50 protein-coding genes (1 of these 50 cut by a window edge) are annotated in these 56,632 nt (G+C 73.2%); 21 read left to right on the top strand and 29 right to left on the bottom strand.

What is annotated here, in order from left to right:
- Positions 1-94: 94 nt before the first annotated feature.
- The 4 genes from msrB to ACZ3IL_RS26630 all read right to left on the bottom strand — a co-directional run bounded on the left by msrB (position 95) and on the right by ACZ3IL_RS26630 (position 3,467).
- Positions 95-502, bottom strand: coding sequence for a peptide-methionine (R)-S-oxide reductase MsrB (msrB, locus tag ACZ3IL_RS26615; protein ID WP_467394229.1), 408 nt, complete (start codon positions 500-502; stop codon positions 95-97).
- 26 nt (positions 503-528) lie between these two features.
- Complete coding sequence (gene murC / locus ACZ3IL_RS26620) at positions 529-1,920, bottom strand: UDP-N-acetylmuramate--L-alanine ligase (protein WP_467394231.1); 1,392 nt, start codon at positions 1,918-1,920, stop codon at positions 529-531.
- A 116-nt stretch (positions 1,921-2,036) separates the two neighbouring features.
- On the bottom strand, positions 2,037-2,507 hold the full coding sequence (locus tag ACZ3IL_RS26625; protein ID WP_467394233.1) for an indole-3-glycerol phosphate synthase: 471 nt from the start codon (positions 2,505-2,507) through the stop codon (positions 2,037-2,039).
- Between the two features lie 105 nt (positions 2,508-2,612).
- Positions 2,613-3,467 carry a pyrimidine reductase family protein gene (locus ACZ3IL_RS26630; RefSeq protein ID WP_467394235.1) on the bottom strand — a complete coding sequence of 285 codons (855 nt, stop codon included), beginning with the start codon at positions 3,465-3,467 and terminating at the stop codon, positions 2,613-2,615.
- Positions 3,468-3,504: 37 nt separating this feature from the next.
- Between ACZ3IL_RS26630 and zapE the strand changes: the two genes are divergently transcribed.
- The 3 genes from zapE (at position 3,505) to ACZ3IL_RS26645 (ending at position 6,619) form a co-directional block, all read left to right on the top strand.
- Positions 3,505-4,590 carry a cell division protein ZapE gene (gene zapE / locus ACZ3IL_RS26635; RefSeq protein ID WP_467394237.1) on the top strand — a complete coding sequence of 362 codons (1,086 nt, stop codon included), beginning with the start codon at positions 3,505-3,507 and terminating at the stop codon, positions 4,588-4,590.
- A 34-nt stretch (positions 4,591-4,624) separates the two neighbouring features.
- On the top strand, positions 4,625-5,050 hold the full coding sequence (locus ACZ3IL_RS26640) for an OsmC family protein (protein WP_467394239.1): 426 nt from the start codon (positions 4,625-4,627) through the stop codon (positions 5,048-5,050).
- A gap of 168 nt (positions 5,051-5,218) precedes the next feature.
- Complete coding sequence (locus tag ACZ3IL_RS26645; protein ID WP_467394241.1) at positions 5,219-6,619, top strand: alkaline phosphatase PhoX; 1,401 nt, start codon at positions 5,219-5,221, stop codon at positions 6,617-6,619.
- A gap of 76 nt (positions 6,620-6,695) precedes the next feature.
- Here ACZ3IL_RS26645 and ACZ3IL_RS26650 read toward each other — a convergent pair whose 3' ends face one another.
- The 3 genes from ACZ3IL_RS26650 to ACZ3IL_RS26660 form a co-directional block, all read right to left on the bottom strand.
- Positions 6,696-8,102: a multidrug effflux MFS transporter gene (locus tag ACZ3IL_RS26650; RefSeq protein WP_467394243.1), complete on the bottom strand. Its 1,407-nt coding sequence runs from the start codon at positions 8,100-8,102 to the stop codon at positions 6,696-6,698.
- Positions 8,103-8,417: 315 nt separating this feature from the next.
- The gene (locus ACZ3IL_RS26655; RefSeq protein WP_467394245.1) at positions 8,418-8,828 is read right to left on the bottom strand and encodes a (R)-mandelonitrile lyase; all 411 of its coding nucleotides are present in this window, start codon (positions 8,826-8,828) and stop codon (positions 8,418-8,420) included.
- Positions 8,829-8,860: 32 nt separating this feature from the next.
- Positions 8,861-9,877 (bottom strand): zinc-dependent alcohol dehydrogenase family protein, encoded by a 1,017-nt coding sequence (locus tag ACZ3IL_RS26660; RefSeq protein WP_467394247.1) that lies wholly within the window; start codon positions 9,875-9,877, stop codon positions 8,861-8,863.
- A 257-nt stretch (positions 9,878-10,134) separates the two neighbouring features.
- On the opposite strand from ACZ3IL_RS26660, the gene ACZ3IL_RS26665 reads away from it, so the two are divergent.
- From ACZ3IL_RS26665 to ACZ3IL_RS26685, 5 genes are all read left to right on the top strand, one after another.
- Positions 10,135-11,163 (top strand): helix-turn-helix domain-containing protein, encoded by a 1,029-nt coding sequence (locus ACZ3IL_RS26665; RefSeq protein ID WP_467394249.1) that lies wholly within the window; start codon positions 10,135-10,137, stop codon positions 11,161-11,163.
- Positions 11,160-12,185, top strand: coding sequence for a PPK2 family polyphosphate kinase (locus ACZ3IL_RS26670; RefSeq protein ID WP_467394251.1), 1,026 nt, complete (start codon positions 11,160-11,162; stop codon positions 12,183-12,185). The genes ACZ3IL_RS26665 and ACZ3IL_RS26670 overlap by 4 nt, the downstream gene beginning before the upstream one ends.
- Before the next feature lie 221 nt (positions 12,186-12,406).
- Positions 12,407-13,324 carry a polysaccharide deacetylase family protein gene (locus ACZ3IL_RS26675; protein ID WP_467394415.1) on the top strand — a complete coding sequence of 306 codons (918 nt, stop codon included), beginning with the start codon at positions 12,407-12,409 and terminating at the stop codon, positions 13,322-13,324.
- Positions 13,325-13,399: 75 nt separating this feature from the next.
- Entirely contained in the window at positions 13,400-14,635 is a 1,236-nt protein-coding gene (locus ACZ3IL_RS26680) for a serine hydrolase domain-containing protein (protein ID WP_467394253.1), read from the top strand.
- A gap of 207 nt (positions 14,636-14,842) precedes the next feature.
- On the top strand, positions 14,843-15,625 hold the full coding sequence (locus ACZ3IL_RS26685) for a TetR/AcrR family transcriptional regulator (protein WP_467394255.1): 783 nt from the start codon (positions 14,843-14,845) through the stop codon (positions 15,623-15,625).
- Between the two features lie 43 nt (positions 15,626-15,668).
- Here ACZ3IL_RS26685 and ACZ3IL_RS26690 read toward each other — a convergent pair whose 3' ends face one another.
- The 3 genes from ACZ3IL_RS26690 to ACZ3IL_RS26700 all read right to left on the bottom strand — a co-directional run bounded on the left by ACZ3IL_RS26690 (position 15,669) and on the right by ACZ3IL_RS26700 (position 17,825).
- The gene (locus ACZ3IL_RS26690; protein ID WP_467394257.1) at positions 15,669-16,295 is read right to left on the bottom strand and encodes an ATP-binding protein; all 627 of its coding nucleotides are present in this window, start codon (positions 16,293-16,295) and stop codon (positions 15,669-15,671) included.
- A gap of 200 nt (positions 16,296-16,495) precedes the next feature.
- The gene (locus ACZ3IL_RS26695; RefSeq protein WP_467394259.1) at positions 16,496-17,146 is read right to left on the bottom strand and encodes an NAD(P)-dependent oxidoreductase; all 651 of its coding nucleotides are present in this window, start codon (positions 17,144-17,146) and stop codon (positions 16,496-16,498) included.
- A 40-nt stretch (positions 17,147-17,186) separates the two neighbouring features.
- Complete coding sequence (locus ACZ3IL_RS26700) at positions 17,187-17,825, bottom strand: DsbA family protein (protein WP_467394261.1); 639 nt, start codon at positions 17,823-17,825, stop codon at positions 17,187-17,189.
- Positions 17,826-17,963: 138 nt separating this feature from the next.
- Here ACZ3IL_RS26700 and ACZ3IL_RS26705 point away from each other — a divergent pair, with 138 nt between their 5' ends.
- Complete coding sequence (locus ACZ3IL_RS26705; RefSeq protein ID WP_467394263.1) at positions 17,964-18,869, top strand: helix-turn-helix domain-containing protein; 906 nt, start codon at positions 17,964-17,966, stop codon at positions 18,867-18,869.
- A 579-nt stretch (positions 18,870-19,448) separates the two neighbouring features.
- Here the strand turns inward: ACZ3IL_RS26705 and ACZ3IL_RS26710 are convergent.
- Positions 19,449-20,171, bottom strand: coding sequence for a helix-turn-helix domain-containing protein (locus ACZ3IL_RS26710; RefSeq protein WP_467394265.1), 723 nt, complete (start codon positions 20,169-20,171; stop codon positions 19,449-19,451).
- Positions 20,172-20,238: 67 nt separating this feature from the next.
- Between ACZ3IL_RS26710 and ACZ3IL_RS26715 the strand changes: the two genes are divergently transcribed.
- Complete coding sequence (locus ACZ3IL_RS26715; protein WP_467394267.1) at positions 20,239-20,892, top strand: flavin reductase family protein; 654 nt, start codon at positions 20,239-20,241, stop codon at positions 20,890-20,892.
- Between the two features lie 178 nt (positions 20,893-21,070).
- Here the strand turns inward: ACZ3IL_RS26715 and ACZ3IL_RS26720 are convergent, their stop codons facing one another.
- The 4 genes from ACZ3IL_RS26720 to ACZ3IL_RS26735 are packed head-to-tail and all read right to left on the bottom strand — an operon-like array spanning position 21,071 to position 23,558.
- Positions 21,071-21,262, bottom strand: a complete 192-nt coding sequence (locus ACZ3IL_RS26720; RefSeq protein WP_467394269.1) for a hypothetical protein — start codon at positions 21,260-21,262, stop codon at positions 21,071-21,073.
- A gap of 39 nt (positions 21,263-21,301) precedes the next feature.
- The gene (locus ACZ3IL_RS26725) at positions 21,302-21,952 is read right to left on the bottom strand and encodes an ABC transporter (protein WP_467394271.1); all 651 of its coding nucleotides are present in this window, start codon (positions 21,950-21,952) and stop codon (positions 21,302-21,304) included.
- Entirely contained in the window at positions 21,949-22,884 is a 936-nt protein-coding gene (locus tag ACZ3IL_RS26730; RefSeq protein WP_467394273.1) for an ATP-binding cassette domain-containing protein, read from the bottom strand. Before ACZ3IL_RS26730 ends, ACZ3IL_RS26725 begins: the two co-directional genes overlap by 4 nt.
- Complete coding sequence (locus tag ACZ3IL_RS26735; RefSeq protein ID WP_467394275.1) at positions 22,881-23,558, bottom strand: AIM24 family protein; 678 nt, start codon at positions 23,556-23,558, stop codon at positions 22,881-22,883. Before ACZ3IL_RS26735 ends, ACZ3IL_RS26730 begins: the two co-directional genes overlap by 4 nt.
- Before the next feature lie 71 nt (positions 23,559-23,629).
- Here ACZ3IL_RS26735 and ACZ3IL_RS26740 point away from each other — a divergent pair, with 71 nt between their 5' ends.
- The 3 genes from ACZ3IL_RS26740 (at position 23,630) to ACZ3IL_RS26750 (ending at position 27,057) form a co-directional block, all read left to right on the top strand.
- Positions 23,630-24,451 (top strand): aminoacyl-tRNA hydrolase, encoded by an 822-nt coding sequence (locus tag ACZ3IL_RS26740; RefSeq protein WP_467394277.1) that lies wholly within the window; start codon positions 23,630-23,632, stop codon positions 24,449-24,451.
- Positions 24,452-24,532: 81 nt separating this feature from the next.
- On the top strand, positions 24,533-26,014 hold the full coding sequence (locus tag ACZ3IL_RS26745) for an MbnB/TglH/ChrH family RiPP precursor modification enzyme (protein WP_467394279.1): 1,482 nt from the start codon (positions 24,533-24,535) through the stop codon (positions 26,012-26,014).
- A complete protein-coding gene (locus ACZ3IL_RS26750) occupies positions 26,002-27,057 on the top strand; it encodes a TIGR04222 domain-containing membrane protein (RefSeq protein ID WP_467394281.1) in 1,056 nt (351 codons plus the stop codon). Before ACZ3IL_RS26745 ends, ACZ3IL_RS26750 begins: the two co-directional genes overlap by 13 nt.
- Positions 27,058-27,263: 206 nt before the next feature.
- On the opposite strand, the gene hemQ is transcribed toward ACZ3IL_RS26750, so the two are convergent.
- On the bottom strand, positions 27,264-27,977 hold the full coding sequence (hemQ, locus tag ACZ3IL_RS26755) for a hydrogen peroxide-dependent heme synthase (RefSeq protein WP_467394283.1): 714 nt from the start codon (positions 27,975-27,977) through the stop codon (positions 27,264-27,266).
- 17 nt (positions 27,978-27,994) lie between these two features.
- Entirely contained in the window at positions 27,995-29,506 is a 1,512-nt protein-coding gene (gene hemG, locus ACZ3IL_RS26760; RefSeq protein WP_467394285.1) for a protoporphyrinogen oxidase, read from the bottom strand.
- 137 nt (positions 29,507-29,643) lie between these two features.
- Here hemG and ACZ3IL_RS26765 point away from each other — a divergent pair, with 137 nt between their 5' ends.
- Both ACZ3IL_RS26765 and ACZ3IL_RS26770 read left to right on the top strand, forming a co-directional pair.
- On the top strand, positions 29,644-30,678 hold the full coding sequence (locus tag ACZ3IL_RS26765) for a DUF4349 domain-containing protein (protein ID WP_467394287.1): 1,035 nt from the start codon (positions 29,644-29,646) through the stop codon (positions 30,676-30,678).
- 9 nt (positions 30,679-30,687) lie between these two features.
- Positions 30,688-32,061 carry an FAD-dependent oxidoreductase gene (locus tag ACZ3IL_RS26770; RefSeq protein WP_467394289.1) on the top strand — a complete coding sequence of 458 codons (1,374 nt, stop codon included), beginning with the start codon at positions 30,688-30,690 and terminating at the stop codon, positions 32,059-32,061.
- A 155-nt stretch (positions 32,062-32,216) separates the two neighbouring features.
- Here the strand turns inward: ACZ3IL_RS26770 and hemE are convergent, their stop codons facing one another.
- Positions 32,217-33,293, bottom strand: a complete 1,077-nt coding sequence (gene hemE, locus ACZ3IL_RS26775; RefSeq protein ID WP_467394291.1) for a uroporphyrinogen decarboxylase — start codon at positions 33,291-33,293, stop codon at positions 32,217-32,219.
- Positions 33,294-33,384: 91 nt separating this feature from the next.
- Here hemE and ACZ3IL_RS26780 point away from each other — a divergent pair, with 91 nt between their 5' ends.
- The 5 genes from ACZ3IL_RS26780 (at position 33,385) to ACZ3IL_RS26800 (ending at position 40,074) form a co-directional block, all read left to right on the top strand.
- Positions 33,385-34,077: a DUF3000 domain-containing protein gene (locus ACZ3IL_RS26780; RefSeq protein WP_467394293.1), complete on the top strand. Its 693-nt coding sequence runs from the start codon at positions 33,385-33,387 to the stop codon at positions 34,075-34,077.
- Positions 34,078-34,439: 362 nt separating this feature from the next.
- Positions 34,440-35,105, top strand: coding sequence for a response regulator transcription factor (locus ACZ3IL_RS26785; RefSeq protein WP_015037008.1), 666 nt, complete (start codon positions 34,440-34,442; stop codon positions 35,103-35,105).
- 81 nt (positions 35,106-35,186) lie between these two features.
- Positions 35,187-36,470, top strand: a complete 1,284-nt coding sequence (locus tag ACZ3IL_RS26790) for an HRDC domain-containing protein (protein ID WP_467394295.1) — start codon at positions 35,187-35,189, stop codon at positions 36,468-36,470.
- 263 nt (positions 36,471-36,733) lie between these two features.
- A complete protein-coding gene (locus ACZ3IL_RS26795) occupies positions 36,734-37,948 on the top strand; it encodes a thiolase family protein (RefSeq protein WP_467394297.1) in 1,215 nt (404 codons plus the stop codon).
- Positions 37,945-40,074: a 3-hydroxyacyl-CoA dehydrogenase NAD-binding domain-containing protein gene (locus ACZ3IL_RS26800; RefSeq protein WP_467394299.1), complete on the top strand. Its 2,130-nt coding sequence runs from the start codon at positions 37,945-37,947 to the stop codon at positions 40,072-40,074. The genes ACZ3IL_RS26795 and ACZ3IL_RS26800 overlap by 4 nt, the downstream gene beginning before the upstream one ends.
- A gap of 73 nt (positions 40,075-40,147) precedes the next feature.
- On the opposite strand, the gene ACZ3IL_RS26805 is transcribed toward ACZ3IL_RS26800, so the two are convergent.
- The 10 genes from ACZ3IL_RS26805 to ngcE form a co-directional block, all read right to left on the bottom strand.
- Complete coding sequence (locus ACZ3IL_RS26805; protein WP_467394301.1) at positions 40,148-41,242, bottom strand: PLL family lectin; 1,095 nt, start codon at positions 41,240-41,242, stop codon at positions 40,148-40,150.
- A 99-nt stretch (positions 41,243-41,341) separates the two neighbouring features.
- Positions 41,342-42,820, bottom strand: coding sequence for an amino acid permease (locus tag ACZ3IL_RS26810; protein WP_467394303.1), 1,479 nt, complete (start codon positions 42,818-42,820; stop codon positions 41,342-41,344).
- 201 nt (positions 42,821-43,021) lie between these two features.
- The gene (gene dxs, locus ACZ3IL_RS26815) at positions 43,022-44,941 is read right to left on the bottom strand and encodes a 1-deoxy-D-xylulose-5-phosphate synthase (protein WP_467394305.1); all 1,920 of its coding nucleotides are present in this window, start codon (positions 44,939-44,941) and stop codon (positions 43,022-43,024) included.
- A gap of 237 nt (positions 44,942-45,178) precedes the next feature.
- Positions 45,179-46,459, bottom strand: a complete 1,281-nt coding sequence (locus ACZ3IL_RS26820; RefSeq protein ID WP_467394417.1) for a sugar ABC transporter permease — start codon at positions 46,457-46,459, stop codon at positions 45,179-45,181.
- Between the two features lie 44 nt (positions 46,460-46,503).
- Positions 46,504-47,283, bottom strand: coding sequence for an ATP-binding cassette domain-containing protein (locus tag ACZ3IL_RS26825; protein WP_388696649.1), 780 nt, complete (start codon positions 47,281-47,283; stop codon positions 46,504-46,506).
- Positions 47,284-47,566: 283 nt separating this feature from the next.
- The gene (locus ACZ3IL_RS26830) at positions 47,567-48,631 is read right to left on the bottom strand and encodes a substrate-binding domain-containing protein (protein ID WP_467394307.1); all 1,065 of its coding nucleotides are present in this window, start codon (positions 48,629-48,631) and stop codon (positions 47,567-47,569) included.
- Positions 48,632-48,753: 122 nt separating this feature from the next.
- Positions 48,754-49,965, bottom strand: a complete 1,212-nt coding sequence (locus ACZ3IL_RS26835) for an ROK family transcriptional regulator (protein ID WP_467394419.1) — start codon at positions 49,963-49,965, stop codon at positions 48,754-48,756.
- Between the two features lie 204 nt (positions 49,966-50,169).
- Positions 50,170-51,111, bottom strand: a complete 942-nt coding sequence (locus ACZ3IL_RS26840) for a carbohydrate ABC transporter permease (protein WP_467394309.1) — start codon at positions 51,109-51,111, stop codon at positions 50,170-50,172.
- On the bottom strand, positions 51,111-52,040 hold the full coding sequence (locus ACZ3IL_RS26845) for a carbohydrate ABC transporter permease (protein ID WP_467394311.1): 930 nt from the start codon (positions 52,038-52,040) through the stop codon (positions 51,111-51,113). The genes ACZ3IL_RS26840 and ACZ3IL_RS26845 overlap by 1 nt, the downstream gene beginning before the upstream one ends.
- Before the next feature lie 101 nt (positions 52,041-52,141).
- The gene (ngcE, locus tag ACZ3IL_RS26850) at positions 52,142-53,587 is read right to left on the bottom strand and encodes an N-acetylglucosamine/diacetylchitobiose ABC transporter substrate-binding protein (protein ID WP_467394313.1); all 1,446 of its coding nucleotides are present in this window, start codon (positions 53,585-53,587) and stop codon (positions 52,142-52,144) included.
- A 561-nt stretch (positions 53,588-54,148) separates the two neighbouring features.
- On the opposite strand from ngcE, the gene ACZ3IL_RS26855 reads away from it, so the two are divergent.
- On the top strand, positions 54,149-55,066 hold the full coding sequence (locus ACZ3IL_RS26855) for an FG-GAP repeat domain-containing protein (protein WP_467394315.1): 918 nt from the start codon (positions 54,149-54,151) through the stop codon (positions 55,064-55,066).
- 113 nt (positions 55,067-55,179) lie between these two features.
- On the opposite strand, the gene acnA is transcribed toward ACZ3IL_RS26855, so the two are convergent.
- Positions 55,180-56,632: the 3' portion of an aconitate hydratase AcnA gene (acnA, locus tag ACZ3IL_RS26860; protein WP_467394317.1), read on the bottom strand. 1,262 nt of this gene lie beyond the right edge of the window; only the last 1,453 of its 2,715 coding nucleotides appear in the window; the start codon falls outside the window, past its right edge — the gene reads right to left on this strand; it ends in the stop codon at positions 55,180-55,182.

Below are 56,632 nucleotides of genomic sequence, written 5' to 3' on the forward strand. Positions count from 1 at the left end.
GGGGGGGGGGGGGGGGGGGGGGGGGGGGGGGGGGGGGGGGGGGGGGGGGGCGGGGCCCCCCCCCCCCCCCCCCCCCCCCCCCCCCTCCGGTCCCTCAGCCCTCCGCCGGCTCCAGCCGCAGCGAGATCGAGTTGATGCAGTACCGCTGGTCCGTCGGGGTCGGGTAGCCCTCGCCCTCGAAGACGTGGCCCAGGTGCGAGCCGCAGCGGGCGCAGCGGACCTCGGTGCGGACCATGCCGTGGGAGCGGTCCTCGATCAGCTCGACGGCGTCGGAGTCCTTCGGGTCGTAGAAGGACGGCCATCCGCAGTGCGAGGGGAACTTCTCGTCCGACGTGAACAGCTCCGCGCCGCACGCCCGGCAGGAGTAGACGCCCTTGGTGGTGGTGTCGGTGTACTCACCGCGGAAGGCGGGTTCGGTGCCCGCGCGGCGCAGCACCTGGTACTCCTCCGGGGTCAGCTCCGCGCGCCACTGCTCGTCCGGCTTCTCGACGTCGTACGCCATGAGCTCGCTCCCTCTGCTGCTTCGCGCTACTTCGACAGGTGGTCCAGGATGCGCGGGCCGAGGTCCGTGACGTCGCCCGCTCCCATGGTGAGAACGAGATCACCGGGGCGCGCCATTCCCGCCACGACCCCGGGCACGGCGTCCTTGTCGTGGACGGGGGTCACGTCGGCGCCGGCCTTCCGGGCCGCGTCGACGATCAGCTCGCTGGTGACCCCCGGGACCGGGTCCTCGCGGGCCGGGTAGATGTCGAGGACGACGGAGGCGTCCGCGAGGGCCAGCGCGTCGCCCATCTCCACGCCCAGCTCCTGGGTGCGGGAGAACAGGTGGGGCTGGAAGACGACGAGCAGGCGGGAGTCCCCGGCGGCGCCGCGCATGGCCTCCAGGTCGGCGGTCATCTCGGTGGGGTGGTGCGCGTACGAGTCGATGACCTGCACGCCCCGGGCCTCGCCCTTGAGCTGGAGGCGGCGGCCGACGCCCGTGTAGGCGGTGAGGGCCTGCGCCAGCCCGGCCGGGTCGATGCCGACGCGGGCGCCGGCGGCGAGCGCGGCGGCGGCGTTGTGGGCGTAGTGGCGGCCGGGGACGGAGACGGTGAAGGTGTGCTCGGCGCCGTCGAGGGCGACGGTCACCTCGCTCTTCATGCCGTTCGGGACGATCTTCAGGATGCGCGCGTCGGAGTCCTCGGACTCGCCGACCGTGACGATCTCCAGGCCCTCGCGGTCCGCGACCCGGCGGGCCAGCTCGCGGGCGCCCGCGTGCTCGCCGACGACGAGGGTGCCGCCGGGGCGGATCTTGGCGGTGAAGGCCTCGAAGGACTCGTAGATCTCGTCCATGGAGGCGTAGTTCGCGTGGTGGTCCAGCTCGACGTTGAGGACGATCGCGACCTCGGGGTCGTACTTCTGGAAGCTGCGGTCGCTCTCGTCGGCCTCCGCGACGAAGACCTCGCCGGCGCCGTGCCGGGCGTTGGTGCCGGGGCCCGCCAGGTCGCCGCCGATGGCGTACGAGGGGTCGAGGCCGAGGTGGCCGAGGGCGACGGCCAGCATGGACGTGGTGGTGGTCTTGCCGTGCGTGCCGGCGACCGCGATCGCGCGCAGGCCGTCCATGAGGGAGGCGAGCGCGTCGGAGCGGTGGACGACGGGGATGCCCAGTTCGGCGGCGCGGGCCAGTTCGGGGTTGTCGGCGCGGATGGCGCTGGAGACGACGACGGCGGAGGCGTCGTCGGCCAGGTGCTCGGCGGCGTGGCCGATGTGCACGGTGACGCCGAGGGCGCGCAGGGCCTCGGCGGTCGCGGACTCCCTGGAGTCGCTGCCGGCGACCTTGGCGCCGCGCTGGGCGAGGATCTTCGCGATGCCCGACATCCCGGCACCGCCGATGCCGATGAAGTGCGGCCGTTCCATGGCGGCGGGAATGGCGGGTGCCATGCGGATCTCTCCCCGGGTGGGTCTCTACGTGGATGCGTTCAGCCTAGTGGCTCGCGGCGGACGGGACGGTGACGGCCGGGCCCGGCCCGCGCGGGCCGGGCCCGGCCGTCCTCCGGTCACTCGCTGTGGGCGAAGAGCTTCAGGACGGGGACGCCGACCTTGTGGCGGGCCCGGGAGGCCCAGTCGCGGTGGAAGAACTCCTCCACGTAGTGCGGGGCGGTGAGGACGATCACCTCGTCCGCCGACGCCTCCTCGACCACCGCCTTCATCCTGTCGAGCGGGTGGTCCTCGACGACCTGTCCGACCGCCTCGCAGCCGGCGTCCCTCAGCGCCCGGAGCGACAGCTCCAGGGCCTGTTCTGCGGGAGGGCGGGCCTCCGCGCCCTCCGGTTCCTCGCCCTCGTGGGTCGCCTCCTTCAGTTCGCCCAGGGCGACGTCGTCGATGGCGCGCAGCAGTACATCGGCCTGGTCACCGCGCGGCTGCATCAGGACGATGAACGAGACGCCCTCGTCTCCGTGGAGCGTGGTGACGAATTCCACGTCCACGGACGTCAGCGGCTTCTCGATCATCAGAACGCTTGTGAACACCTCGGGAGCCCTTCTGCGGAAACCATCCTTCCCCGTGTTCGCACGGGGTCTGCGACATAAGTGTGCCCAGTGGACGGCAAGCGGAACGGCGAATTCCGCCGATTGTCAGATCCGAAGGTAGCGGGTGAAGAGGAAGCCGTCCCGCTCCAGTACGGAAGCCACCCGGAAGCGTGTCGGGACGGCCACCGAGGGCCCCCCGGCGATCCGTTGGGCGTCGCCCGCCGTCATGGTCGGGGAGAGCGTCAGGCACAGCTCGTCCAGGACCCCCGCCGCCACGAACTGGCCGAGCAGCCGGGGCCCGCCCTCGGTGAGCTGGCGCCGGAGCCCGCGCTCCGCGAGCGCGGCGAGCGCGCGGGCCGGCTCCACCCGGGTCCCGTCGCCCGCGAACAGCACCTCGGCCCCCGCCTCCCGGGCCGCCCGCACCCGGCCGTCCGGCGCGCCGGACCCGGTGAGGACCAGGGTGGGCACCAGCGGGCCTGTGAAGAGCGGCAGCGAGAAGTCCAGGTCGAGGGAGGAGCTGACCACGGCGATCACGGGGGCCGGGCCCTGCCCGGCGGCGGCCCGGCGGTCCGCGAAGGCCTCCCGCGCGCGGGCGGGGCGGTACCCCTCCAGGCGTACCGTTTCCGCACCGACCACGATCACGTCGGCGAGCCCGCGCAGGGTGCCGAAGATCCGCATGTCCGTCTCGGAGGAGAGCGGCTGGGAGCGCCCCTGGTGCTGGCCCGCGCCGTCGAGGGAGGAGACCATGTTGGCCCGCAGCCAGGGGGCGTCGCCCTCCGGATAGGCGTAGGCGTCGGCGAGCGCGTCGAGGGACCAGTCGCCGCCCTCCGGGGCGGCCTCGGGGGCGGGCGAGGCCACCCCGTCCGGCGCGGCCCCGCGCACCGGCGCGGCCACCGTGTCCGTCGCGGTCTCTCGGGCGGGTACGGCTGTCATGTCCGTCACAGGGAACAGGCGTCGCATGTCAGGCAGTCTGACACGGCGCTTACAGTGGGGAACTGTGTCGACCCGTGCCCTCACCGAAGCCGTCTCCTCCGCAGCGGCCCCCCTCTCGCTCTGCTCGCGAGAGCCCCACGTCCCCGCCGAGCGCCTCGTCGCGGAGATGGTGCCGCCGCCGCGCTTCGACTCCGTGCGCTTCGACACGTACATCCCGGACCCGAACCAGCCCAGCCAGACGCGGGCCGTCGAGGTCCTGAGCGCCTTCGCCGCGGGCCTGGGCGGGGCGCACGCCTCCGGCGCCGGGAAGCGCCGCTGGTTCGCGAGGAAGCCCGCCGCCCCCGCCGGGCCGCGCGGGGTCTACCTGGACGGCGGCTACGGCGTCGGCAAGACCCACCTCCTGGCCTCCCTCTGGCACGCGACCCCCGCCGAGCCCGCCCTGAAGGCCTTCGGCACCTTCGTGGAGCTGACCAACCTGGTCGGCGCGCTCGGCTTCCAGCAGACCGTGAAGACCCTGAGCGGGCACCGGCTCCTCTGCATCGACGAGTTCGAGCTGGACGACCCGGGCGACACCGTCCTCGTCTCCAGCCTCCTCGGCAAGCTGGTCGAGGCGGGCGTGGCGCTCGCCGCCACCTCCAACACGCTCCCCGGCAAGCTCGGCGAGGGCCGTTTCGCCGCCGCCGACTTCCTCCGCGAGATCCAGGGGCTCTCCGCCCACTTCCGGCCGCTGCGGATCGACGGCGAGGACTACCGCCACCGGGGCCTGCCCGAGGCCCCGGCGCCCCACTCCGACCAGACCGTCACCGCGACCGCGTACGCCACGCCGGGCGCCTCCCTGGACGACTTCCCGCACCTGCTCGCGCACCTGGCCCGCGTCCACCCGAGCCGGTACGGCGCCCTGACCGACGACCTCGCGGCGGTCTGCCTCACCGACGTCCGGCCCGTGCCCGACCAGTCGACCGCGCTGCGGCTCGTCGTCCTCGCCGACCGGCTCTACGACCGCGAGATACCGGTGCTCGCCTCCGGCCTCCCCTTCGACCGGCTGTTCAGCGACGAGATGCTGAACGGCGGATACCGCAAGAAGTACTTCCGGGCGATCTCGCGGCTCACCGCGCTCGCCCGCGACGCGAAGGGGCTCGTCGCGCAGTAGCTTGGGGGCCGTATCCGATCGAAAGGGATTCACCATGGCCACCGTGCGTCACGCCCACACCGTCTGGCAGGGCGACCTCCTCAAGGGTTCCGGCACCGTCACCCTCGACTCCTCCGGCCTCGGCTCGTACGACGTCTCCTGGCCCGCCCGCTCGGAGGAGCCGAACGGGAAGACCAGCCCCGAGGAACTGATCGCCGCCGCGCACTCCTCCTGCTTCTCGATGGCCTTCTCGAACGGCCTCGCCAAGGCCGGCAACGCGCCGGCCCGCCTGGAGACCAAGGCCGACGTCACCTTCCAGCCGGGCGAGGGCATCACCGGCATCCACCTGACCGTGCGCGGCGAGGTCCCGGGCATGAGCGCGGAGGAGTTCCGGTCGCTCGCCGAGGACGCGAAGAAGAACTGCCCGGTCAGCCAGGCCCTCTCGGGCACGACCATCACGCTCACCGCCGAACTGGTCTGACCCCCTCCGACCGGGGCCGGGTTCCCCGCCGTACGGAACGGTCGCGGCCCGCATGGTTCACGCGCCACCACAGTGCGTGATACACACATGCGGGTCGCACGTCACACCAGCACCACGAGACGTGCGCGGAGCGTCACATCCTGTCCGCCAGCAGGGAGTTGTTGCCTCATGTCCGCGACACGACGTCAGATCCTTTCCCGCACCGGCGCCTCCGTCGCCGGGATCGCCTTCACGGGCGCCCTCTCCGAACTCTTCGCCGGAAGCGCCTCGGCCGCGTCCGGCGGCCCCGCGTCCTCCGCCGCGCCGGGCGCCCACCCGCCCCGGGGAGGCTACGGCCCCCTCGTCCCCGACCCCGACGGCCTCCTCGACCTGCCGGCCGGCTTCCGCTACAAGGTCCTCTCCCGGCAGGGCGACCCGCTCCGCTCGGGCGAGGGCCCCGTGCCCAGCAACCACGACGGCATGGCCGCCTTCCCCGGCCGCCGGGGCCGGGTGCACCTGGTCCGCAACCACGAGAACAAGACCACCGGGAAGATCGGCGTCCCGACCGTCCCCGGCCTCACGTACGACCCGGCGGCCAAGGGCGGCTGCACGGCCCTCGAACTCGACGGCCGGAACAACGTCCTCGGCGAACGGGTCGCCATCGCCGGCACGGCCGTGAACTGCGCGGGCGGACCCACGCCCTGGAACACCTGGCTGACCTGCGAGGAAACCGAGGACAAGGCCGGCACGAAGGGCTACACCAAGGACCACGGCTTCATCTTCGAGGTCGACGGCGCCGACCCGCACCGCACCGGCGCCGTCCCGCTCACCGCCATGGGCCGCTTCCAGCACGAGGCGATCGCCGTCGATCCGCGCAGCGGCGTCGTGTACGAGACGGAGGACGCCTTCGACCACCCCTTCGGGCTCTTCTACCGCTTCCTGCCCCACAAGCCGCTCGGCGGTACGGGCTCGCTGCGCGCCGGCGGCGCCCTGGAGGCGATGCGGGTCCCGGGCGTCCCCGACCTGTCCGCGGTCCAGGAGACCGGCACCCGCTTCGAGGGCGTCGAATGGGTCCCCGTCCCGGACCCGCTGGCCTCCGGGACGCCCATCAGGTTCCAGGACTTCGGGCCGAAGGGCATCACGCACGCGCAGAAGCTGGAGGGCTGCTACTGGGGCGGCCGGGCCGTCTACTTCGTGTCGTCGTTCGCGCGCGCCAAGGACGGCTCGGCGGCCACGCACTTCGGCCAGGTGTGGAAGTACGAACCGCACCGGCGGCGGCTGACCCTGGTCGTGGTCTTCGGCCCGGACACCGACGTCCAGCTGCCGGGCGAGTCGCCGGACAACATCTGCCTGGCGCCGTCCGGGGGCCTGATGGTCTGCGAGGACGGCGGGGGCGCGCAGCACGTCCTCGGGGTGAGCGAGCGGGGCGAGGTCTACCCGGTCGCCCGGGGACGGCAGAACATCGGCACCGCCGAGGAACCGGAGTGGGGCGAGTTCGCGGGGGTCACCTTCTCCCCGGACCGGAGCACGATGTACGTCAACTGCTACACCCCGGGAACGACGTTCGCGGTGACGGGCCCCTGGCGCTGAAACGTTCCCGCGTCACGGGCTCTCGGTGCTGAGACGTTCACGCATCACGGGCTCTCGGCGCTGAGACGTTCACGCATCACGGGCTCTCGGCGCTGAAACGTTCCCGCGCCGGGCGGCCGTGCCTCGCGCGGGCACGGCCGCCCCTCCCCCGCCCGCCGGCCTTCCGTCCCGGGGACGGGCGGACCCGTACCGTCCGCGAGGAACCGGCGGATCGGAGACCCGCCGCCGCGCGGTCCAGCGGCTCGCTCCGGGCGGGCGGGCGCTCCGGGGCCCCGGCGTGGCGGCGGATCGTCACGGCGTGGGTGACGACCGCGAGGCCGGTGGCGACGACCGCGACCAGCCCGAGCGGGACGGCCGTGCCCGCGCCGCCGAGACCGACGAGCGGGGCGGCGATGCCACCGAAGGCGAACTGGGCGAGCCCCAGGAGCGACGAGGCCGTACCGGCGACGTCGGGATAGCCCGCCAGGGCGAGGGACGTGGCCGGCGGCGTCGTCGCGGCCACGCCGCTCACCAGGACGAACAGGGCGACGAGCATGGCCGGCAGCGGGAGCCGGGCGAGCGCGGTGACGAGCACGCCGACCGCGCCGGCCAGGCTCGTCACCAGGCCGATCACCAGGGTGCCCTTCTCCGACCGGCGACCGGAGAGACGGCCGGCGGAGAAACCGAAGATCATGAAACCGAGCGAGTTGAGGCCGAACGCGAACGAGTACGCCTGCGGGGAGAGGCCGTAGATGCCCTGGAGGACGTAGGTGGCACCGCTGAGATAGGCGAACAGCGCGGCGTACACGAAGCCGATGACGAGGACGGCGCCGAGGAACAGCCGGTCGGACAGCAGCCGGCGGAAATCGCGCCCCGTCCGCCGGAACTCGCCGGTGGTCCGGTCCCGGCGCGGCAGCGTCTCGCGGAACACCAGCAGGACGGCGACGAGGATCACCGCGCCGACGGCCGCGAGGAACAGGAAGAGACCGCGCCAGTCGGTGACGGCGGCGAGCCGGCCGCCGAGCACCGGCCCGGCGATCGCGGCGAGGCCGCCGATGACGGTCAGGCGGCCGTAGTACCGCACGAGCGCGCCGCCGGAGTAGAGGTCGCGGCCCGCGGCCTGGGCGATCACGATGCCGACCGACCCGGCGAGCCCCTGGGCGAAACGGGCCGCGATCAGGGTCTCGACACCGGGACTGACCGCGCACAGCACCGCGGTGCCGATGTACGCGGCGACACCGACCAGCAGCGGGCGCAGCCGGCCGAGCCGGTCCGACAGCGGCCCCGCGACGACCTGGCCGAGGGCGAGACCCAGCAGACACGCGGTGACCGTCAGCTGCGCGGTCGACGTCGCCGCCCCCAGGTCGCCGGTCAGGGCGGGCAGGACCGGGAGGTAGAGGTCCATCGAGATCGGCCCGAAGACGGTCAGCAACGCCAGGAGCACGGCCAGGGCACGGCCGGCCGGCCGCTCACGCGACGCGTCCGGGGTTCGGGGGGTGGGCACGGGACTCCGATCGAGCACGGGGAAGGGGGCCGCCGGTGGCGGGGTTCCGGGGGCGGGGGTTCCGGGGGCCGCCGGCGGAGAGGACTCCGGTGGTGGGGGGGCGGGGGCCGTCGGCGAAGGGGGTTCGGTGGCCGCCGGTGGCGGGAGTTCCCGGCGGCCACCGGCGACGGGGTTCCGGTGACCGCCGGGGCCCCGCCCCTTCGGGGCGACCGCCTTTCGCCCGGAACGGGGAGTTCGGTGGAGGGGTACCGGCGGCGCGCATCCCGCGCGGACGGCCGGGCGGGGCGCGGGCGGCTCGGTGGTCCGGGCCGGGTCTCAGCCGGTGGCCGGGGTGGCGGTGTACTCCTCGTCGGTGACGGGGTCCAGCCAGTGCACGACGGCGTGGTCGTCGTCGCCCTCGTTGATGGCCAGGTGGACCATCAGCCGGTTCGGGGCGGCGCCGTGCCAGTGCTCCTCACCGGCCTCGAACAGGACGCGGTCGCCGGGCCGGATGACCTCCACCGGGCCGCCGCGGCGCTGGCACAGCCCGACGCCCTCGGTGACGAAGACGGTCTGGCCCAGCGGATGGCGGTGCCAGTGGGTGCGCGCGCCGGGCGTGAAGTGCACCAGGGAGGCGGTGACCCGGGAGGGGGCGGGGGCCGCGGCGACGGGGTCGATGTAGACGTCGCCGGTGAACCAGTCGGCCGGGCCCTTGACGGTGTCGATCGAGCTTCGGGTGATCTGCACGGTTGCTCCTTGCGCGGGTCGTAGAGCGGGGGTCAGGGCGTGAGGAGGGTCTTGATGGCGCGGCGTTCGTCCATGGCCCGGTAGCCCTCGGCCACCTGTTCCAACGGGAGGGTGAGGTCGAAGACCTTGCCGGGGTCGATCCGGCGGGTCAGGACGCGGTCGATCAGGTCGGGCAGGTAGCGGCGTACGGGGGCGGGGCCGCCCCGCAGGCCGACGTGGGAGAAGAACAGCTCCTGGCCGTCGATCGCGACCTCGTGCGGGACGCCGACGAAGCCGACGCTGCCGCCGGGCCGGGCGGAGCGCAGGGCCTGGCTCATGGCCTGGGCGGTGCCGACGCACTCCAGGACGGAGTCGGCGCCGATCCCGCCGGTGAGCTCCTTGATCCTCCCGACGTCCTCCTCGCCGCGTTCGGTGACGATGTCGGTGGCGCCGAACTCCCGGGCGAGCTCCTGGCGGGACGCGTGCCGGGACATGGCGATGATCCGTTCCGCACCCAGCTCCTTCGCGGCGATCACGCCGCACAGGCCGACCGCGCCGTCACCGACGACCACGGCGGTCGAGCCGGGCCTCACCCCGGCGGCGTCGGCGGCCCACCAGCCGGTGCCCATCACGTCGGACACGGCCAGCAGGCCGGGCCAGAACTTCTCGTCCGGCACCTCGTCGGTGGCGACCAGGGTGCCGGCGGCGTGGGGGACGCGGACGTACTCGGCCTGGCAGGTGGACATGAACGTACGGTTCAGGCAGTTCGACTGGAAGCCGTTGCGGCAGTTCGCGCAGGTGTTGTCCGAGGTGGCGAACGAGCCGACGACGAACTGGCCCGGCCGAAGCGAGGTGACCCCGGAGCCGACCTCCTCCACGAAGCCGACGTACTCGTGGCCCATCGGGTGCGGGTCGCCGATCGGCTCCGCGCCCCGGTAGGGCCACAGGTCCGAGCCGCACACGCAGGTCACGGCCGTGCGGATGACCGCGTCGGTCGGCTCGACGATCTTCGCGTCGTCCACGGTCTCGAACCGCACGTCACCGGGGGCGTGGATCACTGCTCCGCGCATGGGGAAGGCTCCTTGCCTGCTGGGCCGCGCCGGTACCGGAAGGGGTTCCGGCGGGCCGTCGGACGGGGGTGACCCGGCACGGGCGGCGCGTTCGCCGCTCGCGGGGCCGGGCGGGGGCACCCGCTCCGCCGTGAGGGGCGGACGGCGCGTGCCACCTCTTCCAGGTAACCCCCGTCCCGCGCGGGGAGCGAGTCACCGGTGAGGGGTGTACCGGTGGTACACCCCTCCCCCGCCGGACAGGCCGTACCGTCGAGGGCATGGACAACCGTGAGGAGGTCCGCGAGTTCCTCACCTCGCGGCGAGCGAAGATCAGCCCCGAGCGGGCGGGCCTGCCCGCAGGCGCCCGCCGACGCGTTCCCGGACTGCGCAGGAGCGAGGTCGCCGCACTGGCCGACCTGAGCGTCGAGTACTACGCCAAACTCGAACGCGGCAACCTCGCCGGCGCCTCCCCGGCCGTGCTGGAGGCCGTCGCCCGCGCCCTGCGGCTCGACGACGCCGAGCGCGCCCACCTGCTGAACCTGGCCCGGGCCGCCGACGGCTCCGACGCCCTCGCCCGGCCCCGTCGCCGCGCCACCCGGCAGTGGAAGCCCCATCGCAGCCTCCAGTGGACCCTGGACGCGATCACCGCCGGGCCCGCCTTCGTCCGCAACGGCCGCATGGACCTCCTCGCCGTCAACCCGCTCGCCCGCGCCTTCTACGCGGACGTGTACGCCCATGCGGGCAATCAGGAGAACCTCGCCCGCTTCCAGTTCCTGGACCCCGCCTCCCGGCGCTTCTACCCCGACTGGGACCGCTTCGCCGACGTGGCCGTGGCCATCCTGCGCACCGAGGCCGGCCGCGACCCCCACGACAAGGACCTGCACGACCTCGTCGGCGAGCTGTCCACCCGGAGCGAGGAGTTCCGCCGGCGCTGGGGCGCCCACGACGTCCGCCACCACGGCACCGGCACCAAACGCTTCCACCACCCGGTCGTCGGCGAACTCACCCTCGCGTTCGAGGGCCTGGAGATGGCCGCCGCGCCCGGCCTGACCCTGACCGTCTACGCCGCCGAACCCGGCTCGCCCTCCGAAGAGGGCCTACGGCTCCTCGCCTCCTGGGCCGCCACGCGGGAGGCCGCCGCGTCCTCCGCCCCCGGGCCCCCCCGCCGGCTGACCGCCCCACCGCCCGGCGGGGGCCGGGACGGGCCGGACCGCCGCGCGCGGCGGTCCCCGCTCGCTCGCGGGCGGCCCGGTTGCGGCGGAGGATCGGGGGAAGGCGAGCGGCGCTGCGGAAGGGGAGCCGGATGACGAAGAAGGACGGCGAGAAGCACACCGGGAAGAAGGACTCCCGGAAGGAGCCCACCGGGAAGAAGGGCTCGGGCGAGGAGGACGCCGGGAAGAAGGACGCCTCGGGGAAGGGCTCGGGCAAGGAGCCCATCGGGAGCAAGGACTCCGGGAAGAGGGACTCCGGGAAGAAGCGGCCGGACCGGGAGCCCGCCCTGCGCGAGGTCCTGCGCGTCCCCGGGGGCGAGCGGGTCGACCTCTCCTCGTACGACACCCGCGGCATCCCGGCCGGTCCCGCCGACAAGGCGGACGGCAAGGCCGCCACGGCCACCCTCGGGCCGCGCCTCGCGGACCTCCAGGAACGCCTGTACGCGTCGAGCACCGCCGGGGACCGCCGCCGCGTGCTCCTGGTCCTGCAGGGCATGGACACCAGCGGCAAGGGCGGCACGGTCAAGCACGTGATCGGCTTCCTCAATCCGTCCGGCTGCCGGGTCCGCGCCTTCAAGGCCCCGACGCCGGAGGAGAGGGAGCACCCCTTCCTCTGGCGGATCGAGAGGGCGCTCCCCCGGCCGGGCGAGATCGGCATCTTCGACCGCTCGCACTACGAGGACGTCCTCGTCCCGCGCGTGCACGACCTGGCGACCCGCTCCGAGATCAAGCGGCGCTACGCCCGGATCAACCGTTTCGAGAAGTCCCTCGCGGACGACGGGGTCACGGTGGTGAAGGTCTTCCTGCACCTCTCGTACGAGGAACAGCGCGCCCGTCTCCTCGAACGCCTCGACGACCCCGCCAAGCACTGGAAGTTCAGTACGGGCGACATCGAGGAGCGGGCCCTGTGGCCCGCGTACCGCGAGGCCTACGAGCTGGCGCTGGAGCGCTGTTCGACGGACGGGGCCCCCTGGTACGTCGTCCCGGCGGACCGCAAGTGGTACCGGAACTGGGCGATCAGCAAGCTCCTCCTCGAACACCTGGAGGAGCTGGACCCGGAGTACCCGCCGGGGGACTTCGACGTGGAGGAGAGCCGGAGGCGGCTGCTGGCCTCGTGAGCGGCGCCGTCCGGGGCGGGCGGAGAGCGTCCGGGGCACCGGGGCCGGTCTCCGGGCCGGCCGGGGAGCCGGTCTCGGGGGCGGCCGGTGAGCCGGTCTCGGGGCCGCCCGGGGGCCGGCCTCCGGAGCCGGCCCCGGGTGGATCCCTCCGCCTCCCGGTGGACCGGCGCGGCAGCCCTGTCGCGTCGCAGGCATTTATCATTTTGATCGGATAACTTCCGATCGTGAAGATTCCTGTACGAAAAGCGGCGGTCCTTGGTCTTCTTGGAGCCGTTCTCGTCGGCTGCGGGGAAGGCGCCTCCCCGAAGGTCCCGAACGTCCCGGCGGCCGGTCCCCCCTCCCCCGCCGTGACCACCGGCGCCACGCCCGCACCGGGCCCCGCGACGGGAGCCGGGCCGGGAGCCGGGCCGGCGGCCCGTCCGGCGGCCCCGCCCACCATGGCGCCCGGCCCCGGCGGGCTCACCCCCGTCTACACGCGCCGGGCCGCGCGTTCCCCCCGGAGCGCCGAGAAGGTCGTGGCGCTCACCTTCGACGCCGACATGACGGCCGACCAGGGCCCCCGCGCGGCGCGCGGCGAGCGGTTCGACAACCCGGAGCTGATCGCGACCCTGCGCCGCCTGAAGGTGGACGCCACCGTCTTCATGACCGGCCGCTGGGCGGAGGAGTACCCGGACCAGGCCCGGTCGATCGGCGGCGACCCCCGCTTCGAGATCGCCAACCACTCGTACAGCCACTACGCCTTCTCGTCCCCCTGCTACGGGCTGCCCACCGTCTCCGGGCCCGCCATGGCGGCCGACGTGCGGCGCGCGTTCGACGCCTTCCGGAAGGCCGGGGCCGCCCACGTCGTCCCGTACTTCCGCTTCCCCGGCGGCTGCTACGACGACACGGCCCTGCGCGCCCTCGGTCCCACCGGGGTCACGGCGGTCCAGTGGGACGTGGTCAGCGGGGACGCCTTCGCCGAGGACGCGGACGCCGTGGCCGAGCAGGTGCTCGCCGGAGTGCGTCCCGGCTCGCTCGTGGTCATGCACTGCACGCGCAGCGCCGCTCCCGTCACCGAGCGGGCCGTCCGCAGGATCGTCCCGGAGCTGCGCGCCCGGGGCTACCGCTTCGTGAAGGTGTCGGACCTGATGAGGGACTGAGACGGAACCGCGCCCCTTCCTTTGCCTTTATGAACCAGTGGTGACACCATCGGTGTCACCACTGGTTCATCCCTCATGGACCCGGAAGAGACGGAGACGGACATGGCGCTCGGGGCGCGGGGAATCGCAGGAACGGTGGCGGCGGGCGCCGGTCTGGCCGCCGGGGCGGCCTGGCTGTGGCGCAACCAGGGGACCGTGGCGACGAGCCGGCCCGTCAACGAGTGGACGTTCACGCACATGTCGGCGCTGATGCCCGTCGACACCGTGCCGCGCTCCGCCCGCCCCCGGCCGCTCGCCCGGCGGGAAGGGACCCTGGAGGGGTTCGCCTACGAGTTCGGCGGACGGCGGCGGAACCTGGACGAGCTGCACCGCCGCACGCACACGACCGGATTCGCGGTGGTCCACCGCGGCGCCCTGGTCCACGAGGCGTATCCGGGGCTCTTCGCCTCGCCGGACACGCGGTTCCAGCTGTTCTCCCTGACGAAGTCGGTGACGTCGGTCCTCGTGGGCATCGCGCGGGAGGAGGGCGCGCTCGGCCTGGACGACCAGGTGGCCTCCCGCCTCCCCGCGCTGGCCGGTTCCGCCTACGACGGAACGACGGTCGGCCACCTCCTCGACATGTGCAGCGGCGTCGGCGGCGTGGAGGACTACACCGATCCCGACGCGCCGATCAACCGCTTCGAGCGGGCGGTGACCGGGGGCGGGTCGGTCCTGGACGTCATCCGCTCCCTGCCGCGCGCCGCCGCGCCGGGGACCGCGTTCAACTACTCCACGCTCGACACCCAGGTGCTGGGCCAGGTGCTCGAAGCGGCGACGGGCGAGCCGCTGGCCCGTTACGCGGCCCGGCGCCTGTGGGACCCGGCCGGGGCGGAGAGCGACGCCTACTACTTCCTGACCCGGGGACGTCCGCGCGTCGCGCTCGGCGGCGGCTCGTTCAACGCGACGGTCCGCGACCTGGCACGGCTCGGGATGCTGCTGACCCGCGGCGGGGAGCGGGACGGGCGGCAGGTCGTGCCCGCGGCGTGGGTCGAACGCGGCCGGGGGACGGGGCTGCCGCACCTGGAGGTCGGGGCGCTGGGCGGGGGCTACCCCGCCCACTACGGGTACGCGAACCAGTGGTGGACGCTGGGCGGCGGGCACCGCGCCTTCACGGGGCTGGGCATCCACGGGCAGTTTCTCTGGATCGACCCCGTGGCGGACGCGGTGGTGGTGAAGACCAGCGCCTGGCCCACCGCCGACGACCCGGAACGGGACGCCGAGACCGTCGCCGCCCTCACCGCGCTCGTCTCCTGGCTGGACGGGCGGGACTGAACGCCCCCGGCGGGGGCGGCCGGGCATCAGGCACGCGGGACTGAACGCCCCGGCGGACGCGACCGGATGTCCCGGCGGGCGCGACCGGGCATCAGGTACGCGTGACCGGGCGTCCCGGTGCGCGCGACCGGATGTCCCGGTGCGCGCGGACCCTCGGGCGGCCCGCGCGCCGGGGAAGGCCCGGTGACGGCCGATAGGATGGCGTCCATGACGGAATCCGCAGGTCAGGGCGAGCCCCGGGAGAAAGCCCGCCGTGGCCGTCCGCCGTCCACCGCGCTGAACCGGAAGCGCATCCTGGACGGCGCGCTCGCCCTGGTGGAGCGCGAGGGGGCCGATGCCCTGACGCTCCGCCGGCTCGGGGGCGAGCTGGGAGTGAACCACACCGCCGTGCTCCGGCACTTCACCGGCAAGGACGAGATCCTGCTCGGGCTCGCCGAGCGGCTGATCGAGGAGGCCCTGGACGGTTTCGCGCCCGCCGGGCACTGGCGGCGGACGCTGGAGTCCCTGGCACGGCGCGTGCGCGCGGCCTGCCTCGCCCACCCCCAGGTCGCCCTGTCCGTCGCCACCCGGGTCTCCCGGCGCTCGGCGGAGTTCCGGGGCGCGGACGTGGTCGTCGGCGCGCTCCGCGAGGCGGGCTTCGACGAGCGGGACGCGGCCCGGTACTACCGCTCGCTGGTCGACACGGCCCTGGCGCTCTCCTCCTACGAGGCCGCCGTCGCCGCGCTCGACAGCCGGTCCCGGGAGGGGGACCGCATGGCCTGGCGGCGGGAGTACCCGGCCGTTCCGCCGGCGCTCTACCCCCACCTCGCCGCCGCCGCCCCGTACCTGGCCGAGGCCGACGAGGACGACCGGTTCGAGACGACCCTCGGTCTGGTCCTCGACGCGGTCGCCGCCCGCGCGGACGCGGCCCGGTCCGGGCCCCGGGCGGTTCCCGCGCCGGAATCCGGCCGGAGCGGGCCGCCCGCCGGGCCCGGCGGGGACGGGCCCTGAGCCCGCCGGCCGCCCTCCGGGCCCGGACCCGCCCCGTACCGCGTCAGGCGCCCCGGCGGTCGTCGACCTCGACGGACAGGTGCGGCCACCGTGCGACGAGCCGCGCCGGTTCGTCCACGACCGGTCCGGCCGCCGTGCGCACGGACCCGCCGGGGCGGAAGTGGACGACGGTGCCGGTCGTGCCGTCGCCGGCGACCGGTGTCAGACCGGTCGTGGGGACGCCGAACTCGTAGCGCTGCTCCCAGGCTCCCCCCGCGCGGCGGTTGGTGTGGACGAGCCATTCGCTGAGCGCCGCGACGACCGACATGCCGCGGCGCGGATGGCCGTCGGGAAGCAGTTGCGCGCCGGGACGGTCGAAGAACCGGAGGTCCCTCGACGCCATGACCGGCTTCTTCACGGCTCGCCCGTGGCGGTCGAAGCGGGTGTCGGTGCCCCGGCCGTCGTCCGCGACGGACACCGATCCGTCGGCGTGGAGGGTGACGGTGCAGCGCCCCGCGCCCCGTGCTTCCGCCTCGTCGGCCGCGTAGGCGACGACTTCGAGGATCAGGTGTCGCGTCCCGCCCGGTGCGAAGGCGGCCGCGTCGTGACGGATGCGCGCGAGGTGCCGGACGTCCACGCCGCTCGCCCAGTCGTGCGTCGTGTTGCGCCACGGAACCGTTGGTCTGTCCATCCCGGAAGTATCCCCACCACGAGGGGGGTTCCGGACGGGACCCGTCACGGCGGACCGCCCGTGGATCACGGTCGACGCGCCCGGGGCCGGTCCGGCGGATCGTGCGGCCGTGGTGACCGGCCCCGGACGTCCCCGGTACGCGACCCGGCCCGCCGCCTCTGCCGGGACGGCGGGCCGGGGTCCGGCGGCGGGGCCGGCGGTCAGTAGCCGACGGTGAAGCGCCGACGGTGGTGGCGGGGCCGCTCGATTTCGTCGAGGAGGGCGACGGCGTAGTCCTCGACGGAGATGGAGCTGTCGCCGTCGTCGTCGGTGACGAGGTCGTCCAGGGCGGTGCGGTAGGTGCCGGTGCGCTCGCCGGGGGCGATCTTCGCCGCGGGACTGAGGTTGGTCCAGTCGATGTCGGTGACGGTCCGGTAGTAGTCGAGGGCGTCGCCGTGGGCGTGCATGATCTGCAGGAGGGATTCGGGGAGGCCCGGGGCGTCCCAGACCTGCTTTCCGCCGGGGGTGCGCAGGGAGCCGGCGCCGCCGACGGTGATCAGGCGGGGAGCCTGTGCGCCGAGGGCGCGCAGGCCTTCGGTGAGGGCTTCGGCGGCGGGCCGGATGGTGGCGAGGTGGCCGGGGCCGTCGCCGCCGCCGACGGCGCTGACGACGACGTCCTGGTCCTTCGCGGCGGCGGTGATCGACTTCGGGTCGAGGACGTCGCCGGTGGTGACGGCCAGGCCGGCGTGCCGCTCGGTGACCTTGGCGGGGTCGCGGACGACGGCGGTGACGTGGTGGCCCCGGCCCAGGGCCTCGCGGACGACGGCGGAGCCGATGGTGCCGTTGGCGCCGAAGACGGCGATGTTCGTCATGGGGTTTCCTTCTCGGTTCGTGACGTGCTGGTGCGGTGGGTCAGGCGGTGGGGGCGAGGTGTCCGTCGAGGGCGTCGGTGAGCTTGGCGGCACCGGCGAGGGGGCCGCCGAGGCGGTGGACGCCGGTGGGAGTGTGCAGGAGCAGGGTGGGGTAGGCGTCGACGCCGCGTCGGCGCAGTTCCCTGAACTCGCTTTCGACCTCCGTTCGGGTGGCCGGATCGCGGTAGGAGGCGGCGACGGCGTCGGCGTCCAGGCCGTGTTCGAGGGCGACGGCGCGGTGGGCGCCGGGGTCGGACAGGCTGCGACCGTCGGCGTACCAGGCACGCTGGAGGGCACCGGCCAGCTCCAGGGTCCGTCCGGGGGCCTGCCGGCGCAACGCGACCAGGGTGGTGGCCGCGTCGGCGGAGTCCGTCACCGCGGCCCCCTCCGCGAGGGCGCGCGCGTAGCCGTCACCGAAGGTGACTCCGGTGAGCCGGGCGATGCGCCGGTTGGCCCCGGGGATGTGCGGATACGCCGCCACGGGCCGGGCGCGCGGGCCGGTGAACAGGCCCCCGGACAGCACCCGCAGCTCGATCCGGTCCGCGTTGGCGGCGGCGAAGTCCCGCAGGGCCGGGCCGAAGCCGTAGCACCAGCCGCAGGAGGCGTCGAACGCGTAGGTGGGACGGACACGGTCGGACATCCGGAGCCTCCGGCAATGGTGGAAGTCGGTCTGACGCACGTGCGAGGAGAGCCGAGCGGCCGTCGCCGGTCGTCCTTCCCGCGCACTTCGAACGTACGATGCCGTGGAACGACCGCCCAGGTACACGAAGGTCCGGCCGTGGTGAAAAACGGACACGAAACGATCCCGCAGGTTCCCTTCGCGCCGCCCGGCGGCGACAGGACCGGCGTCGAGGTCATGACGCTCGCCGTCCTGTCCGCCCGGATGCGCCGCCACGGCGGCCCCGAAGGCGCCCGGGACGCCGGGGGCTCCGGCCGCGCCCAGCGCCCCGAGTTCCACCTGCTGCTCACCGTCGACCGGGGGCCGCTGTGGCACATGGTCGACTTCACCGACTACGCCGTCACCGACGGCGCCTGGCTGTGGGTGCGCCCCGGCCAGGTGCAGCGCTTCGGCGACCTGCGCGCCGCCACCGGCACCGTGGTGCTGTTCCAGCCGGACTTCCTCGACACCGCCACCGCCGCCGAAGTGCGCCTCGACGACCCCTTCGGACGCACCCTGTGGCAGACCGCAGGCGACGACGTCCCCGCCCTGCGCCGCGCCCTGGACCACCTCGCCCACGAAGCCGCCGCCACCGGCACGCCCCCCGCCACCCGCGACGCCGTCCTCCAGCGCCTGCTCGGCGTCCTCCTGCTGCGGCTGACGCACCGGGCCGGCCCCGTGGGCACCCTGCCCGGCGAGCACGCGGAAACCTTCCAGCGCTTCCGCCACGCGGTCGAGAACGACTTCGCCCGCGCCCGGGACGTCGGCCACTACGCCCGGGCGCTCGGTTACGCGCCGCGCACCCTGACCCGCGCGTCCCTGGCCGCGGCCGGCGTCGGCGCCAAGGACTACATCGACCGGCGCGTCGTCCTGGAGGCCAAACGCCTCCTCGCCCACGAGGACGCCCCCGTCGCCTCCGTCGCCGCCCGCCTCGGCTTCCTCGACGCCAGCAACTTCACCAAGTACTTCACCCGGCGCACCGGCAGCACACCCGCCGCCTTCCGCGCCCCGTACCATCCCGGCTGAAGCCGTCTTTCAGGTCACGGCCGGGGAACCCGGGCGGAGATCCGGTGCGTCGCGCCATCGGTGAATCTCTTTCCTCCCGTACTGGAGGGCGAAAGAGGCTCGCCGGGCGTGAACGGCTCCTCATGCCGAGCCGCTTCCGCACCGGAAGACCGCACCTCTCCCACCCGGAGGAGACGCGGCCCTCTCGCCGTCCGGCCCCACCGGATCGCCGTTGCACCCGGAGCTTCGCGACGCGCTCCGTAGCCCTCTGGATTTCGCTGGTGGTCACATCAGCCGGCGCCCTTCGTCCGGCAGCTCGACCAGGCGCTCCGCCGAAGTCATCGGCCCCTGCCCCGGGTTCGTCCGCACCCCCGGCGCCACGTGCGTGGGGACCCGCGTCCGCCCCGGCGTCCGCCCCCGCCCCGGTGGCGACCTGGAAGCGGAAGAGGCCCGGCCGCGCGTCCTGGGCGCCACCGTCCCGGTCCGGCCGGTCCGCGCTCTCCTGGACGGTTCCGGCCGGCCCGGAAGGCGACGAGGTCTGTCCCCTCGCCCCTCTCCGGCCCCGGGCAACGGCTCAGGCCGGCCCCGGGGGCCGGTGTGTCAACCGGCCGGGGTCGGCATCCCGCCGGACAGACCGAGGTGGTCCTCCAGCGCGCGCTCGCCCGTGCCGGTGAGGGCGACGGCGCGGCTCGTGCCGATCCGCCTGATCCAGCCGGCGTCGAAGGCGTGACGGCACAGGGCGGCGCCGACGGCACCCGCCAGGTGGGGGCGGCGTTCGGTCCAGTCCAGGCACGAGCGGACCGGCGGGCGCCGCGTGGCGGGCGGTGGCGCGATGCCGAGTCCGGCCAGCCAGGCGGCCCCGTCGCCGGTGAGCGCCGGCCCCTGCTCCCAGTCCAGCAGCCCCCGACCGGTCATCGCCTCGGTGATCGCGACTCCGAGGGCCCCGGCGAGATGGTCGTAGCACGTGCGGGCGCGGGCCAGCGCCCGGCCGCGGTGGACGGCGGGCAGCGAGCGGGGCGGGTCGGTGCGCCGGGGCGCCATCGAGGCGAGCTTCTCGATCAGTTCGGCCGTGTCGGGGCCGGCGAGGCGGACGTAGCGGTGGCGGCCCTGGCGCTCCTGCGTGAGGAGTCCTCCGCCGACCAGGAGGTTCAGGTGCCCGGTCGCCGTCGAGGGGGCCACCGAGGCATGGCGCGCCAGCTCGGTCGCGGTCCACGCCCGGCCGTCCAGGAGGGCCAGGCAGAAGGCGGCCCGGGTGCCGTCGGCCAGCAAAGCGGCCAGGGCGGCCAGGTCCGGGCTTCCGGTGTGGGCGTCGTGACTGTTCATCGCCGCCCATTGTCCACCCGTGATCCTTCGGCGGCCGCCGAAGCGTCCGCGCCCTACGGTCGGTCCCATGAACACCGCGACACCCGTCGGCGTGCCCACCGGCCCGCCGTCCGCACACATGACCGTCACGCCGAGCATCCTGTACTTCGGAACGCCGGTCGTGCTGCTCTCCACGGAGAACGAGGACCACACCTTCAACCTCGCGCCGATGTCCTCGGCCTGGGCACTGGGCCACGTGATCGTGCTCGGCCTGGGCGCCGAGGGGCAGACCGCGCGCAATCTCCGCAGCCGCCGCGATCTGGTGGTGAACCTCCCCTCGTCCGCGCAGTGGCCGGCGGTGGAGAGGCTGGCGCCCCTGACCGGGCGCAGCCCGGTGCCCGCGAGCAAGCGCGGGTCCTTCCGTTTCGAACCGGACAAGTTCACCGCCGCCGGTCTGCGACCCCAGCCCTCCGAGCTGGTCCGGCCGCCCCGGGTCGCCGAATGCCCGCTGCAACTGGAGGCCCGCGTCGCCCGGGCCCGGCCCGACGCCTCCGGAGAGTTCCTCGTCGTCGAAGCCCGTGTGCTCGAGGTGCACGCCGACCCCCGGATCGTCGTCCCCGGTTCCCAGCACATCGACCCGGCCGCGTGGAACCCACTGATCTACAACTTCCGCCACTACTACGGGCTCGGCCCCGAACTCGGCCACAGCCACCGCTCGCAGACGGCCCGGCGGAACGGATGAACCACCGCTGACCCGGACGGACGCGCGGGCGAGCACCGGGCGGACGTGCACTGGGCGGGCGAGCACCGGGCGGGCGCGCACCGGGCGGCCACGGCCGGTCCCGCCGGCCGCGCCGACCATGTCCGTCCGCGCCTCCCCGTCGTCCGCCCGCGCGTCCGCCCGTCGTCCGTCCGCCCTCCTAGCCGGAGCAGGCCGTGCGCTGGGCCTCCTGCCACGCGCACACGGGACAGAGGGTGATCCCCTTGGCCGACCGGGCGTACTCGGTCGGCTCCTGGCACAGGACGCACGCGGCGAACGGCCCCTCGGTCACCGGCTCGTGCTCCGGACCGGGCACGGGGGCGCAGGACGGCGTGGACTCGGAATCGGTCATGCCTTCGAGGCTACTCCGGCGGGTTCGTCGCCGGAGTCCTCACTCCAGGCGCGCCGTGGCACGGCAGGCGAGGGCCGCCGTCGCCGCCGCCAGGACCAGGGCGCCCGCGCAGGCGAGCCAGGGCGGATGGGCACTCGCCGTACGGGCGCCCGTGACCAGGGCCGTCATGGCGTGCTTCGCCGGGGACCCGGTGACCACGAAGGCGAGGAGCGAGCCGAGGACCAGGGCCGAGAGGGACCAGCCGGCGGCCGGCAGGAAGGGGCGGGAGGCCAGCATGCCCACGGCGGCGCCCGTGAGCGCGCAGGCCAGGGCGGCGAGGAGCCCGGTGGTGACGGCGGCGGGGAGGGTGACGCGCCCCCTGTCGCTCGCGCCCGCCACGCAGAGGACGGCGACCGCCCCGGTGAGGGCCGGCCAGGCGGTCCCGGTGAGGATCGCCGCCAGGTGCGCGCGGTTCCGGCCGGCGGCGGCCGCGACCACGCTCCGCGCGGCGGACGGCTCCTGGGTGAGGCAGGTCCGCACCGTCCAGGCCGTCACGGGGAGCAGGGCGGCGGCGGTGAAGCCGAGCGCGTCGAGCACGGGCTCGCCCGCCCGGACGCCGGCGCCGACGAGGGCCGCGTACAGGAGGAACGGCCCGAGCCACCGCTGGGAGCGGAACAGCAGGCCCGTCTGGTACCGCAGCAGCGCCGTCATGCCCGTACGTCCTTCCCGGATGCCCCGGACGTCCCGGCCGCCCCGGACATGCCGGATGCCCCGGACGTCCTGGATGCCCGGGAATTCCTGGATGCCCCGGGCGTCTCCGCGTCCGTCGCGGTGTCCAGCCGGCGGATGTGCCAGGAGGCCCTGAGGAGCGCGCCGAGCAGCGCGTCGGAGTGGGCCGCCCCCACGGTGAGGACGGTGGTGCCGTCCGGTCCGGCCGCGACGGCCGGGTCCCCCGGGAGCCCGCCGGGGAGCGTCCGCCCGCCGGAGGCGGTGACGCGCACCAGGTCCTCGGGGTCCTCCCGTACGGGCTCCCGGCCCGGCCGTACCCGGCCCGCCCCGACCTCGTACACCACGTCCGCCGCGCCCCGCAGCCGGCGAGGGTCGTGGTCGACGAAGACGACCGTCGCGCCCGCCGCACGGCGTTCGCGGACGGCGGCGTCGAGCGCGGCGCGGGCCCCGGTGTCCAGCCCGGTCCACGCCTCGTCGAGGACGAGGAGGGCCGGGCCGGCGAGGAACGCCTGCGCGACGGCGACCTTCTGGGCGGTCCCCTTCGACAGCGCCGCGAGTCCGGTGCGGGCGTGCTCACCGGCCCCGAACCGCTCCAGCCACTCCCCCGCCCGGGTCCGCGCCTCCGCCCGGCCGAGGCCCTGGACGCGGCCGAGACGGACCAGGTAGTCGAGGGCCGTGAACGGCAGTGCGGCCGGGAACCGTTCGGGGACGTACGCGGTACGGGCCGGGCGGCCGGTGACGCGTCCCTCGGTGGGGGCGTCGACGCCGGCGAGCAGGCGCAGGAGCGTGGACTTGCCGGTGCCGTTGGCGCCGGTGACCCGGACGAGGGCGGCGGCGGGCAGGTCGAGATCGACCCCGCGCAGCACCCACGGGCCCCTCGGACCGTGCCGGCGTCCGGCCCCCTCCAGCCTCAACCGGACGTGTGCTTCTGCGGGGTGACCTCGCTGGGCCGGACGACGACGAAGCCCTGTCCCTCCAGCTTGAGCTGCACGGCCTCGCCCGAACCGCCGCGGATCATCGAACCGACGGACTGCGAACGGTGCAGCGAGGTGCGCAGCTGCTCGCTCCAGCCGACGACCGCGTCTGTGTCCACGTACACCGGGGCCTGCGGCGAGACGGGGATGACGATCGGATCGCCCTCGCAGATCAGGGCTATCTTGCCGTGGCCGGAGAAGACCGAGTTGAAGAGGCCGCCGCCGGTCATGCCGGCGCCCTTCACGGTCCTGATCTCGTACTGGAGGGTGGAGTCGAAGCAGAGGACGTTCCGGCCGTTGACGGTGAAGGCGTCGCCCTGCTCGATCTCGACGACGAAGCAGTTCTGCGCCTCGTGGGCGAACCAGGCCTCGCCCCGGCCGCGCACGGCCATCAGCGGCAGGCCCTCGCCGGTGACGGCCCGTTTGAGCAGGCCGCCTATGCCCTGGCCCTTGCGCTCGAACTGGAGGTCGCCGCGGAAGGCGATCATGGAGCCCTGGCGGGCGAGCATCTCGCCGTTCACGGCGTACTTGACCGACTTGCCGTTCTGCAGGGTCATTCCGGGGACGGTGGCGGTCTCGGCGAGGTGGTGGCCGGAGAAAAGATCGCTCTTCATGAGGGGCATCCTGGCCCCGGGGGGCCCGTCTCCACAAGGAACGCCCGTCACGGCGGTGGCAGACTTGCCGGGTGAGCAGCGACGAAACCGATCTCCGTACCGGTCCCGGCACCGGTTCCCGCACCGGCCCGGACCCCGACACAGAGGCCGACACCGACCCCGCCCCCGCCCCCGGCACCGACACCGAGGCCGACGCCGGCACCGATCTCCGGGACGGGAAGCCCCAGTTCGTCCTCCCCCTGGTCGTCCGGATCGAGCGCGACGCGCCCCCGGCCCGTACCGACGCCCTGGAGACGGCGGCGCGGGCCGTCCTGGAGATCCTGACCGACGACCGCTCCCTCGACGGGGGCGCGTGGGCGCGGGCCGTGGCCGACTGGCAGGACGCCCGCATCCGCAAGGTGGTGCGCCGGGCGCGCGGAGCGGAGTGGCGCCGGGCGTGCGCCCTCCCCGGGATCACGGTGACCGGCACGGAGGCGGAGGTACGGGTCTTCCCGCCGGTCCCGCTCGACGGCTGGCCCAAGGACCTGGCCCGCCTCCAGGTCTCGGGCACCGACCTCGACGACCCGGCTCCCCCCGGCCCCGTGCCGGAGGGGGCGGCGGTCCTGTGGTTCAATCCGGACCTCGGCATGTCGGCGGGCAAGTCGATGGCGCAGGCGGGGCACGGCGCCCAGCTCCTCTGGTGGGCCATGACGAACGCCGGGCGCGAGGCCTGGCGGAAGGCGGGTTTCCCGCTCACCGTGCGGACCGCCCCGGCGGAGGACTGGGCCGCCCTCACGACGAGCGGGCTCCCGGTGGTGCGCGACGCGGGCTTCACGGAGATCGCGCCGGGGTCGGCCACGGTGGTGTCGGCGTTCCCCGGCTCCGCGGGCCCGGGGAACGGGAACCTCAAATGAAGCTCTGAACGTGTTCCCTCCGGGGTTCGGACGTTCCCGCGTGGGCCATCACCGGAGAACTGAGGACCGAAGGAGGGGGACATGACGGAACTCGGCATCGGCATCGGCTGGCGTCCCGAGATCGCGGACGCGGTGGAGGGTCTGACCGGGGTCGACTGGGTGGAGGTCGTCGCGGAGAACATCTGCGCCGGCCATCTGCCCGACTCCCTGGCCCGGCTGCGGCGACGGGGCGTCACGGTCGTCCCGCACGGCGTCTCGCTGGGGCTGGGGGGCGCGGACCGGCCCGACCCGGCGCGGCTCGCGGCGCTCGCGGAGAAGGCGGTGGCGCTGGGGGCGCCGCTGGTCACGGAGCACATCGCGTTCGTACGGGCCGGGGGGCCGCTCACCGCCACCCCCGCGCTCGAGGCGGGCCACCTGCTGCCCGTGCCCCGCACGCGGGACGCGCTCGACGTGCTCTGCGAGAACGTGCGCATCGCGCAGGACGCGCTGCCCGTGCCCCTGGCCCTGGAGAACATCGCGGCCCTGGTCGCCTGGCCGGGGGAGGAGATGACGGAGGGGCGGTTCCTCGCGGAGCTGGTGGAGCGCACGGGCGTACGGCTCCTCGTCGACGTCGCCAACCTGCACACCAACCACGTCAACCGGGGCGAGGACCCGGCACGGGCCCTGTCCGAACTGCCGGTCGAGGCCATCGCGTACGTGCACGTGGCGGGCGGCGTGGAGCGGGACGGCGTGTGGCACGACACCCACGCCCACCCGGTGCCGCGCCCGGTCCTCGACGTGCTCGCCGACCTCGCGTCCCGGGTCTCGCCGCCGGGAGTGCTCCTGGAGCGGGACGACGCCTTCCCGCCGGCCGGGGAACTGGCCGGGGAACTGGCGGTGATCCGGCGGACGGTGGCGGAGGCGTCCGCCCGCCGGGCGGTGGGCGCCGGGACGCCCGCGGCGGTCGCGCGGCCCCTGCTCATCGGGGCGGGCGCGCGCGTCTCCGGCGGGCCGATGCCGGGCGCCGTCCCGGTGGCGGCTCCCCCGGCGCCCGTGCCTGTGCCGGTGCCGGTGGCCGCGCCCCCGTCCGGGGCCGCGTCCGTCCCCGTCCCCGCGTCCGCTCCCGTCCCCGCTTCCGCTCCGGGGTCCGTTCCCGGTGCGGACGTCCGTCAGCGGGTCGGTCTCGCCCAGGCCTCGCTGCTCTCGGCGCTGGTCGCCGGGACGCCCGCGCCCGAAGGGTTCGACAGCCGGCGGCTCGGGGTGCAGAGCCGGGCGCTCGCGGCCAAGCGGGCCGGGGTCGTCGCGAAGGTCGCGCCGGAGCTGCCGGAGATCCTGGGGGACGGGTTCCGGCCCGCCTTCCTCGCGTACGCCAGGTCCCGCCCGATGACCGGGAACTACCGCCGGGACGCGCTCGGCTTCGCCGAACACCTGCTGATCGCCGGCCGCCCGGAGGACCCCCTGGCGCGGCAGCGGCTCACCCGCTGGTGGCAGGAGCGTTCCGGCAGCCGCCGGCCCGGTCCCGCCGGGCGGCTCGTCCGGACCGTCCGTCACGTCCTCGCGGGGAGACGACCGTGGACCTCCTGATCGTCCTGTACCACCTCGCGGGCGCCGCCGGCATCGCCCTGGTCGTCACCCGGGTCGTCCGGACGCGCCGCGGCTCCGCCGGGCCCGTCCACGACCGGTACGAGGCCGCCTTCCTCAACGGCGGTCCCGCGAGGGTCGTGGACAGCGCCCTCGCCTCCCTCCACGCGGACGGCCGGCTCGCGGTCGGCGGGCCCGGCGTCGTGGCCGTCGTCCGTGCCGCCGCGCACGATCCGGTGGAGCGCGCGGTGCTCCAGGAGCACGCCGCCGCCCCGCACGGGGCCCTGCACCACCTGCGGCTCGCCGCGATGCGGCACCCGGCGGTGCAGGAGATCGGCGACGGTCTCGCGGCGCGCGGGCTGCTCGTGGACCCGGAGACGCGGCGCACCACGAAACGGTGGTGCCTCGCGCTGGGCCTCACGGCCCTCCTCCTCGTCCCGGTCTCGGTCGTCCTCACGTTCGCCGACGTCGCCGTCCGCCCGGAACCCGCCGTGCCGTTCGTCGTCAAGGTGCTGCCGGTGCTGTTCGCCGCCGGGATCTGCGCCCTCGTCTGCGGGACGGTCTCCGCCGGGCGGCTCACCCCGGCCGGCCGGCACGCCTCCTTCTCGTACGGGCGGGCGCACGGGCACCTGGCGGACGCCGGTCTCCTCGTGGCCCTGCACGGACCGCGGACGCTGCCGGACCCGGTGCTCAGGGACCAGCTCCTCGCCGCCGCCCGCCTCGGCGGGCCCCGGCGGGGAGGGCGTCAGGGGGCGGGGCACCGGCACTCGGCGTCCTCCGGGACGGACGCGGTCGCCGTGGCCGCCGTGTGGTGCGCGGGCGCCGACTCCTGCGGAGGGGGCGGGGGTTCGTGCTCCGGGGGCGGTTCCGGCTCCCCGGACTCCGGGCCGGGAGGCGGTTCCGGCTGCGGGGGCGGGGCCGGTTGCGGGGGCGGGGGCAGCTCGTGTTCCGGGTCGAGCTCCAGCTCGTGTTCCGGGTCGAGTTCCAGCTCGTGTTCGAGTTCGAGCTCCAGCTCGTGCTCCAGTTCCAGCTCGTGCTCCAGCTGACCACCGGTGCGCTCCGCGCCGCCTCCGGCCGGGGAGACGCCCCGGAATGACGCCGGTGCGGCGCGCTGGAGGCGCGCCGCACCCGGTGCCGGACCCGGTGTCGCTGGAGCGGCAGGCCGATGTTGCCGCCTGCCGTCTGATCTTCCGGGTCGAGGGGTGGCGCACCCGGCCGGGAGCCGGGCCGCCACCAGGTTTTCGTACGGCCGTCAGGCCAGGCCCGCCACCAGGTCGGCGACGCTCTTGCGGCGGCCGGTGAAGAACGGGACCTCCTCGCGGACGTGCATCCGCGCCTCGGAGGCGCGCAGGTGGCGCATGAGGTCCACGATGCGGTGCAGCTCGTCGGCCTCGAAGGCGAGGATCCACTCGTAGTCGCCGAGCGAGAAGGAGGCGACCGTGTTGGCGCGGACGTCGGGGTAGCCGCGGGCCATTTTGCCGTGGTCCGCGAGCATCCGGCGGCGGTCCTCGTCCGGCAGCAGGTACCAGTCGTAGGAGCGCACGAAGGGGTAGACCGAGACGTAGTCGCGCGGGTTCTCGTCGGCCAGGAAGGCCGGGATGTGCGACTTGTTGAACTCGGCGGGGCGGTGCAGCGCCATGTTCGACCAGACCGGCTCCAGGGCGCGGCCCAGGCGGGTGCGGCGGAAGAGGCTGTACGCCTCCTGGAGCTCGTCGCTCGTCTCGGCGTGCCACCAGATCATGACGTCGGCGTCGGCGCGCAGACCGGACAGGTCGTACGTGCCGCGGACCGTGACGTCCTTGGCCGCGAGCCGGTCGAACAGCTCCTGGACCTCGTCGGCGTAGCCGCTCCGGTCCTCGGGCAGGACGTCGCGCAGCTTGAAGACGGACCACAGGGTGTAGCGGATGACCTCGTTGAGGTCCTTCGCCTTCTTACCGGCGTTCGGGATCTTTTCGGGCGCACTCATGGGTCCATTCTCGCCCTTCACGAGGAGTGCCCCGCACCGGGGTCGGCCGTTTCCGGCGTGGCGATGATCTCGTCCCCGGAGCCGCCCCCGGTCCCACCCCCGGTCCCGCCCCCGAAGCCGCCCGCGATCCCGTCGGCCGCGCGCAGGGCCGAGGCGACGCAGGCGGGGACGCCGACGCCGTCGTACGCGGCTCCCGCGACCCGCAGCCCGGGAAGCGCGGCGACGGCCGCGCGGACGCGGGCGACGCGGGCGAGGTGGCCGACCGGGTACTGGGGCAGGCCGTCGAGCCAGCGGGTGACCGTGGTGGCGACGGGGCGGGCGCCGAGGCCGGTGGCGGCGGCGAGGTCCCCGAGGGCGGCGTCCACGAGGTCGGCGTCCTCGCGGTGGACCTGCTCCGTCTCGCCGTACCGACCGACGGAGGCGCGCAGGACGAACAGGCCGGGGGCGGCGTCGGCGACCCACCGCCACTTCTGGGCGGAGAACGTGGAGGCCTTGATCGTGCGGCCGTCGACGGGCGGCACGAGGAAGCCGGAACCGGCCAGGGGCGGAACGTCGGAGCGGCGGAACGCGAGGGTGACCAGGGCCATGGAGGCGTAGTCGATCGCGTCCAGCTCGCTCGCGGCGGCGGGGGCGTGCGCGGCGAGGAGCGCGGCGGCGGGCCCGGCGGGGGTGGCGAGGACGACGGCGTCGGCCGTGAGGACGCGGTCGCGGCTCACGACCTGCCAGCCGGTGGCCCCGGTCCGGCGCAGCTCCGTCACGGGGGCGTTCACGAGGATCTCGCCGCCGGCGGCGCGGACCGCGTCGGCGACCGCGCCGGGCAGGGTGCCGACGCCGCCCTCGACGCCGAGGAAGACGGAGCCGCCGAGACCGGTGGCGGCGCCCGCCGCGTCGGCCGGGGCGGCGGCGCCGGCGCGCTGGACGGCGCGGACGGCGGCGGTGAGCGTGGGGTGGGCGCGGGCGGCCTCGAAGAGGGCGGGGACGGCGGCCCGCATCGAGATGCGGTAGGCGTCCCCGGCGTACACCCCGCCGAGGAGGGGTTCGACGAGCCGGTCCACGACCTCGCGGCCCATGCGGGCGGCGACGTACTCCCCGATGGCGACGTCCTCGCCGATCGCGGTGGGCGGCAGGTCGAGGTCGCCGGAGACCCGGCGCGCGCCCTCCTCGGAGAGGAGGCCCCGGACCGCGTCGGCGTCGCCGGGGACGCCCATGACGTGCCCCTTCGGCATGGGGACCAGCTCGCCCCTGGACCAGACGGACGCGGTGGTGGTGGCGGGGGGCCGGAGCCGGTCGCCGAGACCGACCGCGCGGGCCAGGGCGACGGCCTCGGGGCGGCGCGCGAGCAGCGACTCGGCTCCGAGGTCCACGGGGGCGCCCGCGATCTCCCCGGCGAGGAGCTTGCCGCCGAGCCGGCCGTCCGCTTCGAGGAGGGTCACCCGGTGGCCGGCGAGGGCCAGCCGGTGGGCGGCGGCGAGGCCGGTGATCCCGCCTCCGGCGACGACGACGTGGGGTCCCGTGGTGTCCGCGTTCATGGGGCCACTCTCTCAAACCGCCCGCGCGCTCCCGTTCCGAGGCCGGACCGTGACCGCATCGCTACCGCCGGACGGCAACCTCCGCCACCGGCCCGTACGTCCAAAGGGCATCACTCATCACCATCCTGGGGGTCCCCATGCGGAGAGCGCGTACGACGGCCGGCGTCCTGCTGACGGCGTCACTGGTCCTGACGGGCTGCGGAGCGGGCGGGACGGACGCGGGCGGCAAGGCGGCGGACGCGCGGGCGGCGCGGCCCGCCGAGCGGGCTCCGGGCGGCGCGGCCGAGGGCGCGGCGGACGCCTCCCCCGGCGCGGCCCCCGGGACGGCCGCGCCGAAGGCACCGGCCCGGCAGCACGTCATCCGCACCGCCACGCTCTCCGTGGAGGTCGCGGACGCGGCGAAGGCGCTGGCCACGGCCCGCCGGGTGACGGCGGAGGCGGGCGGCCGGGTCGAGAACGAGTCCACGGAGCGGGTCGACGGCACGCACCTGACCTCGCACGTCGTGCTGCGGGTGCCGCAGGAGCGGTACGACCCGGTCCTCACCGAGCTGGCGGGCGCGGGGAAGCTGCTGAGCCGCAAGGCGGACGCCAAGGACGTCACCGACCAGGTGGTGGACGTGCAGAGCCGGATCGCCAGCCAGCGGGCGAGCGTGGCACGGGTGCGGGCCCTGATGGACCGGGCCGAGCGGCTGTCCGACGTGGTGACCCTGGAGGCCGAGCTGAGCCGGCGGCAGGCGGACCTGGAGTCGCTGCTCGCCCAGCAGTCCTCGCTGGCCGACCGGACGTCGCTGGCGACGATCACCCTCCAGCTCTCCGAGAGGAGGGCGGAGAAGAAGGCTCCGGCGCCGGAGCCGGAGGAGGGCCGTCCCGGCTTCCTGGAGGCCCTGGGCGGCGGCTGGAGCGCCCTGGTCGGCGTGGCGGCCTGGATCGTGGTCGTGCTCGCCGCCCTGGCCCCGTGGCTGGCGGTCGCCCTGGCCGCCTTCGTCCTGTGGCGCCGGCTGGTCCGCCCCCGGCTGGCGGCCCGGCGCCCCGCGCCGGTCCCGGCGCCGCGCCCCGAGCGGCCGGAAGCCGGACGACCGGGGGCCGGGCGGAACGCCGCCGGCGCGCTCGTGGCCCCGGAAGCCCTGGAAGACCCGGAGACGCCGGAGACGCCGGAGACGCCCGCGAAGTAGCGTTTCCCCATGAGCGAACGACTGGTGGTCATCGGTGGGGACGCGGCGGGCATGGCCGCCGCGTCGCAGGCGCGCAGGCTCAGGTCCCCCGGAGAGCTGGAGATCGTCGCCTTCGAGCGCGGGCGCTTCTCCTCGTACTCGGCCTGCGGCATCCCCTACTGGGTCGGCGGGGACGTCGGGTCGCGCGACGCCCTGATCGCCCGCTCCCCCGAGGAGCACCGGGCCCGTGACATCGACCTGCGGACGCGGACCGAGGTGACGGAGATCGACGTCGAGGGGCAGCGGGTCCGCTCCCGGGACCTGGAGAAGGGGACGGAGGAGTGGACCGGCTTCGACAAGCTGGTGATCGCGACGGGCGCCACGCCCCTGCGCCCGCCGGTGCCGGGGATCGACGCGCCCGGGGTGCACGGGGTGCAGAACCTGGGCGACGGGCAGGCGCTGATCGACGCGCTCTCCCGTACGGAGAACCGGCGGGCGGTCGTGGTCGGCGCCGGGTACATCGGGGTGGAGATGGCCGAGGCCCTGCTGAAGCGGGGCTACGAGGTCACCGTCCTCAACCGGAGCGAGCAGCCGATGGCGACCCTGGACCCGGACATGGGCCGTCTCGTGCACGAGGCGATGGACGGGCTCGGGATCAGGACGGTCAACTCGGCGGCGGTCACGAAGGTGCTGACCGGGGCGGACGGCCGGGTCCGCGCGGTGGCGACGGACGACGCCGAGTACCCGGCGGACGTGGTGGTCCTGGGCACGGGCGTGGCGCCGGAGACCTCGCTCGCCCGCGCGGCGGGGCTGCCGCTGGGGGCGTACGGCGGGCTGCTCACCGATCTGGCGATGCGGGTCCGGGGCCACGAGAACATCTGGGCGGGCGGTGACTGCGTGGAGGTCCTGGACCTGGTGTCGGGCCGGGCGCGGCACGTCGCCCTGGGGACGCACGCCAACAAGCAGGGCCAGGTCATCGGGTCGAACGTCGGCGGCGGTTACGCGACCTTCCCGGGCGTGGTGGGCACGGCGGTGTCGAAGGTGTGCGACCTGGAGATCGCGCGGACGGGACTGCGGGAGAAGGAGGCCCTGGAGGCGGGGCTGCGGTTCGTGACGGTGACCGTCGGGTCGACCAGCCGCGCGGGCTACTACCCCGGGGCCGCTCCGATGACGGTGAAGATGCTCGCCGAACGCCGGACGGGACGGCTGCTCGGGACGCAGATCGTGGGCCGGGAGGGCGCGGCGAAGCGGGTGGACGTCGCGGCGGTGGCGCTCACGGCGGGGATGACGGTGGAGCGGATGACGGCCCTGGACCTGGGGTACGCGCCGCCGTTCTCGCCGGTGTGGGACCCGGTGCTGATCGCGGCCCGCAAGGCGACGGCGGCGGTCCGCGAGGCGGGCTGAGCGGGCCCCGGGGGAACGGGCCGGGCCGGGGCCGGGCACGACGGGCCGGACGCGGGGTCCGGCGGAACGGCCGGGCCGCGGACCGCGCACGGCGGCGGCCGCCGGGAGGGGTGTCCCGGCGGCCGCCGCCGTCGTGCGCGCGTGCCCGGCCGGGGTCAGACGGCCGTGCGGGTGTGGACGTACTCCACGAGGCGGGAGAGCGCGTCCGGGTCGGTGGTGGGCAGCACGCCGTGGCCCAGGTTGAAGACGTGCCCCTCCAGGCCCTTCGCGGCGGCCAGGACCTCGTCCGTCTTGGCCTCGACGGCCTCGCGGGTGGAGAAGAGCACGGCGGGGTCCAGGTTGCCCTGGAGCGCCTTGCCGGGGCCGACGCGGCGGGCGGCCTCGTCCAGCGGGACGCGCCAGTCGACGCCGACGACGTCCGCGCCCGCCTCTCCCATGAGGCCGAGCAGTTCGCCCGTGCCGACGCCGAAGTGGATGCGCGGGACGCCGTACCCGGCGACCGCGTCGAACACCTTCACGGAGGCGGGCATCACGGAGCGGCGGTAGTCGGCCGGGGCGAGGGCGCCGACCCAGGAGTCGAAGAGCTGCACGGCGGAGGCGCCGGCCTCGATCTGGACCTTGAGGAAGGCCGAGGTGATCCCGGCGAGGCGGTCGAGGAGGTCGGCCCAGAGCTGCGGGTCGCCGTACATGAGCGCCTTGGTGTGCTCGTGGTTGCGCGACGGGCCGCCCTCGACCAGGTAGCTCGCGAGGGTGAAGGGCGCGCCGGCGAAGCCGATGAGCGGGGTGTCGCCCAGCTCGCCGGTGAGCATGCCGATGGCCTCGGTGACGTAGTGGACGTCCTCGGGGGTCAGGTCGCGCAGCCGGTCCAGGTCGGCGCGGGTGCGGATCGGGTCGGCGACGACCGGACCGACGCCGGGCTTGATGTCGAGGTCGATGCCGATGGCCTTGAGGGGGACGACGATGTCGCTGAAGTAGATGGCGGCGTCGACCCCGTGGCGCCGCACCGGCTGGAGCGTGATCTCGGTGACCAGCTCGGGCCGCATGCACGACTCCAGCATGGGGATGCCCTCGCGGACCTTCAGGTACTCGGGGAGGGAACGCCCGGCCTGCCGCATGAACCAGACGGGGGTGTGGGGCACCGGCTCGCGCCGGCACGCCTTGAGGAACGCGGAGTCGTACGTCCGCGACTGCTGCTTCGTCTGCTGGCCCTGCGGGCGATCGTTGGCACTCACGCCCAGAATCTTCGCATGTGGCGGGAAGCGGCTCGTCCGGGCCGGGTGTCCCTCCCTGCGCGGAGGGTCCGTTCCGCCTACTCTTCCCCGCATGGCTGCGGCTCAGGGACATTTTTCCGATCATTCCGACGGCGATCGAGGGACGGACGAAACGGCGGACAGCACGGAGACGAACCCGGCGCCACCGCCGTTCCGGCGGGCGGTGGAGGCCCTGCGCGGGGCGCGGTTGCGGTCCGAGGTCGAGGTCGAACCGACCAGGCCGCCGCAGCGGCTGGCCCCGTACGCGTACGCGGTGGAGGCGGCCGTCGTGGACGGCGAGGAGGACCTGGCGGACGGGCGTCTCGTGCTGCTGCACGATCCGGACGGGCACGACGCCTGGAAGGGCACGTTCCGTCTGGTGACGCTGGTCCGCGCGGAGCTGGAACCGGAGATGGCGTCGGACCCGCTGCTGCCGGAGGTGTGCTGGTCCTGGCTGACCGGGGCCCTGGAGGCGCGGGGGCTGGCGTACGGGGAGGCGGGCGGGACCGTCACCATGGCGGGCTCTCACTATTTCGGCGGGCTCGCGGACCGGCGGCCGGCGACGCAGATCGAGATCCGGGCGTCCTGGACGCCGCGCGAGGGTCTGGCCGGGGTGCCGGACACGGGGGCGCACCTGGCGGCCTGGTGCGACCTGCTCTGCCAGGTCGCGGGGCTTCCGCCGGCGCCGCCGGACCCGGGGGCGGGCACGGCCTCGGGGGCGGGGGTCGTCTCGCTGCCCCAGCGGCGGGGGCCGCAGCAGGTGTGATGGCGCCGCGCGACCGCCCCGGGTGTCCTCCGGGCCCACCGGGGGTCCGGACCCTCCGGGGGTCCGGGGCGTTCGGGGGTTCAGGGCTTTCGGAGGTCCGGGACGTTCGGGGTTCGGGCCCTCCGGGGCGTTCGGAAAGGTGCTCCGGGGCTCCCTCGGGAGGGTGAAGCAAGGGGAGTTACTCGTAGGATGATCGATCAAGCGTCCGAATTGCCCTAATTGTTACTCACCAAATCGTGATCTTTCCCTAAAGGCGGGCGGCCCCGGTGCCGAAGGAGTCAGTGACCCCTTCACAGCACGGGTCCGCCCCCGGCTTCTTCCCCGAGCCGGCTCCGTCCCCCACCTTCCCCCCAGGAGGCCTGGTGTCCGTTCTCCTCGAGCAGCCCGCAAGCCTGGTCGCCTACCGCCCGAACAAGCCGACGGCCATGGTCGTCGTGGCCGACCCGCGCGTCCGTTCCACCGTGACCCGCCACTTGTGGGCCCTCGGAGTACGTGACGTGATCGAGGCGTCGTCCATCGCGGAGGCCCGCCCCCGCGTCGGCAACCCGCGCGACATCTGCGTTGCCGACGTCCACCTGCCCGACGGCAGCGGCCTGACGCTGCTGTCCGAAACCCGCGCGGCCGGCTGGCCCAACGGCCTCGCCCTCTCGGCCGCCGACGACATCGGCGCCGTGCGCAACGCCCTGGCCGGAGGCGTGAAGGGCTACGTCGTCACCGGCACCCGGACCAACATCGGCCACCCCACCCGCCCCGGCGCCGCCCCCATCGGCGCCGCGGCGGCCCGTCTGGGCCACCGCCGCCCCCCGGGTGCCCCGAGCCACCCGGGCGGCTACCGCGAGCTCTCCGGCCGCGAGGTCGAGGTGCTGCGGCTCGTCGCGGAGGGCCAGTCGAACAAGGCGATCGGCGTCTCCATGGGCCTCTCCGCCCTGACCGTGAAGAGCCACCTCGCCCGCATCGCCCGCAAGCTGGGCACCGGCGACCGCGCCGGGATGGTCGCGGTGGCCCTGCGGACGGGGATCATCCACTGACCGGCGGCGGACAACCGGCGGGCACCTGTCGAGGGAACGTTCCGTCGACAGGTGCCCGCCGTTCACCGATACCCTTGACGGGTGACCGACGCCCGAGAGACCGCAGCAGACACAGCACTGCGCACCACCGGGGGCGGCCCCCCGGACGACGACGTCCCTGCGCATGGGCTTCCGATCCCGTTGCTGGCGCCCCGCGAAGGGGTGCCGCCCGTCGTCGAGACCGGGGAAGCCCTCGCCGGGGTGATCGCCGCCTTCGCGGCCGGAACCGGCCCCGTGGCCGTGGACGCCGAGCGCGCCTCCGGCTACCGCTACGGGCAGCGCGCCTACCTCGTCCAGCTCCGGCGCGAGGGCGCCGGCACCGCGCTGATCGACCCGGTGGGCTGCCCCGACCTCTCGGGGCTCGGCGAGGCGCTGACCGGCACCGAATGGATTCTGCACGCGGCCACCCAGGACCTGCCCTGCCTGCGTGACATAGGCATGGTGCCGACCTCGCTCTTCGACACCGAGCTGGCCGGCCGGCTCGCGGGCTTCCCCCGCGTCGGCCTCGGCGCGATGGTCGAGTCCGTCCTCGGCTACGCCCTGGAGAAGGGCCACTCCGCCGTGGACTGGTCGACGCGCCCGCTCCCCGAGCCCTGGCTGCGGTACGCGGCGCTCGACGTGGAGCTCCTCGTGGACCTGCGGGACGCCCTGGAGGAGGAACTCGACCGCCAGGGGAAGCTGGAGTGGGCGCGCCAGGAGTTCGACGCGATCGCCTCGGCCCCGCCCGCCCCGCCGCGCAAGGACCCGTGGCGGCGGACCTCCGGCATGCACAAGGTGCGCCGCCGGCGCCAGATGGCGGTCGTGCGCGAGCTGTGGACGGCCCGTGACCGGGTGGCGCAGCGGCGCGACGTCTCCCCCGGCAAGGTGCTGAGCGACGCGGCGATCGTGGAGGCGGCGCTCGCGGTGCCGGTGAACCTGGCCGCGCTCACGGCGCTGCCCGGTTTCGGCCATCGCATGGGCCGCCGTCAGCTGGAGCAGTGGCAGGCCGCGGTCGACCGGGCCAGGGCGCTGCCGGAGAGCGAGCTGCCCCAGCCGGGCCAGCAGGTGGCGGGGCCTCCCCCGCCGCGCGCCTGGGCCGACAAGGACCCGGTCGCGGCGGCCCGCCTGTCGGCCGCGCGCGCGGCGGTCTCGGCGCTCGCCGAGGAGCTGAACCTGCCGCAGGAGAACCTGATCACCCCGGACACCGTGCGCCGGGTCTGCTGGGAACCGCCGTCCCGGGCGGACGCGGAGGGCGTCGCCGCCGCGCTGACGGGGTACGGGGCGCGTCCCTGGCAGGTCGGTCTGGTGACCCCGCTGCTGGTGAAGGCGCTGGCGGCGAGCGCGTGACCCCGTCGGGCGGCCCCGCGCGCCCGGAGCCCCGGCGGCGCCCGTGATTCCCGCCCGCGGAGCCCCCGCCACCCGGAAGGGTGACGGGGGCTCCGTCGCGTCCGGCCGTTCCCCGGGGTGTCCGGCAGAGTTCCCGGTGTGACCTTCGCCGCTTGCCCCCCAAGGGGTGGGCAGCATGGTTACCCGCAAGTAGCATGGGGGAGCAAGCGCACGCTTAGGCGTGTGTCGCAGCAGGCCGTTCCGCACCCTGGAGGAGAGCCATCGTGCCTCGTACCGTCAGGGACGTCGTCTTCGTCGACGGCGTCCGCACCCCGTTCGGCAAGGCGGGCCCGAAGGGCATCTACCACGAGACTCGCGCCGACGACCTCGTCGTCAAGGCCATCAGGGAGCTGCTGCGCCGCAACCCGGGCCTCGACCCCCAGAAGATCGACGAGGTCGCCATCGCCGCGACCACGCAGATCGGCGACCAGGGTCTGACGCTCGGCCGCACGGCGGGCATCCTCGCCGGGCTGCCGCAGTCGGTGCCGGGCTACTCCATCGACCGCATGTGCGCCGGCGCCCTCACCGCCGTGACGAGCGTCGCCGGTTCGATCGCCTTCGGCGCCTACGACGCCGTCATCGCCGGCGGCGTCGAGCACATGGGCCGCCACCCCATGGGCGAGGGCGTCGACCCGAACCCGCGCTTCGTGTCGGAGAAGCTCGTCGACGAGTCCGCCCTCTTCATGGGCATGACCGCCGAGAACCTGCACGACCGCTACCCGAGCATCACCAAGCGGCGCGCCGACGAGTACGCCGTGCGCTCGCAGGAGAAGGCCGCCAAGGCGTACGCCGACGGCAAGATCCAGCAGGACCTGGTGCCGATCTCGGTCCGCCGCACCTCCCCCGAGGGCGGCGAGACGGGCTGGGGCCTGGTCACCGCCGACGAGCCGATGCGTCCGGGCACCACCCTGGAGTCGCTCGCCAACCTCAAGACCCCGTTCCGCGTCCACGGCAACGTGACCGCCGGCAACGCGGCCGGCCTGAACGACGGCGCCACCGCCTCGATCATCGCCTCCGAGGACTTCGCCCGCGAGAACGGCCTCCCGGTCAAGATGCGCCTGGTCTCGTACGCCTTCGCCGGCGTCGAGCCCGAGGTCATGGGCTACGGCCCGATCCCGGCCACCGAGAAGGCCCTCGCCAAGGCGGGCCTCTCGATCGGGGACATCGGCCTCTTCGAGATCAACGAGGCCTTCGCGGTCCAGGTGCTCGCCTTCCTGGAGCACTACGGCATCGCCGACGACGACGCCCGCGTCAACCAGTACGGCGGCGCGATCGCCTACGGCCACCCGCTCGCCTCCTCCGGCGTCCGTCTGATGACGCAGCTGGCCCGCCAGTTCGAGGAGCACCCGGAGGTCCGCTACGGCCTCAACACGATGTGCGTCGGCTTCGGCATGGGCGCCACGGTCATCTGGGAAAACCCCCACTGGGAGGGCAAGTGAGCACCACCGCCGAGCTTCTGAAGGGCGCCGCCGAGCTCTTCCCGGACGAGGTCGTGACCTCGGCCCACGTACGGCACTTCGAACTCCCGGCGAACGCCGGCCGGTTCGCGCTGATCACGCTGGACAACGGCTTCGACCACACCAAGCCGACCACCTTCGGCCCGCAGTCCCTCGCCCACCTGAACACGGCGATCGACCAGGTCGAGGCCGAGGCCGCGAACGGTGAGATCGTCGGCGTCGGCGTCACCGGCAAGCCGTTCATCTTCGCCGTCGGCGCCGACCTCAAGGGCGTCGAGCTGCTGAAGAAGCACGACGAGGCCCTCGCCATCGGCAAGGGCGGCCACGACGTCTTCAAGCGTCTGTCCTCCCTCGCCGTGCCGACCTTCGCGTACTACAACGGCGCGGCCATGGGCGGCGGCGTCGAGGTCGGTCTGCACTGCACCTACCGCACCGTGTCGAAGGCCCTGCCCGCCTTCTCGCTGCCCGAGGTCTTCCTCGGCCTGGTGCCCGGCTGGGGCGGCTGCGTCCTCCTGCCGAACCTGATCGGCGCCGAGAAGGCCGTCTCGGTCATCATCGAGAACTCGCTGAACCAGAACCGCCAGCTCAAGGGCGCGCAGGTCTTCGAGCTCGGCATCGCCGACGCGCTCTTCGAGGGCGCGGACTTCCTGGAGCAGTCGCTGATCTGGACGGCCTCCGTCCTGAACGGCACCGTGACCGTCGAGCGCCCCGAGATCGACCGCGGCGAGGCCTGGGACCGGGCCGTCGCCAAGGGCCGCCTCGTCGCCGACTCCAAGGTGCACGGCGCCGCCCCGGCCGCCTACCGCGCCCTCGACATCATCGAGGCCGCCAAAGACGGAGACCTGCAGAAGGGCTTCGACGCCGAGGACCTGGCCCTCGCCGACCTGATCATGGGCGGCGAGCTGCGTTCCGGCATCTACGCCTTCAACCTGGTGCAGAAGCGCGGCAAGCGCCCCGCCGGCGCCCCGGACAAGTCGCTGGCCCGTCCGGTCACCAAGGTCGGCGTCGTGGGCGCCGGTCTGATGGCCTCCCAGCTCGCCCTGCTCTTCCTGCGCCGTCTGGAGGTGCCGGTCGTCCTGACCGACATCGACCAGGAACGCGTCGACAAGGGCGTGGGCTACGTCCACGGCGAGATCGAGAAGCTGCTCGGCAAGGGCCGCATCAACCAGGACAAGGCCAACCGTCTCAAGGGCCTGGTCTCCGGCGTCCTGGACAAGGCCGAGGGCTTCGCGGACGCGGACTTCATCATCGAGGCCGTGTTCGAGGAGATGGGCGTCAAGCAGAAGGTGTTCGCGGAGGTCGAGGCGGTCGCCCCGGCGCACGCGATCCTCGCCACCAACACCTCCTCGCTGTCCGTCTCGGAGATGGCCTCCAAGCTCAAGCACCCCGAGCGCGTGGTCGGCTTCCACTTCTTCAACCCGGTCGCGATCCTCCCGCTCCTGGAGATCGTCCGCGGCGAGAGGACGGACGACGCCTCCCTCGCCACCGCCTTCGGCGTGGCGAAGAAGCTGAAGAAGACCGCGGTCCTCACCAAGGACGCCCCGGCGTTCGTCGTGAACCGCATCCTGACCCGCTTCATGGGCGAGATCCAGAACGTCATCGACGAGGGCACCCCGGTCGAGACGGCCGAGAAGGCCATCGAGCCGCTCGGTCTGCCGATGTCCCCGCTGGTCCTCCTGGAGCTCGTCGGCCCGGCCATCGGCCTGCACGTCTCCGAAACCCTGAACCGCTCCTTCCCGGACCGCTTCAAGGTCTCCCCCAACCTGAAGGCGGTCGTCGAGGCCGGCAAGCGCGGCTTCTACGTGTACGACTCCGGGAAGCCGGAGCTGGACCCGGAGGTCGCCGCCCTCCTGAAGCAGGGCGACACCGTCCTGACCGAGGAGCAGGTCCGCGACCGCGTCCTGGACGCGGTGGCGCAGGAGATCGGCCTGATGCTGGAGGAGGGTGTCGTCGCCGAGGCGCAGGACATCGACCTCTGCCTGATCACCGGCGCGGGCTGGCCCTTCCACCTGGGCGGCATCACGCCGTACCTGGACCGCGAGGGCGTCTCCGAGCGCGTCAACGGCAGGCGCTTCCTGGCGCAGGGCGTGGCGAGCGTCCCGGCGTAACGCCCCGAGGCCCGTACGCGGACGGCCCCGGCACCTCTTCCCAGGTGCCGGGGCCGTCCGCGTGCGGGCGGTCTCAGCCTATGGAGCGCCGGTCCCCGAGGCGGAGCCCTTCCCCGTCCGCGTCCGGGCGGGCGACGACCGGCGGGCGTCCGGGGGCCGCGGTCATCACGACGAGGCCGCCGTCGGGCCCCTGGGCGAGGACGGTGTCCGGCCCGTCCTGCGGGTCCCCGGTCTCCGTCCAGGCCAGTTCCTCCCCCTCCTCCTCGCGCTCGCTCGGGCGGCCGGTGAGGGCGATCCGGCCGTCGGCGGTCCGCCGGGCGAGGACCGTGCGGTCGGAGCCGCCGACGAGACAGCGGGTCGCGAACAGCGGGCCCGTGCCGGCCGCCCGGCCGAGGAGCGTCGGTTCGAGGCCGCGCTCCGGGGACCAGGCGCGCAGGCCGTCCTCCTGGTCGACGTAGAAGAGGGTGACGTGTCCGGAGGGGCCGGTCACGGCCGCGAGCGTGCCCATGGCCACCGAGGCGGGCAGCAGTTCCTCGCGGATCGGCTTGGCCCCGGACTCGCGCTGGACGTAGCGGACGAGGCCCTTGGCGTGCGAGCTGTACAGCTCGACGAAGCCGAGGCCGTTGGTGACGGCGACCGGTGAGGGGTCGGTCTTGGAACCGAGCAGGTCCCACCAGGGGTGCCAGCCGCCCGCGTCCTTCTGGGCCCGCACGCTGACGCCCCCGCCCCCGTTGCGGCAGAAGACGTACGCGCGGCCGATGCCGTCCACGGTCACGCTCGGGTTGCCCGTCCAGGCGTAGGACCTGCCGTTGGGGTGGGCGAGCGGACGCCATTCGAGGGCGGGCCGGCCCGTCTGGAACTGGACGGTGTGCACCAGCTCGACGTGGTCGGGTTCGCCGTCGGCCACCGGCCGGGCCGCCACGAGGTGGACGTATCCGTCGGTCCCCTGTCCCACCGAGAGGCCCGGCGCCAGCCCGCCGCCGCCGAGCGACACGGGGCCGGTCCAGCGGCCGTCGGAGCCCTCGGTCCAGCGCACCACCTCGCCGTCCCGGGGCAGATAGGCGCTGAATCTCCCTTCCTTGCCGCGGGTCAGCCAGGGGCCTTTCAGCCGCAGGGCCCCGGCGGGGTCGTGGAGGTGGGCGAGGGGGGCCTGGGATCGGTTCGCCATGGGGGAATCCAGCACTCCGGTCATCGGGGGGAGTTCGGGTACGAGCCGACTGTAGCCGCCCTCCCGGGCCCCGTTCCCCGTGCCTCCGGCGTCACCCGTTCAGCGCTGGACGGCCCCGTCCTCCCGGGCGAGCCGGCTGTGACGGCGCCCGTACAGGAAGTACACGACGAAGCCGATGAGCATCCAGACGGCGAACCGGAACCAGGTCTCGCCCGGCAGGTTGAGCATCAGCCAGAGCGAGGCGGCGATGGAGAGGACCGGCAGCGCGGGCACCCAGGGGGTGCGGAAGGCGCGCGGCAGGTCGGGCCGGGTGCGGCGGAGCATGATGACGCCGGCCGCGACCACCACGAAGGCGAAGAGGGTGCCGATGTTCACCAGGGTCGCCAGCTCGTTGATGCTGGTGAAGCCGGCGACGACCGCGATGATCACGCCGAGCAGGATCGTCGGCCGGTACGGGGTCCGGAAGCGGGGGTGGGTGACGGAGAAGAAGCGCGGCAGCAGGCCGTCGCGGCTCATCGCGAAGAAGACGCGGGTCTGGCCGAGCAGCAGGATCAGACAGACCGTGGTGAGGCCGACGGCGGCGCCGAAGCTGATGACGCCCGCGTAGAAGGGGTGCCCGGCGGCCTTGAAGGCGTCGGCGAGCGGGGCGCTCACCGACAGCTCCTTGTAGTTCTGCATGCCGGTGACGACGAGCGAGACGGCCACGTAGAGCACCGTGCAGATGAGGAGCGAGCCGAGGATGCCCCGGGGCATGTCCCGCTGCGGCAGCTTGGTCTCCTCGGCGGCGGTGGCCACCACGTCGAAGCCGATGAAGGCGAAGAAGACGACGGAGGCGGCGGTGAAGATGCCCATGACGCCGAAGTTGGTCGGCTCGTACCCGAAGAGCAGCTGGACCAGCGGGGAGCTCCAGTTGGAGCCGCCGCCCTCCGGGGTGACGGCGGGCGGGACGAAGGGCTTGTAGTTGTCGCCGACGACGAAGAACAGGCCGGCGACGATCACGATCATCACCACGGTCACCTTGATCGCCACGACGATCGTGGTGATGCGGGCGGACAGCTTCATGCCCAGGACGAGGACGACCGTGAGGACCAGGACGAGCACGAACGCCAGGATGTCGAAGGTCCCGCCCGCCACGTCCGGGCCTTCGAGGGCGGCGGGCAGGTGCCAGCCGATGTTGTCCATGAGCGAGCGGACGTAGCCCGACCAGCCGACGGCCACCACCGCCGTCCCGAGGGCGAACTCCAGGACCAGGTCCCAGCCGATGATCCAGGCGGGCAGCTCGCCGATGGAGGCGTACGCGAAGGTGTAGGCCGAACCCGCCACCGGCACCGTCGAGGCGAACTCGGCGTAGCAGAGGGCGGCGAGGGCGCAGACGACGCCGGCGGCGACGAAGGCGATGGCCGTCGCCGGTCCGGCGTTCTCCTTGGCGACCTTGCCGGTGAGGACGAAGATGCCGGTGCCGATGATGACGCCGACGCCGAAGACCGTGAGGTCCCAGGCGGACAGGGATTTCCGGAGGGCGTGCTCCGGTTCCTCCGTGTCGCGGATCGACTGCTCGACCGACTTGGTCCGGAACATGCCGGAATTGGCCCGTGGCCGCTGGTCCGTACTCACCGTGGTACCTCCGCGCTCTGTCCGACGTCGGTCTCGGCGCCCCCGCGAGCCGGGGGCTGGGATACGTCTCCCCGAACAGAGCCAGAATGCACGCGAATGGGCCGGTCGGCACCCGGGAGGGTGAACCGACCGGCCCAAAGGACGGTCCCGGAGGCTGCCGGGGCGTCAGTCGCCGACGGGCTCCACGGCCTTGGCGCTGCCCTCGTACCGGCCGTCGAACCGCGAGACGAGGCCGGTGACCTGCCGTGCGATGTCCGGGGCGGTCAGGCCGATCTCCGCCAGGATCTCGCCGCGCGAGGCGTGGTCGAGGAAGCGGGGCGGAATGCCGAAGTCGCGCAGCGGCACGTCCACCCCGGCGTCGCGGAGCGCCTGGGCGACGGCCGAGCCGACGCCGCCGACGCGGCTGTTGTCCTCGACGGTCACGACGACCCGGTGGCGCTCGGCGAGCGGGGCGAGGGCCTCGTCGACGGGCTTGACCCAGCGGGGGTCGACCACGGTGGTGGAGATGCCCTGCCGGTCGAGGAGGTCGGCGATCTCCAGGCACATGGGCGCGAGGGCGCCCACGGAGACCAGGAGGACGTCGGGCCGGTCCGTGCCGGGCTCGCGGAGGACGTCCATGCCGCCGACGCGGCGCAGCGCGGGGACGGCCGGGCCGACCGCGCCCTTGGAGAAGCGGACCACGGTCGGGGCGTCGGTGACCTCGACGGCCTCGCGGAGCTGGGCACGGACCTGGTCGGCGTCGCGCGGGGCGGCGAGCCGCAGGCCGGGCACGACCTGGAGGATCGACATGTCCCACATGCCGTTGTGGGAGGCGCCGTCGGTGCCGGTGACGCCGGCCCGGTCGAGGACGAAGGTGACGCCGCACTTGTGCAGGGCCACGTCCATCAGGACCTGGTCGAAGGCGCGGTTGAGGAAGGTGGCATAGACCGCGAAGACCGGGTGGAGGCCGCCGGTGGCGAGGCCGGCGGCGGAGACCGCGGCGTGCTGCTCGGCGATGCCGACGTCGAAGACCCGGTCGGGGAAGGCCTTGGCGAACCTGTCGAGGCCGACGGGCTGGAGCATGGCCGCGGTGATGGCGACGATGTCCTCGCGCTCCTTGCCCAGGGCGACCATCTCGTCGGCGAAGACGCCGGTCCAGTCGGCGCCGGAGGAGGCGATGGGCAGACCGGTGTCGGGGTGGATCTTTCCGACGGCGTGGAAGCGGTCGGCCTCGTCCTGGAGGGCGGGCTGGTAGCCGCGCCCCTTCTCGGTGAGGCAGTGGACGATGACGGGGCCGCCGAAGCGCTTGGCGCGCGTCAGGGCGGACTCCAGGGCCTCGATGTCGTGGCCGTCGATGGGGCCGACGTACTTGAGGCCGAGGTCCTCGAACATGCCCTGGGGGGCGATGAAGTCCTTGAGGCCCTTCTTCGCGCCGTGCAGCGTCTCGTAGAGCGGCTTCCCGACGACCGGGGTGCGCTCCAGGATGTCCTTGCCGCGGGCGAGGAAGCGCTCGTAGCCGTCGGTGGTGCGCAGGGTCGCCAGGTGGTTGGCGAGGCCGCCGATGGTGGGCGCGTAGGAGCGCTCGTTGTCGTTGACGACGATGACCAGCGGGCGGTCCTTGGCGGCGGCGATGTTGTTCAGCGCCTCCCAGGCCATGCCGCCGGTGAGGGCCCCGTCGCCGATGACGGCCACGACGTGGTCGTCCTTCTTCAGGACCTCGTTCGCCTTGGCCAGACCGTCGGCCCAGCCGAGGACCGTGGAGGCGTGCGAGTTCTCGATGACGTCGTGCTCGGACTCGGCCTGCGAGGGGTAGCCGGAGAGGCCGCCCTTCATCTTGAGCTTCGAGAAGTCCTGACGTCCGGTGAGGAGCTTGTGGACGTAGCTCTGGTGGCCGGTGTCCCAGAGGACCTTGTCCTTCGGGGAGTCGAACACCCGGTGCAGGGCGATGGTCAGCTCGACCACGCCGAGGTTGGGCCCGAGGTGCCCGCCGGTCTTGGAGACGGCGTCCACGAGGAACGTCCGGATCTCGTCGGCCAGCTGGTCCAGCTGCTCCGGGGAGAGCCGGTCCAGGTCTCGCGGTCCCCTGATACGGGTCAGCAGAGCCACCCGTTCCTCCTTGCGTTTGAGCTGGTCGAGCTTGCCGATTCGTCGAGTCTAATGTTCCGTCCCGGATCGCGGGCATCGGGCCGGGCGGCGGGGCGTCGTTCCCCGGGCCGGAAACCCGGCGTCCGTGCCGCCCGCGGCGGAACGTCCCGTACTGCTCGGGACGCCAGACCGCCCGGCGCCGGTTTCACGGCGCCGGGCGGTGTGGCGAGCGTTACGCGCGCGGGGTTCCCGGGTGTGTCAGGCGCGTCCCGCCGTCTTCTGCGTGCGGCGGGAGACCGAGTCGATGATCACGGCGATGAGGAGGACCGCGCCGGTGATCATGTACTGGATCGCGTTGGAGGACAGGTTCAGCTGGTTGAGGCCCTGGACGATCGACTGGATGACCAGGATGCCCAGGAGCGCCGACCAGACCTTGCCGCGCCCGCCGAACAGGGACGTGCCGCCGATGACCGCCGCGGCGATGCACATCATGAGCTGGTTGCCGCCGCCGAGGGAGCGGTCCGCGCCGCCGGTCGCGGAGGCGAGGAAGAGACCGCCGACGGCGCCCAGGGTGCCGGAGATCATGAAGACCGAGACGCGGATCCACGCCACGTTGATGCCGGCCCGGCGGGCCGCCTCGATGCCGCCGCCGACGGCGAAGACCTGGCGGCCGTAGGTGGTGCGGCGGAGCACGAAGTCGGTGACGAGCAGGATCACCAGGAAGATCACCAGCGAGAGCGGCAGGCCCTGCTGCTGGTTGAAGCCGTACGCGGCGACGAGGACCAGGACCGCGAGGACGGCGGTGCGCAGGGCGATCTCGCTCTGCGGGCGGTGCGGAAGGCCGGCGGTCCGGCGGCGGCGCGCGTCGCGGAACTGGGCCAGGTAGAAGGCGGCGACCACGGCGACGGCGAGGCCGTAGGCGGCGGCGACGTCGGAGAAGTAGTACTTGGTGAGGTCGCCGACGAAGCTGCCGATCGGGGTGGAGATGGTGGAGCGCTCCCCCATCACCCAGGTCTGGAGGCCGGCCCAGCCGAGGAAGCCGGCGAGGGTGACGACGAAGGCGGGCACGCCGATCTTGGCGAACACGACGCCGTGGAAGGCGCCGATCAGGGTGCCGGACAGGATGCCGAGGAGGATGGCGAGCCCGTCGGGCATGTCGGTGCCGAGGACGCCCCAGACGGAGCCCGCGAGACCGGCCACGGAACCGACGGCGAGGTCGATCTCGCCGAGCAGCAGGACGAAGACGATGCCGACGGCCATGATGCCGGGGCCGACCGCGTACAGCGTGATCTGGTCGAGGTTGTACGGGGTGATGAAGTTGCCGGTGAGGGCCTGGAAGACGACGCCGATGACGATGAGGCCGACGACGACGGGCAGCGAGCCGATCTCGCCGGAGCGGATCTTGCGCCGGAACTCGTCGACGTACCCCTTGAAGCCCTGCTCGCGGACGAGGAGGCGCGGGTCGACGGCGGGCACCGCGGCGGCGGCCGGGGCCTCGGTGACCGGCGCGTCGCCCTCGGGGGCGCGGGGGTCGGGCACCGCGGCCGGGTCGCTCGCGGGCTGCGAGGCCTGCGGGGACTTGCTCACTTCGCTACCTCCGCGTTGCGGGCCTGGCGACGGGTCACGGCGTTGTCCGTGGCACCGGTGATCGCGGCGATGATCTCTTCGTGGGTGGTGGTGGCGACCGGGAAGGTGCCGTTGTTGCGGCCCAGGCGCAGGACGGCCACGGTGTCCGCGACGGCCTTCACGTCGGCCATGTTGTGGCTGATGAGGATGACGCCGAGGCCCTGCTCGCGCAGCCGCTCGACCAGGTCGAGGACCTGGGCGGTCTGCTCGACGCCGAGGGCGGCGGTCGGCTCGTCGAGGATCACGATCTTGGGGTCGCCGACCAGCGCGCGGGCGATGGCGACGACCTGCCGCTGACCGCCGGAGAGGGCGGCGACGGGGATGCGGACGCTGGGGATGCGGATGGAGAGGGTGGAGAGGAGGTCCTTCGCGCGCTTCTCCATGGCGACCTCGTCGAGGACGCCGCCCTTCTTGATCTCGCGGCCGAGGAACAGGTTGGCGACGACGTCGAGGTTGTCGCAGAGCGCGAGGTCCTGGTAGACGGTCGCGACGCCGAGGCTCTGGGAGTCCTGCGGGCGGGAGATCTCGACCTGCCGGCCCTCCCACTCGATGACGCCCTCGTCGATGGGGTGCACGCCGGCGATCGTCTTGACCAGCGTGGACTTTCCCGCTCCGTTGTCGCCGACGAGCGCGACGACCTCACCTGCGTGGACTTCGAGATCGACACCGGAGAGGACCTGGACCGCTCCGAATCGCTTGAAGATCCCGCGCAACGCCAGCACGGGCGTCTGGGACACGTGAACCAACTCCTTCGCCGCCCGCGGGCGGCGGCATGTCGCGCCGCCGGTGCAGCGCCAAAGTTCGAGGGGGGGGTGAGCCCGTCCGGTCCCGGGCCGACAGCGGGGTCTGGGTCGGCCGGGGACCGGACGGGTCGAAGGGGACGGACGCGGACGCGCGCCGGCCGTACGCGGGCTTCACCCTCTGTACGCGGGCGGGGTTCCGGCGCCCCTCACGGGAGGGGCGGCCGGGTCCGTGGTCCGTGGCGCCGGGCCCGGGGGCCCGGCGGGTTCGTGCCGGGGCCTACTTGACGCCCAGCTCGGTGCACTTGGCGGCGAGGTCCGCGGTGCAGAGGTCGGCGGCCTTGTAGATGCCGTCCTTGACGACCGTGGTCTGGATGTTGGTCTTGTCGACCACGACCGGCGGGAAGAGCGTGGACGGCACGCCGTCGGTCGTGCCCTGGGCGCCGAGGTCCTTGCCCTTGAGGAGGTTCACCGCGAACTTGGCGGCCTCGGGGGCGAGCTGGAGCGGCGACTTGTAGATGGTGAAGGTCTGCGAACCGGCGATGATGCGCTGGACGCCCGCGACCTCGGCGTCCTGGCCGCCGACCGGGATGCCCTTGACGCCGGCGTTCTCCAGGGAGGTGATGATGCCGCCGGCCATGCCGTCGTTGGCGGAGTAGACGGCGCCGATCTTGTCCTTGCCGACCGAGGAGATCGCGGCGGACATCTTCTCGCCCGCGATCTTCGGGTCCCACTCGCCGGAGGCCTCGTAGGCGATCTTGCCGACCTTGCCGTCGAGGGCGGTGTGGGCGCCCTTCTTGAACAGGGCGGCGTTCGGGTCCTTCTCGTCGCCGTTGATCATCACGACGTTGGCGGTGGCGGCCTTCGCGCCGAGCGCGGCCAGCAGGGCCTGGCCCTGGAGCTCGCCGACCTTGTTGTTGTCGTGGCTGACGTAGGCGTCGGCGCCCGGGATCGCGCGGTCGTACGCGACGACCTTGACGCCCTTGGCCTTCGCGTCCTTGACCCAGCCCTCGGCCTTGGCGGCGTCCACCGGGTCCAGGGCGATGACCTTGATGCCGTCGGCGATGAACTGGTCGAACTGCTGCTTCTGCTTGACGACGTCGGAGACCGCGTTGTTGTAGACGACCTCGCAGTCGCCGCACGCGGCCTTGACGGCCTTCTCGAACTGGGGCTTGTCCAGGGCCTCGTAGCGCGAGGTCTTGTTCTCGGGAAGGAGCAGGCCGATCTTGGTCGTGCTGCCCTTGTCTCCGCTGTCGCCGCCGCCGGCCTGGCCGCAGGCGGCGAGCGAGAGGGCCATCGAGACCGCGGCCGTGGCTATGACGGCACGACGCGTCACTGCGTTCATGTGGGGTTGCCTCCCTGACGAGGCCGCGACGTTGCGGCCGAGGTTGCACGAAGTCAACTCGGCCGCAACGTTGACGTCAAGAAGTAAATTCTTAACGAGATGACAACGGTAGTGTTCGTTATCTAAGTGAAGGCAAGGCGGGAGGCCGGGGCCGCCGCGGGCAGGGCGCTCTCCAGCAGGGTCGAATCGCCCATCTCGCTCAGGACGAGGGCGAGGGCGCCGAGCACCTCGGCGCGTCCCCCGAGCGCTCCCTGGGCCAGCGAGAGCTGCCGGGCGGCGCTGGGGATGGCGTAGCGCGAGACGGAGTCCCTGATGGGCGCGAGGACCAGCTCGCCCGCCTCGGCGAGGTCGCCGCCGAGCACCACCCGGCTGGGGTTGAGGAGGTTGCAGAGGTTGGCGACGCCGCTGCCGATGTGCCGCCCGACGTCCGCGATCACCCGGCGGCAGCCGGGGTCGCCCTCCCGGGCCAGCTGGACGACCCGCTCCATGGTCAGGTCGGGCCCGTGGCTCGGCCGGAGCAGCGGAAGGACGTAGCGGGCGGCCGTGAAGGTCTCCAGGCAGCCCCGGTTGCCGCAGCGGCAGACCGGCCCCGACTCGTCCAGGGTGATGTGCCCGATCTCCCCCGCGGTGCCGCCGGGGCCCCGGTAGACCCGTCCGTCGATGACGAGGCCGGCGCCGACGCCGCTGGCCACCTTGATGTACGCCAGGTCCTTGACGCCCCGGCCGCCGCCCCAGACCAGCTCGCCGAGCGCGCCGAGGTTGGCGTCGTTGTCGACGTGCACGGGGACCCCGAGGCGGCCCGAGAGCTCCTCGGCGGGGTTGATGCCGCTCCACCCCGGCAGGATCGACGTCGATCCGAGGGTGCCGGAGGAGACGTCGATCGGGCCCGGTACGCCGAGGCCGACGCCGATCACCTTGTCCGGGCCGATCCCGGTGGTCAGGACGAGCCGCTTGACCAGCTGTTCCGCCCGGTCGAAGCCCTCGGCGGCGGAGGCGTCGACGTCGAGCGGCTCGGCCTCCTCGGCGAGCACCTGGTGGGCCAGGTTGCCCACGGCGACCCGGAGGTGGGTGTGGCCGAAGTCGACCCCGATCACGATGCCGGCGTCGCCGGAGAGCGAGACGCTGCGGGCCCGGCGGCCCCCGGCGGAGGTGGGCGTGACCTCGACGGTGCCGCCGTCCTTCAGCTCCCGCACGATGTTGGAGACCGTGGCGGCGGAGAGGCCCGTCGCCCGGGCGATCTCCGCCTGGGTGAGCGAGCCGGCCATGCGCACCGCCCGGACGACCCGTTCGAGATTGGCCCTGTGCAGAGAAGTCTGCGACCCCGGAGTCTCCATCGACTCACTCACTCCCACCGTTTTCTCCAACATGTGAACTCTAAGGGGACGCTTTCGGCTTGCTCCCCGTCAAGACCTTGAGTCTCGGAGGTGCGGTTCACCCGGTGTCTCCGGCCGGTTTCCCGGCGCGTCGCACGACCGAGGGGCCCCCGGCGTACCGGGGGCCCCTCGGAGGCGGCGGCGGGGCCGGAACGGCCCCGGGGGTCACTTCACGGCACCGGCGGTCAGGCCGGCCACCACCTGCCGCTGGAAGATGATGTAGGCGGCGAGGACCGGGAGCATCGCCATCACCAGGCCGGCGAAGAGACCGGACCAGTCGCCCTTGTAGCCCTGGCTGACCGCGAGCTGCACCAGGCCCTGCGAGAGCACCTTCTGTTCCGGCTCGGTGTTGAGCACGGTCGGCAGCAGGTACTGGTTCCACTGCCCGAGGAAGTTGAAGATGCCGACGCTGATGAGGCCGGGCCGGGCCATCGGCAGCATCACCTGGAAGAAGGTGCGGGTGTGCGAGGCGCCGTCCACGAACGCCGCCTCCGCCACCGAGGTCGGCAGGGTGCGGAAGAAGGCGGTGAGGAAGAAGACGGTGAAGGGCAGCGAGTACGCGATGTAGACGAGGATCAGGCCGTGCAGCGTGTTGAGCAGGGCCATGTTCTGCATCACGTAGAACAGCGGCACGAGCGCCAGGATGATCGGGAAGCTCATCCCCCCGATGAAGAGGAAGTAGATGAAGCGGTTGCCCGGGAACTCGAAGCGGGCCAGGACGTAGGCCGCCATCGAGCCGAGGAGCAGGGTGCCGAACAGCGAGCCGCCGACCACCAGGAGGGTGTTCAGGAAGTAGTCGCTCATGTGCGCCTCGGTCCAGGCGCGCGACCAGTTCTCGAAGTGCAGCCCGTCGGGCAGCGACCAGGGCGAGGTGAAGATCGCCTTGTCGGTCTTGAAGGAGGTCATGACCGCCCAGAGCAGCGGCATGACGACCATGATCGCCCAGATGATCAGGACGCCGTGCGAGAAGACGTTGAGGACCCCGCCCTCGCCCCGGGATTTCCCCCGGGGGCCGGCGGCCGTGGTCTTGGTGACGGCGGTCCCGGGGCCCGCCGGGTGGCCGGGGGTCCGGTCGGGACCGGTGGTGGCAGTGTCGGTCGTCTTCATCAGAACTCCAGCCGCTCACGCCGGCCCAGCTTCATCACGACGGCCGCGAAGGCCAGCGTGACGACGAGGAGGGCGACGCCGATGGTCGTGGCGTAGGCGGCCTGACCGTCCCGGAACGCCTTCTGGTACACGTACAACGGAAGGACGATGGTCGAGTAGTCGGGACCGCCGCCGCTGGGGCCGACGGTCATGATCTGGACCACGGCGAAGGACTCCGCGCCGAGCGCCAGGATGCCCATGTAGATCCACCCGGACTGCACGGTGTCCCAGAGCAGCGGCAGGGTGATCCTGAAGAAGGTGGTGAAGCGGTTCGCGCCGTCGAGCAGCGCCGCCTCGTAGAAGTCCCTCGGAATGGACGCCATGCCGGCCGAGAAGAGGACCACGAAGAAGCCGACGGTGGACCAGACGAGGACGACCATCACGCAGATGAGGGCGAGGTCCGGGTCGCCGAGCCAGTCCGGCTGGACGTCGCCGAGCCCGATGCCCTTCAGGAAGGAGTTGATGGCTCCGCTGTTCGGGTTGTACGCGAACTGGAAGAGCAGCGCGACGATCGCGATCGACAACACCTGCGGGAAGAAATAGACGATCTTGTAGAAGGAGGAACCGCGCACGCCCGCGATGGCCGCGCCCTTGCGGCGCCGACCGCCGACATTGAGCATGAACGCGAAGAACAGCGCGAGACCGACCGTCACGAGCGGCAGCACCACCGCGAAGGTCAGGCTGTGCTGGAGCGATTTCCAGAAGACCTCGTCGTCCAGCATCCTGCTGTAGTTGCCGAATCCGATCATTCCGAATTCGGGACTCAGTCCGGTCCAGTCCGTGAAGGAGTAGTAGATGGACTGGATGAACGGCCAGACGACGAACAGCGCGTAGAGCGCGAGGGGGGCCGCCAGGAACCCCACGATGAAACGGTACTTGCCGTGTTGCATTTCCTACCGACCCCGATCTTCCCGCGGAGGCGCGCCGCTGGTGTGGCGCGCGAAGAGCCCGGGGCCCGCTCCCGGTCGGCGGGAAGGGGCCCCGGCAGTGGTCACTGGTGCTTGTAGTGCTTGATGCTCGAGTCCTTGGCCGCCTCGTCGGCGAACTTCTGGATCTTCTTGATCGTCTCGGCGGGGGTGGCGCGCCCGGCCATCATCTCGCCGATGCCGGCGACGCCGATCTTCTCCTTCTGGAGGGCGACGTACCAGTCCTGGAGGCGCGGGTTGACGACGTTCTGGCCGGCCTTCTCCAGGGCGGCGACACCGGACTTGAGGCCCGGGGTCAGCTCGATGCCGTCGGTGCCGCCGTTGTAGGCCGACAGGGACTTCACCGACTGGGTGAAGTTCTTGGAGGAGGCCTCGCTGAGCATGATGCGCAGCTGCTCCATGCCGCCTTCCGCGTTCTTCGCCTTGGCCGGGACGACGAAGGGCTCGCCGCCGGACGCCCAGATGGTGCCGAAGGGCATCTTGTCGGAGGCGTCGAGGCCGGTCGGGGCGGAGACGGCCAGGTTGAAGTCGGCCGGCATGGTCTTCGCGGCCTCGTTCTCGACCCAGGAGCCGTTCGGGATGAACAGCGCCTTGCCCTCGGTCCAGGCGGTCTGCGACTGGATGTGGTCGAGGCCGGGGGTGCCCTTGAGGATGTACCCCTTGCGGACGAGCTCGTAGTACGCCTCGAAGCACGCCTTGACGGCGGGGTGCTCCCAGGCCTTGGGCTCCAGGTTGTCGATGGCGTCCAGGACCTCGCGGCCGCCGACCTTGCCGATCATCGGGTAGAGCGAGAAGGGCACGTAGTAGGGGTGCTTGCCCGCGTACGTCCAGCCGGCGATGCCCTTCCTCTTGGCCTTCTCGCAGACGGCCAGCATCTCGTCCCAGGTCTCCGGGTACTTGGCGTCGAGCGAGTCGAGCAGCTTCTGCGAGTACCAGACGCCGTAGACCGTGTAGGCGTAGTACAGGATCCAGACCTGCTCGCCGTCGAACCTGCCCATCTCGACGATGCCGGGCCGCAGGGTGTCGCGGACCTTCTTCTTCGGGTCGTCGACGGAGGGCGCGTCGAGGAGGGGGGTGAGGTCCGCGAGCTGCTTCTGGCCGACGAGGACGCCCATGTCCATCTGCTCGGCGCCGGAGTTGTCGATGAGGTCCGGCGGGGTGCCGCCGTTGAAGCGCGGCTGCAGGGTGGTGGTGATCTTCTGGGTCGGGGTGAACTTGACCTTCGCCTTGGGGTAATTGGTCTCGTAGACCTTGATCGCGTCCTTGGCGTACTGCTGTCCGAATCCGCCGTCGAAGAGGACGAAGTCGAGCGGGGCCGAATCGTTCACGCCGAGGGGGTTCTTGTCGGACTTCGTCCCCTTCTCGACCTTTCCGTTGCCACCACTGTCACTGCTCGCACAGGCGGACAGGAAGCCCATGGTCGGTACGGAGATCAGACCGATAGCGGCGGAACGCTTGATCAGATCGCGACGGCCAAGGCCCTCATTGGTCTGTGCGGAGGTGGATCCCATGCTCAAGTCCTCGCCTTCATTCAGGACTCAGGCGGTGTACCGGTCGCCCGTTCTCACTCGCCTCAGGCGAAGGGCCCCGCCACCGCGGTCATTTGCAGCCGGGTCGTGCACGCGTCGGGCCGTCGTCTGTGAATACGACTGGCTGGACGCCGACAGGTATAGTCCACTTCCCTTCGCCTGAGCAAGATCGAAAGCAGGTTTCGGCAGCCATCTTTCCCGAGTTGAGACCTGCGGGATGACCAGGCCGGATCTGCGGCGTTTCGTCCAACCATCCGTCGGCGGACACCCTTGACACCGGACCGGCCGTGCCCGTACTGGAGGCCGTCCGCGAAGCCGGTGACGCCGGGTCACGCCACGTCCGGACATATGGGGGACAAACATCCGGACGGCCAAGGGGACGAACCGGATATATGACCGGGACGGAAACAGCTGTGTCACAAACCCGTCGACAGGTGAAGATCCCGTGAGGAAGATACGAGATCATAGGGGTCCCGCCCGCGCCTTCCTCGCGACGGACGCGCGGCGGGGATCGTCTTTTTCCACTCGGATCTGGAGTACTACGTGGCCAACTTTTCTGGCCTGAACCGTGCGGGCGCACTGTCCCGCGTCACGGTCGCGGCGATAACCGCCGCTCTCGTCGGCACCACCACGGCCGCCGTCGCGGCCGACGCGCCGCAGCCCGCCCGCTCCGCCTCGGCGGTCCAGCAGGCGGCGCCGAAGGCGAGCACGTTCGCCGCGTCCAACGCCTCCGCCGTCGCCGACGGCGAGCTGCGCGGCGTGGACAAGTCGGGCTTCATGTACGCGTACCTGCCGAACGGCACCGGCGGCTTCGGCGACCGCCAGTACGTCGGCAGCGGCTGGCAGTACACCGCCCACCTCACCATGGCGGACCAGAACGGCGACGGCGAGACCGACGGCGCCTGGGACGTCACCGGCGGCCGTCTGTCCTACACCGCCTGGGGCCAGGAGGAGATCTCCCTCGGCGCCGGCTGGGGCGTCTTCAACAAGGTCGTCTCCGTGGGCAACCTCGGCGGTGCGATCGCGGACGACCTGCTCGCCCGGGACGCCTCCGGCAACCTGTACCTGTACCTCGGGTACGGCAACGGCAAGCTCGCCCCGCGCGTCAAGGTCGGCACCGGCTGGGGCGGCATGAACCAGATCACCGGCAAGGGTGACCTGAACAACGACGGCAAGAACGACCTGGTCGCCCGCGACGGCGCCGGCAACCTGTGGGTGTACCCGGGCACGGGCAACTACTCGAAGCCGTTCGGCAACCGCTACCAGGCCGGCAGCGGCTGGAACAGCCTGCCCACCTTCGTCTCCAGCGGCGACGTCGACTACGACGGCGTCACCGACCTGGTCGCCCGTGACTCCGCGGGCGTGCTGTGGCTGTACCCGGGCACGGGCTCCAAGACGCCCGCGTTCAAGCCCCGCAAGAAGATCGGCACGGGCTGGAACACCTACCGTCTGATCTTCTGACGGTTCCGGCGTCCCTGACGCCCCGTGCCCCGGCGGCACGGCCGTGAGAGAACCGAACGGGCCCCGCTCCTCTTCCGAGGAGCGGGGCCCGCTTCGTGCCGGGGTTCCGGGCGTCAGCCGCGGATCAGGTTCCGCAGCACGTACTGCATGATGCCGCCGTTGCGGTAATAGTCCGCCTCGCCGGGCGTGTCGATGCGGACGACCGCGTCGAACTCGACACCGGTGTCGGTGGTGACCTTGACCGTGCGCGGCGTGGTGCCGTTGTTCAGCTCCTCGACGCCGGTGAAGGAGAAGGTCTCCTCGCCGGTCAGACCGAGGCTCTGGGCGGACTGGCCCTCCGGGAACTGGAGCGGCAGGACGCCCATGCCGATGAGGTTCGAGCGGTGGATGCGCTCGTACGACTCGGCGACGACGACCTTGACGCCCAGGAGCGCGGTGCCCTTGGCGGCCCAGTCGCGGGACGAGCCGGAGCCGTACTCCTTGCCCGCGAGGATCGTGAGCGGGACGCCCCGCTCGATGTAGTTGCGGGAGGCGTCGTAGATGAACGACACCGGACCGCCGTCCTGCGTGAAGTCGCGGGTGTAGCCGCCCTCGGTGCCCGGCGCGATCTGGTTGCGCAGGCGGATGTTGGCGAAGGTGCCGCGGATCATGACCTCGTGGTTGCCGCGGCGCGAGCCGTAGGAGTTGAAGTCGCGGCGCTCCACACCGTGCTCGGTGAGGTACTTGCCGGCCGGGGTGTCGGCCTTGATGGCACCGGCCGGGGAGATGTGGTCGGTGGTGACCGAGTCGCCCAGCTTGGCCAGGACGCGGGCACCGGTGATGTCGGTGACCGGCGTGGTCTCCATCGTCATGCCCTCGAAGTACGGGGGCTTGCGGACGTAGGTGGACTCGGCGTCCCACTCGAAGGTGTCGCCGGTCGGGATCGACAGGGCCTGCCACTGGGCGTCGCCCGCGAAGACGTCCTGGTAGGACTTGTTGAACATGTCCTCACCGATGGCGTTGGCGACGACGTCGTTGACCTCGGCCTCGGTCGGCCAGATGTCGGCCAGGTACACCGGCTTGCCGTCCTGGTCCACGCCCAGGGCGTCCTTGGTGATGTCCACCTTCATGGAGCCCGCGAGGGCGTACGCGACGACCAGCGGCGGGGAGGCCAGGTAGTTCATCTTGACGTCGGGGTTGATGCGGCCCTCGAAGTTCCGGTTGCCGGAGAGGACCGAGGTGACCGCGAGGTCGTGCTCGTTGACGGCCTTGGAGACCTCCTCCGGCAGCGGGCCGGAGTTGCCGATGCAGGTGGTGCAGCCGTAGCCGACGAGGTTGAAGCCGACCTTGTCGAGGTACGGGGTGAGGCCCGCCTTGTCGAAGTAGTCGGTGACGACCTTCGAGCCCGGGGCGAGGGTGGTCTTGACCCACGGCTTGCGGGTCAGGCCCTTCTCCACGGCCTTCTTCGCGACGAGCGCGGCGGCGACCATGACGTACGGGTTCGAGGTGTTGGTGCAGGAGGTGATCGCGGCGACGGTGACGGCGCCGTGGTCGAGGGTGTAGGTGGTGCCGTCGGGGGCGGTCACC

This window comes from Streptomyces sp. NPDC014907, from assembly GCF_055562975.1.

Coding starts and splice junctions, on each gene's coding strand:
- ACZ3IL_RS26720 (WP_467394269.1), bottom strand. CDS start 21,262: ATGACCGATTCCGAGTCCACGCCGTCCTGCGCCCCCGTGCCCGGTCCG.
- ACZ3IL_RS26630 (WP_467394235.1), bottom strand. CDS start 3,467: ATGCGACGCCTGTTCCCTGTGACGGACATGACAGCCGTACCCGCCCGA.
- ACZ3IL_RS26670 (WP_467394251.1), top strand. CDS start 11,160: ATGACGAAGAAGGACGGCGAGAAGCACACCGGGAAGAAGGACTCCCGG.
- ACZ3IL_RS26680 (WP_467394253.1), top strand. CDS start 13,400: ATGGACCCGGAAGAGACGGAGACGGACATGGCGCTCGGGGCGCGGGGA.
- ACZ3IL_RS26735 (WP_467394275.1), bottom strand. CDS start 23,558: ATGAAGAGCGATCTTTTCTCCGGCCACCACCTCGCCGAGACCGCCACC.
- ACZ3IL_RS26685 (WP_467394255.1), top strand. CDS start 14,843: ATGACGGAATCCGCAGGTCAGGGCGAGCCCCGGGAGAAAGCCCGCCGT.
- ACZ3IL_RS26710 (WP_467394265.1), bottom strand. CDS start 20,171: ATGAACAGTCACGACGCCCACACCGGAAGCCCGGACCTGGCCGCCCTG.
- ACZ3IL_RS26830 (WP_467394307.1), bottom strand. CDS start 48,631: ATGAACGCAGTGACGCGTCGTGCCGTCATAGCCACGGCCGCGGTCTCG.
- ACZ3IL_RS26715 (WP_467394267.1), top strand. CDS start 20,239: ATGAACACCGCGACACCCGTCGGCGTGCCCACCGGCCCGCCGTCCGCA.
- hemG (WP_467394285.1), bottom strand. CDS start 29,506: ATGAACGCGGACACCACGGGACCCCACGTCGTCGTCGCCGGAGGCGGG.
- ACZ3IL_RS26780 (WP_467394293.1), top strand. CDS start 33,385: ATGGCTGCGGCTCAGGGACATTTTTCCGATCATTCCGACGGCGATCGA.
- ACZ3IL_RS26725 (WP_467394271.1), bottom strand. CDS start 21,952: ATGACGGCGCTGCTGCGGTACCAGACGGGCCTGCTGTTCCGCTCCCAG.
- ACZ3IL_RS26665 (WP_467394249.1), top strand. CDS start 10,135: ATGGACAACCGTGAGGAGGTCCGCGAGTTCCTCACCTCGCGGCGAGCG.
- ACZ3IL_RS26640 (WP_467394239.1), top strand. CDS start 4,625: ATGGCCACCGTGCGTCACGCCCACACCGTCTGGCAGGGCGACCTCCTC.
- ACZ3IL_RS26695 (WP_467394259.1), bottom strand. CDS start 17,146: ATGACGAACATCGCCGTCTTCGGCGCCAACGGCACCATCGGCTCCGCC.
- ngcE (WP_467394313.1), bottom strand. CDS start 53,587: ATGGGATCCACCTCCGCACAGACCAATGAGGGCCTTGGCCGTCGCGAT.
- ACZ3IL_RS26765 (WP_467394287.1), top strand. CDS start 29,644: ATGCGGAGAGCGCGTACGACGGCCGGCGTCCTGCTGACGGCGTCACTG.
- ACZ3IL_RS26840 (WP_467394309.1), bottom strand. CDS start 51,111: ATGAAGACGACCGACACTGCCACCACCGGTCCCGACCGGACCCCCGGC.
- ACZ3IL_RS26845 (WP_467394311.1), bottom strand. CDS start 52,040: ATGCAACACGGCAAGTACCGTTTCATCGTGGGGTTCCTGGCGGCCCCC.
- ACZ3IL_RS26700 (WP_467394261.1), bottom strand. CDS start 17,825: ATGTCCGACCGTGTCCGTCCCACCTACGCGTTCGACGCCTCCTGCGGC.
- murC (WP_467394231.1), bottom strand. CDS start 1,920: ATGGCACCCGCCATTCCCGCCGCCATGGAACGGCCGCACTTCATCGGC.
- ACZ3IL_RS26660 (WP_467394247.1), bottom strand. CDS start 9,877: ATGCGCGGAGCAGTGATCCACGCCCCCGGTGACGTGCGGTTCGAGACC.
- hemQ (WP_467394283.1), bottom strand. CDS start 27,977: ATGAGTGCGCCCGAAAAGATCCCGAACGCCGGTAAGAAGGCGAAGGAC.
- ACZ3IL_RS26645 (WP_467394241.1), top strand. CDS start 5,219: ATGTCCGCGACACGACGTCAGATCCTTTCCCGCACCGGCGCCTCCGTC.
- ACZ3IL_RS26835 (WP_467394419.1), bottom strand. CDS start 49,965: ATGGAGACTCCGGGGTCGCAGACTTCTCTGCACAGGGCCAATCTCGAA.
- msrB (WP_467394229.1), bottom strand. CDS start 502: ATGGCGTACGACGTCGAGAAGCCGGACGAGCAGTGGCGCGCGGAGCTG.
- ACZ3IL_RS26770 (WP_467394289.1), top strand. CDS start 30,688: ATGAGCGAACGACTGGTGGTCATCGGTGGGGACGCGGCGGGCATGGCC.
- ACZ3IL_RS26690 (WP_467394257.1), bottom strand. CDS start 16,295: ATGGACAGACCAACGGTTCCGTGGCGCAACACGACGCACGACTGGGCG.
- ACZ3IL_RS26805 (WP_467394301.1), bottom strand. CDS start 41,242: ATGGCGAACCGATCCCAGGCCCCCCTCGCCCACCTCCACGACCCCGCC.
- ACZ3IL_RS26810 (WP_467394303.1), bottom strand. CDS start 42,820: ATGTTCCGGACCAAGTCGGTCGAGCAGTCGATCCGCGACACGGAGGAA.
- ACZ3IL_RS26745 (WP_467394279.1), top strand. CDS start 24,533: ATGACGGAACTCGGCATCGGCATCGGCTGGCGTCCCGAGATCGCGGAC.